Here is a 43,942-nt window from a genome sequence, read left to right as displayed (position 1 = left end):
ATGTGTGTCAACTCTTTCAAGACTTTTCTGCACCACTAAGGGCGATCGCTACGACATATTGGTTCTCATACCGATCAAAAAGATTTACGACATATATACAAACGAACTTTTTCCCAATAACCTCGCTATTTATGTCAAAAATGCAGCAGAATTTAGTCTTTAATCATAAAGAAGCTACTAAATAGGCTTTATTTGCTGTGTGACAGTGAAAAGCTTATCTAAACTTTAAGTAGAACTTGTTCGATCACTGCATTTCTCGCCCATTTATCAGCTTCGAGAATATCTTCAAGTTCTGGTTTAGAAACACAATTGTGCCGATCGCATACATATTTAATTAAATCAGCAATTTGGACATAACGAATTCGCTCTTGTAAAAATAGTTCTACTACTTGCTCATTAGCGGCATTCAACACCGCAGGCATGGTTCCACCCGCACGACCAGCGGCGTAGGCTAGCTCCATGCAAGGATATTTCTGATGATCGGGGGCGCGGAAGGTGAGCGTACCACACTTGACTAAATCGAGTCGTTCCCATTGGGTAGGAATGCGATCAGGATAGGATAGGGAATAGAGCAATGGCAACCGCATGTCAGGAATGCCAAGCTGGGCTAGTACCGAAGTATCCTCCAATTCGATTAGAGAATGAATAATACTTTGAGGATGAATCACAATCTCGATCTGGTCATAATCAACCCCAAAGAGATAATGAGCTTCGATTACTTCCAATCCCTTATTCATGAGGGTTGCTGAGTCAATCGTGATCTTCTTGCCCATCGCCCAGTTAGGATGCTTCAATGCGTCGGCAACAGTTACCGATGCGAGTTCCTCTGTGGGGCGATCGCGAAATGCACCGCCTGAAGCTGTCAGAATAATCCGCCGCAGTCCGCCTTCTGGCACTCCCTGCAAACATTGAAAAATCGCCGAGTGTTCAGAATCCGCAGGCAATAACTTCACGCCATATTTTTTCATTAATGGCACAACTACCTCACCACCTGCGATTAAAGTCTCCTTATTCGCCAACGCAATATTTTTACCCGCTTTAATCGCTGCGATCGTCGGCAATAGTCCAGCACAACCGACAATTCCCGTTACCACTGTCTCAGAGTCTCCATAGGCTGCCACGGTTTCCACACCTTCAGCTCCTGCTAACAGGATTGGCTTCACATCAAGATCGGCGATCGCATCTTTAAGTTCAGAGATTTTACTTTCACTAGCGATCGCCACAATTTCGGGCTGAAACTGGCGAATTTGTTTCGCAAGCAGTTCGATATTTCCCCCTGCCGTCATCCCAACCACCTGAAATTTTTCAGGATACTCAGCAACGATATCTAGTGTTTGTGTGCCAATCGAGCCAGTGGAGCCAAGCAGGGTAATGCGTTTCATAGGTAAGGATTTTATTAATATTTATTATTTAATTATTCGTTAGTTTGTGGGCGCTTTGCGCCCACAAACTAACGAATAATTAAGTCTTGCATAGTTTTTTAAGCGATCGCTTCAGATTATTGAAAATATATTTCTCGTCACTATTTACTCCGACATAAAAAACCAAACAGTTGAACGACGCGAAGTACTGCCCCACTTTTCTAAGTTTCGATTGGCGAAATCTATATAAAATTCAAGATAAAAACTTGATTACAGCCCCAAATATTAATTTGTTTTAAGTTATCTCACAATCTAAGCATCGAATGTAAACCACTACGATAAACTTGGGTTTAAACATCCCGTGCCTATTTTTTCTTTTGAGATAGGTACATATATTGATTGGAGCAATAGCAATATGTCGCATGCAGTCAAAATTTATGACACCTGTATCGGCTGCACACAATGCGTGCGTGCCTGTCCTTGTGATGTTTTGGAAATGGTTCCTTGGGATGGATGTAAAGCGGCTCAAATCGCTTCTTCTCCCCGTACCGAGGACTGCATTGGTTGCAAACGTTGCGAAACTGCTTGCCCCACTGACTTCCTAAGCGTCCGTGTCTATCTTGGTGCTGAAACCAGCCGCAGCATGGGTCTTACTTACTAATTTTTAGTTGGCAAGATTCTTGTTTATTTTTCGTTAAGTGCAATTATTCTTTATCCTGCATTTAGATTTAGGCGTACCAATTGGTGCGCCTAAATTGTTTTTAGAAACAAAAGGCACGCTATGCGTGCCTTTTGTTTTAATAGAGACGGTGCTAAGCGCCATTTCTATATGAATATGTTTTTTATGCTTGATATTTTCGATCGCATACCCGATGGCTTACTAGAGCTTGAATCTACTCAACTTTGGCAATTACTAAAGCACCCCACCCTGATCCACCTCGAAGGAGATCGCCAACCAGCGTTATTTGTTTCGATTTTGTTACATGGCAATGAAACAACTAGTTGGTTAGCAATGCGCGAATTGCTTCGCAAATATCAAAACAAAAAGCTACCGCGATCGCTGTCATTGTTTATCGGCAATATCGAAGGTGCTAGATATCGCCAAAGGCATTTAGCCGATCAGCCTGACTACAATCGCATTTGGCAAGTCGGAGACTCCTCAGAGCCATTACCAGAGCAAATCATGGCGCAAAAGGTGATTGCCGAAATGCGATCGCGCGGTACATTTGCCAGCATCGATATTCACAACAATACGGGCAGAAATCCTCACTATGGCTGTATTACCCACTTAGACAAGCATTCTCGACATTTAGCGCGACTATTCGATAAAACTGTGGTGTATTACACCAACCCGAAAACAGTGCAATCCTATGCCTTTGGGGAGTTTTGCCCTGCAATTGTTTTGGAATGTGGACAGCCTGATAAACCTCATGGCACGGCTCACGCACTGGAATATGTAGAAACTTGCCTCAATCTCGATAGTTTTGATGATTTGCCTGACTCTGCGATCGCCGATATTAATTTGTTTCACACAGTCGCGATCGTGAAAGTACCTGAGCAGGTTAATTTCAGCTTTACGGGCGAGCCTAATGATGACATTACTTTCCCAGCCGAGATGGATTGTTTAAATTTCTGTGAATTACCAATTGGGGCAAACTTTGGTGAAGCTAAAACCGAGAGAGCTTATTTGTCAGCTTTAAGTGAAGAGGGTGAAGAACAAGGCGATCATTATTTTCAAATTCAAAATGGCAAAATTATTTTAAAAGTTCCCGTGATGCCATCAATGCTCAGTCTCAATACCGATATCGTTCGCCAAGACTGTCTCTGCTACCTGATGGAACGTTTCCCAACCCCAGAATAAAAAAGCTGGTGCTTTGCACCAGCTTTTTTATTCTATTTTTTTAGAGTGGAGCTAACGCCCAAAAGGAAACTTAAATGGTAAAGGCTTAATCAATGCCAATTCGTCAATCATTTGCTTATGCAAATGACCATTAGTAGCCAGCAATCTTCCTGATTTGGGAATATGTTCGCTGCCATCATAGGCAGTGACAATGCCACCAGCCTCGCGGACAACGACAACACCCGCCGCCAAGTCCCACAGTGATAAGCCTCTCTCCCAATAGCCATCTAAACGTCCACAAGCAACATAGGCTAAGTCCATCGCCGCCGAGCCACCACGCCGCACACCTTGGGTGATATGCGTAAAATGGCAAAACTCAGCATAGTTATTGTCTTCAACGAGAGTGCGATCATAAGCAAAGCCTGTCACAAGCAAACTGCGACTGAGTTCTGTGGTTTTAGAAACATTGATCGGCAGACGATTGCGAGTTGCGCCTAAGCCTGTCGCCGCCCGAAATATCTCATTGCGAAAGGGATCGTAAATTGCCCCAACTGAGGGAATTCCATCAATCAATAAAGCGATCGAAACTGATGAAAATGGATATTGATGAGCATAATTAGTTGTGCCATCCAGAGGATCGATCGCCCATAAATATCGACTTTCGGTATTCCCTAATACACCCGACTCCTCTGCCAAAATTCCATGTTCAGGAAAGTGTCGCTGCAAAATTGAGAGAACCATTGCTTCTGATTCTTTATCTGCGATCGTGACTAAATCTCCAGGACGCTTTTCTTCAACCTCCTTTTCCTTCAGATTTCCCATATAAGATTTCAGGACTGCACCACCAGCACAAGCTGCCTCAGTAGCAATATCTAAGAAGGTTTGTAGTTGCTCTTTACTAACAGAAACTAGTGAATTTGTCATAATCTTTGGAAGTGTTTTTTGATTTATTTTTGGAAAAGATAAGCTTGCTCTAAGCAAATTGCCAATAAAAAAATTAGCGAGTGATTCACAACAATTTTCGATCAAACGAACCAATAAATTTTTTAAAAGTGTTGCAAAGCAACACTTTTAAAAAATTTATTGGTTCGGGTTTGAGAGCAAAGCGCTTTAACTCCATCTAATTTCACCAGATCGGTGGTGTCTATAAAAGGGCGATCGCTGCGAAAATATCTAAGAATTTGCATTGTGAAGATTCTTGTATTAATTCTTCATCTTTTGTTACTTTCTCGATCAAATCACAGATATCAAATCACAAATTTAGCCTCCTACTGTTCCACGTATCTCCCACACATATCTCAAGTAACACTCCATGAATCCGTCTTGGAAAATATCCCTGCTACCAGTTTTAGTCACTAGTGCGATCGCTAGTTTATTTCCCTCAGCCATACTAGCGACTACTTCAACCCCACCAACCCAGATCGATCAAGCCAACTCAAAAGAGGCGGAAGAGCTTTGCGGTAAGCCAACCCTCGATGATCTTGCTCAGCACAAGGTCAAACAGGGCGAAACTCTAGAAGCGATCGCCAAGCAGTACGAACTTAAAACTGCAACCCTGATGGGGCTAAACCCCGAAGTACGTAGCGGTGAAGTCAAGGTGGGGCAAACCTTAGCAATTCCGCCCCTAGATGGTTTGACCTACCGCTTTCAAAACGAAGAAAATTACACCACTGTTGCCAAAAAATTTAAGATACGCGCAGATGTTCTTTTTGAGCGTAACGGCTGTCAACGCAAGCCCAAAGTCGTATTTGTACCAGGGGCAATCTGGAAGCCTGAATCAGTTCCTTTCAATCCTGCGATCGCTTCTAGAGGCTCAGGCAATCCTGATGTCATCTTCCAAACAGGCGGATATCCTCTGCCCTATGCAGTCCCCGTCACCTCCAACTATGGCTGGCGAATGAATCCTGTCACAACCATCTGGTCATTTCATAGTGGCATCGACCTTGGCGCATCTTTCGGTACACCCGTACTTGCAGCCAAGGCAGGACGTGTCGAATTTGCAGGCTGGGGTGATGGCTATGGCAACCTTGTCGAGCTCGATCACGGCTCCACAGGTACTCGCTATGCTCACCTTGAAGCAATTTATGTCTCGCAGGGGCAAAATGTAGCTCAAGGTCAGCAATTGGGCATTGTTGGCTCAACAGGACGCTCAACTGGGCCACATTTGCACTTTGAGATCATGGTTTCGTCAGGTGACGGCTGGGTCGCCCTTGACCCTGCCCCCTATCTAAATCGCATTGCATCTGTTATGACCAATTTATTTCTGCTCTAAATTTTGCCCTCCCACGCTTTACAGCAATTTTCGAGTACCCGAACCAAAAAATTTTTTGGTTCGAGCTTAAGTACAAAACGCTATAAATGCCATGTGAAAGAAAGGCGGCGCAAAACGCCACCTTTCTTTCACAACAAAGATGTCACGCAAAGCGTGACATCTTTGTTGTTTGTAAACTTGTGTAACCAAACTTTGGAGTTAGCGATCGCCTAGAAATACAGTTCGCTAGCATGGTCGATAGTATTTTTTATTCTCCTAGTTTTTACAACTCGACATCCAACTATGAATTTATCCCCAAGTACCATTGCCTTGCTTGTCTATGGAGTCATCGCGATTGTTGGCGGCATCATTGGTTTTGCCAAAAGCCAAAGCAAAGCATCCATCATTTCGGGCAGCATTAGCGGTGTGGGATTAATCGTCTCAGGACTCGCCGCCGTCCAAAATCAAGAGTGGGGCAAAATCTCTGGGATGGCGATCTCGGCCATGTTAGTGATCGTCTTCATCGTGCGTCTGCTCAAAACCAAAAAATTTATGCCAGCAGGACTAATGATCCTTGGAGGGGTCGCAACCCTAGGTGCAGCGTTACTTTCAGCCTAATTTTTCTTGGCTTTCAACACTAGTGATAACATATGAAATGTTAAGAAGTGTTATGAAGAAAAGCTTGTAGACAACGCAATGCTTCAAAATGTTTTGGTAATCATTGCTTTGACAAAGAAACCTTCCATGTCAGATAAGCCCCAAACTTTTTGCGATTGTTCATAGGACATAGCTAAAGCAAAGGAATTCCTGCATGGTATGGCATCACATCAATCGTTTTTATTCACATTTTTGATTGGAGAAAAAATTAAATGAGCGTAGTCACGAAGTCTATCGTGAATGCAGATGCTGAAGCACGTTACCTCAGCCCTGGCGAACTAGATCGTATTAAGGGCTTTGTAAGCTCTGGTGAGCGTCGTCTTCGCATTGCCCAAACATTGACCGAATCCCGCGAGCGCATCGTTAAGCAAGCTGGCGATCAACTTTTCCAAAAGCGTCCTGATGTTGTTTCTCCTGGTGGAAATGCATATGGTGAGCAAATGACAGCAACTTGCCTACGTGACCTAGACTACTACCTTCGCCTAGTAACCTACGGAGTTGTGTCTGGTGATGTTACTCCTATCGAAGAAATCGGTCTAGTTGGCGTTAAGGAAATGTACAACTCTTTAGGCACTCCTATTCCTGGTGTTGTCGAAGGTGTACGTGGTCTTAAGAATGCAGCAGCTTCCTTGTTGTCTGGTGAAGATGCAGCCGAAGCTGGTTACTACTTTGACTACGTCATCGGTGCAATGCAGTAAATCGGTCTTGAGACTTTCTTAGATTGTTTTCAGATTGTTCTCGGATTAATTTTCTTTAAAAACAGAATTTAAGCTATTCAGAATTCTGAATCTGTAATTCAAAAAACTAATTGCAAACCTAAAAGATATACAAAAATGCAAGACGCAATTACTTCCGTCATCAATTCTTCTGACGTTCAAGGCAAATACCTTGATGCCGCTTCTCTCGAAAAGCTAAAAGCATATTTCGCAACTGGCGAACTTCGCGTTCGTGCTTCCGCCGCGATCTCCGCTAACTCTGCAACCATCGTTAAAGAAGCAGTTGCTAAGTCCTTGTTGTACTCAGATGTTACCCGTCCAGGCGGCAACATGTACACCACCCGTCGTTATGCCGCATGTATCCGCGACCTCGACTATTACCTTCGTTATGCAACCTATGCAATGCTTGCTGGTGATGCTTCGATCCTTGACGAACGTGTTCTCAATGGATTGAAAGAAACCTACAACTCCCTTGGAGTACCTGTAGTTTCTACCATTCAAGCTATCCAAGCAATCAAAGAAGTTGCTGCTAGCATCGTTGGTTCTGAAGCTGGCAAAGAATTGGGTGTATACCTTGACTACATCAGCTCAGGCTTGAGCTAATTGCTTGATATGGCGTTAATTGCTATTTATTGATTTTTTAATAATTAATATTTACAAGGCGGCGGAGGTAGGTAGCTTGAGCTTCCTATCTTGCCGCCAACGCTTATATCAGTCTAGAAATATTTCTTTGAAATTAACTTCTAATTAATCTTTAAATAATTGGCTCTGAAGGAGATCGCCGCTATGCGGAGTTTTAAAATCACGGCTTGTGTACCTAGCCAAACTCGTATTCGTACACAACGAGAGTTGCAAAATACCTATTTCACGAAGCTAGTGTCCTTCGACAACTGGTTTGCTGAACAGCAACGCATTATGAAAATGGGCGGCAAGATTGTAAAAGTTGAACTAGCTACTGGCAAGCAAGGCGCAAATACTGGCTTGCTTTAGTTTTTTTCTTATCCCCAAACCAAAAAAAGCAGAAGATTCACGTTGTGAATCTTCTGCTTTTTTGGTTTGGAGCGATCGCCTTGCTTAAGACGATATCTATAGTCACGTAAATAGCCGTCGCCAGTCTTTGCCCCGCACTGCTATTTCTTATGTAAAACCGAGAAGAGAGTTGCGGCGCAACTCTCTTCTCGGTTTTACATATATTTGCTTATAGCCATCATAAGGAATACCTTTATGACTTTTTATAGAAAATATTTCTTTGGGTATATCTAGAAAAAATGTTTATCGTGATACAGTTTTTTCAATGACTTTAAAGTATTGTTACGTTATGTTGACACAGTGACTAATATCTAGTCTAAAGCAACTTCAAAGCATTGGTTATTGTAATAGTTTAGTGTCATTGATTGATTTGTAAATGAGGTACTTATGAGTGACTTACCTGTCGAAAAGCAATTTACCCATATGATGTTTTGCCAGCAGATCCAAAATATTGATATAGATTCAGCTAAGCAACTTCTTACTGAGCTACATATGCTTTATTTAGGTCAGCAAGCTTTGATGGTAAAGATTGCTAAGCAAGAGTTTTTAGGGGGCATGTAATCTGACACCTATAAATAAAGCAAAAGCAGTGTGAATCACTACTTTTGTTTTATTTATAGGTCTACAACCTCATTTATTGCGCAAATTAAGTTGGTAACGATTCGATTTGGTTTGTATTTTTCTAGTTGAACTTGATTGCGGATGCCACTAAGTACCGCTATCGCTGGAACACCATAAGTTTGAGCAGCGATAATATCTGCTTCAGTATCGCCGATCATCCATTGATGATGAACTTCTGGCAGATCAGCTTGAGCCATTTTCATTAACTTGGGTTTGTCTTGGATATCGACTGTTTTTACATAGTCATCGTCAAGACAAAAAATGCGATCGCTAGAAAAAAATCTTCTTAAATTATATTGATCGAGTACAGGTTCGAGTTCGCGGCGACGACGCATGGTCATCACTGCGAGATCGATTCCTAACTGTTGAGCTTTTTCTAATGCTGGAATTGCAATGTCAATCAGGCGATCATAGGAAAAATAGGGATTTGTATGCACAGTGGCACGGCGCAGATGAGCAAAAGCAATGGATTGTTTCTCGTCTTCAAAGCCTGATAAATTTGCAATTTCCTTTTCAGGTACTTGAGATCGCTTTAATTCCCAAAACTCGGACTTTGATAAGGTTGTAACTACCTGTTCGGGCTTGCGAATTTTTTCTAAGCAATATAAGTAAACTTGGTAATATCGCTCTGACACGTCCATGATTGGACCATCGAAATCAGTAAATATGCGTCTTCTCATAGGTTTCTAATATAAAAAAGTGCACGAAGCGCACTTTTTTAATCTTTGGGATCAGATGTCCAATCTCCGTAATGGTTCAAAATATTTTTTATTAAAAATTGGGATTGCTCAGGTATTGATTGAGGGTAGGTAAGCCACAAACCACCAATTTGACTACCTAAATAACTAAATTCAACGCTTTCTTGCCAAAACAATTCAGCGTCAACATTGTCAATTTGTTCGATATGAGATGCTAACTCTCTATACATCGCTAGAGCAATATCAGGCTTATAAACAATCTTGCAACGATTAATTGCTAATTCCCCACTAGGCACTTTCTAATTCCTGCCCTAAATCTTTTGCATCTAAAACATTACTAACTGGATGTGTGCCAATTATGCAGCAATTGACTTCGTCAATGCATACCTTACCCCATTGCAAAGCCCAACGCACCAGTGAAACCCGATTATCAGTTTTCGTTTTTGTTAAAATGTTGCTGATGTGATTATCCACAGTACGTTTGCTAATCGCTAGTTTGATTGCAATATCTTGGTTGGTTAAGCCACCAGCTACTAATTCAATCACTTGTAGCTCTCTTTCAGATAGAGCAATTGATGAGTTTGTAATTACAGTTTGATTTGATTCGGCAGGGTTGGTCATGGTAACGAAAGTGATTTGCGCCAATATTTCAGAATTATAGGCATTCTGTGCGGTTAACTAATGAGTATAATTTCTTATTCGATATTGTGTCAATTAATTAAGTTTTTCAAAAGATTGTCTTAGACATGCTGATGACTAGGGGGTAAAAAATCGTTTAAGTGAGGATTTTACGTTCAAACTAACAAAGATTCTATCCATTTTGGGGGACTGGGAATAGGGTTGCCAAGGCGATCGAGCACAATCCAAGCGACTAAATGCACGAGTAATTGATAGGCAAAGTTACTAAAGATAATGGCTGCGATCGCAAAAATCTGAATTGTCGCAAAATCTGGCTGTTCCAGCGACCCGAAAAGCTGCATCACCCAATTGAGTAACCCTGTAATCTGGGCAATTGAATAGTTCCAGACATTTTCACCCATCAAGACTGATAAAAAAGCAAACTGAAAAGCCGTGCCAACTGAGCCAATCATTGTCGCAATGCTCAGCGAACCCGACCAAGGAAAATCTCGTTTCCATAAATATCCCAACGTGACTCCAACTAAACCATGGGGGACAATATACTGAATACTACGGGTTGGCCCCATCAAAATTGCTAGAAGTAATGCTGTTACGACCATTGACATCCATGCGGCGCGGCTATTCCAGCGTAAATAGGCTAGAGCTGTTGGCAATGGAAATAGCATTCTCAGCAATGGACCGAGGGGAAAGTAAAAATTAATGAGAAACAACATGGCGGTGGTACTAGCGAGGAATGCGGTTTCCACCATTTCGCGAGGATCGGTATGGGGCAATTTGATCATAGGTTTTCGGACGTTATTTCTTTAGGAGTGGTATCGGGAAACCTACGGCGCAATCCGTATAGCCAAATTAAGCCAAAGATACCTGCGGCGATCGCAGCCAAACTAATCATCTGTGCGGTGCGAAGCCCACCTACCATTAAGCTGTCGGTGCGTAAACCTTCGATCCAAAATCTACCGATGCTGTAAGCGATCGCATACATCATTGTAATTGTGCCAGTCCTAAGTTTAGGAAAGCGCAGGAATGTAAAGATTAGAATCGCAAATACACCAATATTCCAGACAGATTCATATAGAAATGTGGGGTGAAAGTATGATTCGTTGACAAATTCAGGTGGACGACGATTGATGGGGATAAATAATTTCCAAGGTAAGTCAGTCGGGCTGCCAAAAGCTTCCGAATTAAAAAAATTGCCCCAACGCCCGATCGCCTGGCCCAAAATTACCGCAGGCATAACAATATCGGCCATTAACCATGTGGAAATTTTTTGGCGTTTGCAAAATATAGTTGCCGCGATCGCCCCACCAATAATCGCCCCATGAATAGCAATCCCACCTTCCCAGATTGCAAATATTTTGTACCATTCTTGATTCTGGAAGCGATGCCACTCAAACAGGACATAGTAAAAACGAGCGCAGGGGATCGCCCCAACTACAAGCCAAATCGCCAGATCGCCAACCAACTCTGGATCAACATTGCGCTTTTCCGCAAGTTTTTGCGCTAGTACCGTCCCAAAAATTATTGCTGAAGCGATTAGCAATCCATACCAACGGATCGAAAGTGGTCCAACCTCAAAAGCGATCGGACCTGGAGATGTAAATTCAAAAGCAAGAGGCAACAGATTAAACACTTTTTCCTTTTTACTTGGGTAATTCAGATATAAGGTGTGGTGCTTTGCACCACACCTTATATCTATTTGTAACGTATTCCAGATTGCTTGAGGCGATTGAGTGCTTCGCCAAGACGATCGCAGTCAGCGATCAAACTAATTCTGACATAGCCTTCGCCGCCTTTCCCAAAAGCACTGCCAGGGGTAAACACTACGCCTGTACTTTCTAAAACTTTTAGAGCGAAGTCAGCAGATGTCATCCCCACAGGTACAGGAATCCAGAGATACATGGTGGCGTATGTTTTGGGAATATCCCAACCGAGTTCGGCTAGCCCTGAGATCAAGAAATCACGGCGTTCTTTGTAGCGATCGCAGACAGCCTCTAAATAAGTATCAGGTAGTTGCAGTGCTGTCTCGGCGGCAACTTGGATCGCGGAGAAGATCCCGTAATCGAGGTTAGTTTTGAGGGTACGTAAACCTTGAATAATATGACGATTGCCGACCACAAAGCCCACGCGCCAGCCAGCCATATTATAGGTTTTGGAGAGAGTATGAAATTCTACACCCACATCTTTGCCGCCTTCGATTTCCAGCAAACTAGTAGGCGTATAGCCATCAAAAGCAAGTTCGGCATAGCAAAGATCGTGAACTAGTAAAATCTCGTATTTCTTGGCAAAAGCAACTACTTCTTCAAAAAATTCCCGTGGCGCAACTGCACCCGTGGGGTTTGCAGGATAGTTGAAGTACATCACTTTGGCGCGTTGGGCGATCTCTTCGGGAATTGCCGATAGATCGATCAACCAGTCTTGTTCAGGTTTGAGAATCATTTCATAGATCTCACCGCCAGCCAGTAATGGCCCCCGAAAATGGGCAGGATAAGCAGGACTGGGTACAAGTACCAGATCGCCAGGATCGATATAGGCGATCGCTAAATGCCCTAAGCCTTCTTTAGAGCCAATTAAAGGTAATGCTTCGCCTTCAGAATCAAGTTGTACATTGTAACGACGCTTGTACCAGTCAGTGATCGCCCGGCGAAAACTAGCCGTCCCTTCAAAGGGGGGATAGCCATGATTTTTGGGGTTTCGTAAAGCAGCGATCGCGGCTTCGACTACTGGTTCAGGGGTGGGACCATCGGGGTTGCCCATACCGAGATCGATCAAATCTAGACCTTGCTCTTTCGCTCGTAACTTCAACTCATCTAGACGGGCAAAAACGTATGGAGGGAGTTTTTCTAGTCTTTGAGCAGGTTTGAGCCAAGTCTTCATTTGTGTTGTGAGAACGTATAAGGTTTGTTGATTTGCAAGAATCGCACTCACAGAGTGCGATTCTTGCGTAAGTGCTATAGAAATTTGATCTTAATAGAAATTGTCTCGCGATCGCACTTGCTCATTGAGAAACTAGAAAGAGCGGGAATTGCTGTTTCTGGTTTTGAGGTTTAACGATAGTAATAAAGTGATGATATTCATTATTTAGATGACAATTTGTAGATGAATGCCAGTCTATATCCTAGGAAATGACTTCTGGCATGGCTTTGAGTCTATTTGATAGTTTTGATGATTTGTTAACTTTTATATCAAAAGACTTAACACAAGTTTACAAATTCTTAATACAATTGAATTAACGAGTAAGTATTTATCCTCATCATGTCTGTTGCAGAATTTCCTTGGCTTACCACTATCTTGCTGTTACCACTTGTAGCAGCCTTCGTGATTCCTTTCATACCTGACAAGTACGACGATGCGAAGAATGTGCGATCATACTCAATGGCAGTAGGATTTATTGAATTGTCTTTAATGGTCTATGCATTCTGGAGTCAATACAATCTCCATGAAGCATCATTCCAGATGTCAGAAAACTATGATTGGATTCCCCAACTTGGTTTGAACTGGTCATTGGCGGTTGACGGTTTATCGATGCCGCTAATTTTATTGACAGGCTTGATTACAACCCTAGCCATTTTTGCAAGTTGGAATGTTACTAATAAGTCAAAACTATTCTATTTCTTGATGCTTTGCTTATACAGTGCTCAAATTGGTGTATTTGCAGCCCAAGATTTGTTATTGTTTTTCTTCATGTGGGAATTAGAACTGATTCCTGTGTATCTGCTGATTTCAATTTGGGGTGGGCCGAAGCGTCTTTATGCTGCGACAAAGTTTATTCTCTACACAGCATTAGGTTCGATTTTTATTCTCGTCGCTGGTTTAGCGATGGCATTTTACGGGGATACGACAACATTTAATATGGCTGAACTGGGTATGAAGCAGTATCCGATCGCTTTTGAGTTACTCGCCTATGCAGGTTTCTTAATTGCCTTTGGTGTAAAGTTGCCAATTTTCCCTTTGCATACTTGGTTGCCAGATGCTCACGGGGAAGCCTCTGCACCAGTATCGATGGTATTAGCTGGGGTATTGCTAAAAATGGGGGGCTATGCACTAATTCGTTTCAATATTGAAATGTTGCCCAATGCTCACGTTTACTTCGCGCCTTTGCTCGCGGTTTTGGGGGTAGTCGGCATTGTCTATGGCGCAATGGCAGCATTCGCTCAACAAAATCTCAAGCGCCGCCTAGCCTACTCTTCGATTTCACACATGGGCTTTATCCTTGTGGGATTAGCATCATTTAATGATTTGGGTGTAAGTGGTGCATTGCTCCAAATGATTTCTCACGGACTAATTGCGGCAGCGTTGTTCTTCCTTGCAGGAGTCACCTACGATCGCACCCATACCTTGATGATGGATGAAATGGGCGGTATCGCCAAAATCATGCCTAAGGCTTTTGCCCTAATGACGGCAGCGGCAATGGCATCTCTTGCCCTCCCTGGGATGAGTGGATTTGTGAGTGAGTTAAATATTTTTCTGGGTATCACTACCAGCGATGTCTACGCATCTAACTTCAAAATCGTGATGATTGGCTTAGCAGCAGTTGGAGTAATTCTCACTCCCATTTATCTACTCTCAACCTTGCGTCAAGTTTTCTACGGTCAGCCCAACCTAGATTTACATTTAGATAAATATGTTAGCGATGCGAAACCTCGCGAAGTATTTATTGCCGCTTGCTTGCTTGTGCCGATTGTCGCGATCGGTTTTTATCCCAAATTGGCAACTCAGACATACGACGTAAAAACTGTTGCGGTAACTGAACAAGCTCGTGATGCTTTTAGCTTAGTTGCTCAGACCAATCCTCATCTTTATTCTTCAGGATTGATTGCTCCGCAACTAACTCGCACAAACCCTCAAACTATTTTGGGAATTGTTGAATAAAGTTAGGAATTCTGCACAGAGAAACAAGAGCGCTAAAGCGCTCTTGTTTCTGGTCTATGCTATCTTCATCACGACATTCCTTTGGACATCGGTATTTAAATCTTGCAACGCAAAAGTGCGATCGCTATCGTTCATTTCTGTATAGCTTTTGTAGCCAAGTGCTTGCAATAATTCCTTTAGCTTATCTCCCGTTGTACCTGCGGCTCTGAGACTAGTAGGATGAATTTCAATAATTAGAGTTGGTTTTAGAAAAGCAATCATTTTGCTTGCACCTGCGAGAAACGCACATTCACTACCTTCTACATCAAGTTTTAGTAAAACTTTGCCAGTAAACTTTTGCCAGTCTACTAAGTCATCAAACCGCCTAATTGGAACCTTAATCGCATTGAACTGATGAGTTGCTGAATGCTCTGGAAATACTCCCGCCGAACCAGATGTCCCAATTGGCACTAATAATTCTATTTCTCCATCGGTATCGCCAACGGCAAGATTATGAATCTGGAATTTACAGAGCGCATTAGCCGTCAGAGATTTTTCTAAAGCTTTGGCTAAGCGCGGCTGAGGCTCAACGGCAAGCACAAAACCATTCGCTCCAACCATCTTGCTTGCCACGATCGCAAAGCTGCCATGATTTGCGCCAATATCCAGAAAAGTGTCCCCTACAGAAAGCAATTGTGATAAAACTCGCGTATCGGTATCTCCACTAGCTAGCTCATTCACCACTTGAAAGAGGCGCATATCAGTTGGATTGAGAAATACTTGATAACCAGATAGTTTTAGCTCTAAATATTGATCTGGCGAAAGTCGATAGAAAATATTTGATAGAAATCTGAATAATTGTCTACCGCCTTTAAGATAGCTTTTGCCTGTGAGACCAAAATACAATTTACAGTACAAACTGAAGATGCGATATAGAAATGGTAACTGTTTGCTAAGAGCTGGATTAAGTACCCACCCTAAAACTGAGCGATCGTATAGCCAATCATCGGGTTGATCTAGTTTGGTGATAGGAGAATTTGTAGCCATAAAAATTTTTTTTCTTGAAATAGAACCAGTTTGTTTGTGGCGCGGCGAAGCCGCGCCACAAACAAACTCCTAAGAATGCAGCGATCGCACAGGAATTTGGTTAGCACTTAGATAATCTTTAATCTCAGCGATCGTTAGTTCTCCATAGTGAAGTAACGAAGCCAGCAGAGCCGCTTCAGCTCTACCTTCAGTCACTGCTTGCAGAATATGTTCGCAATTACCCGCACCACCTGAAGCAATTACAGGAACTTCCACTAAATCTGCAACTTGACGGGTTAAGTCCAGATCATAACCTGCCTTTGTCCCATCAGCATCCATACTAGTAAGTAAAATTTCACCAGCGCCGCGCCTAACTACTTCTTGTGCCCACCAGAGCGCATCAATACCTGTATTTTCACGTCCACCCCGTACATACACATCCCAGCCGAGATTATTAGGATCATGCCTCCGTCTGGCATCGATCGCCACAACAATGCACTGATTACCAAAGCGATCGCTACTGCGATTAATTAAATCTGGATCATTTACTGCTGCTGAATTCATGCTCACCTTATCTGCACCTGCTCGCAGAAGTTCGCGAATATTGTCTAGGTTTCGCACACCGCCACCCACTGTGAGTGGAATAAATACTTGCTCGGCAGTGCGATAGACCACATCCAAAATAATGCCGCGATCTTCGTGGGTGGCTGTGATATCTAGAAATACCAGTTCATCGGCTCCAGCAAGGTTATAAGCCTGTGCTAGTTCAACAGGATCTCCAGCATCCTTAAGATCGACAAAGTTGACTCCTTTGACAACTCGACCTGCTTTTACATCTAGACAAGGCAAAATGCGTTTCGCTAGCATAAGCTCTTCAAATTTCCCAAAATCACAGCAAGAATGAATATTTTACAGCTCTTTGCGATCGCGATTTTTTAAACCCATAAGATGAAAGACCGCGCGAAGCGCGGTCTTTCATCTTATGGGTTTACTTGGCGAGCGCCAAGGTTTTGATTTCAGGAAAAACGAGTGGTTCATTCAGCGTTTGACTCATATTGCCAATAATCGCTTGTAAATAAACACGCAATTGCTGGAATTTGACTACATTGGGCTGATATGTGCCATCAGTTTCTAGTTCAAACAAGCGACCTGCAAACAAGTCACTGCTAAGAGTCGGATCTTCTAAAACCACCAAACTTTCTGGCTCTTGCCAAGGAAATAAACCTTCTGGCAAATCACCTTGCAGGATACTCAAAATGCGATCGCGGCATGTTTTGATATTAATTCCGCGCATTTGTAATTGTTGAAGTAGTTGACTAGGATTGACCGATTGCGTGAGGTTGAGGCGGCAAATCTCTTGCAGAAGAAAGTAATCAGAATATTGCTGACGTGCGACATCTTGCAAATTCGGATAGAGCGGTGATACAGCTAACCCATTTGCCAACACTGTTGTCGCTAATGGGCTAATCTTCGCATTGGGCAGTTTTTGGGATAGCCAACGTGATAGCAAGGGAATATGCATAGTGTTACCTAACAGCAAAACTTGATGCACATCTTCACCAATAACTCCCGCATTACTGAGAATAGAATTTAGTTCGCGATTAAGTCGTTGGATTAATGGTTGCAAAATCAAGTTTTCCAACTCCCGCCGCAAAACCACGATCGGCTGTCCCATCAGTTCCTCATTCCAACTATCGACACCAACATCTCTACCAAATGTGACTTTGATGCGATCGGCAAGCTCCAACATTTGTTGCCCAAGGTTAGAACTTAACAAATATTGCTGAAGGAGAATCCTTTGCTGCGGGGCATCAGCGCCAATCTCTGGCAAGCTGAGACGATCAAAATTGCAGAGATGACGATTTGGATTGGTGATTAACTGCCAATGAGGATAGAACAATTGGACGACAATATCTTGACTGATGCTAATCCCCGCATAGTCAAGGCTGCGAATATGTATCTTGGAGCGATCTTTAGTTTGACTAAGCCCTTTAGTCAAGCAGAGACTGGTTGTAATTGCACCTGCGTCAACTAAAAGCGTAACTTCCTGTGAAATCTTCTGATCGTGAAGCAAAGATAAAACGGGGGCGATCGCCTGATCGACAGCCAACACCTGCTCAGCTTGACTAACTAATCCTGCTTTAAGAATTGCTTCGCGAATATTAAGAATGTAGGTATCTGACCAGTTAGCAGGATAGCCAAAAACAACGCCGCTGAGCTTTAACAAAATCAACCCAACATCAGGAAGTTTAGGATGATTAGCTCTAGTTTGAATTTGCTCCAGTAGATTTTTAAGAGCAGCAATTAACCAACGCAGACTTACCTGACTGTGATCAGTCCATTGGATGATTGGCTGCCAAGTACTTACACCGCGATAGGGTAAACCTAGTTTGAGAAACTGTTTGAAATGGACAATCGCCACTTCGCCATCTTCTAGTCCAGCATTCTGCGATCGCTTAGAGATCGTCCGAATATCTTGAGCGATCGGATCATCTAAGCTTTGATCTGCTTGCCAAACAATTTTGCAGGGCATTTCATCAGCATCGTCAAGATATAGAGAATACACGCGACCAGTATCAGCATTAAGTAAGCTTGCCCTTATGGCGGTACTACCAAAATCAATACCTAAAACCCAAGTATCATCAAGGTTATAAACTTCTTTTTCAGGTGGAGCAGGAATCAAAGACATACTGCGTGATTCCAATACCAGTGAGTCAATATCGAAGACATTTTCGCTGGTGTCACTAATTGGCGCTACTGATGACAGCCCAAGCTGCTCACGCATATCATCAAGCAATGGCTCGTTAAAGTTAAATGAGTTCAATTCACTTAATAAATTCTCCCACTCATTATCGGCAACATTGCTCGGAGCATTCCTCTGAGCATCTGCAAATTCATTAAGCAATAGGTCGCCTTCCTCTTCTTCAGGGATATTCTCGAAATCGATGAAATCAGCGATCTCATCCATCGAGACTTCGCCTGAAGATTTTGGTGGCGTAGCTTTTGCGATCGTATTTGCGAAACTATCTATCTTGTCATATTCTAAAGAAGCGAAAAACTCATCCGCTGATAACTCTGAAGATTCAGTACTAGAATCATTATCATCTTTACTTGTATTTGGCTGCACTAGTTTGGATTCGAGATTCGCTAGAGCTATAGTCCAATCATCTTCAGCTTCTTCTTGCGTAATATTGGTATTATAATTTCCCGAAGCTGTTGGAACTTCTTCGACAGTCTCAATTACAGTAAGTTCTGAAGAGTCAATAAAATCTATCGACTCTTCCAGTGCAAAGCCTTGCATAATTGTATCTAATTGCTCTTCAATAGATTCCGTTGATTCAGGAAGAACAAGAGGCTCATGCATCGTTTTCGCGCCAACATCAATCCCCTTAGAATCTCCTTTAGTTATAGTTTGCATGACTGTATCAGATTCTTCTAATTCAGTTGCAGGATCGAACCCAAACAAAAGCGTATCAATCTCACTTTCATCATCTAGACTTGGATTTGGACTTGTACTTATGCTTGCCCCCTGATTACTAGTTTCGATCGGCACAAACAATTCATCAAGTTCATCACTAGCTGTAAATGGAGTTGGTTGAGAGTACTTAGCTGCGTTTTCGGCTATTACTGCTGCAAAAATTGCGTCCATGTCATCAATATTAGACGGAACCGAATCTGGCAACAAATTGGAAGAAGGAGTTAATTCTATTCCCGAAATCCGCTCTTCCGTTTTTATGTCAAACAGAGAATCGGGATTGTCAAAGATTTCAGGAATATCATTAGATTCAGTTGTAAATGGAGATAGTTGTAAATCGACAATATCTACGTTCATCTCTGAGAGATCGTCACGATCAGTAAAGGAATCAGCAAATCGATCAATAAATAAGGTGTTAGGATTTTCTATAACTGGTGGAACTTCTAATTCATCAATTTCTGATTGCGATTTGACATTTTTGTCACTTGATTCTTGGGCTGAGACCTCAATGATCGTAGGATAAGCTTGAGATTCTTCGGTTTCCCAATTAGTTAGAGCGTAGGGCGTATTGCGAATAAATTGATCGAGATTAGCAGCAATCTGTGGATCGGCTCCAACTCCAGCATCAAGGCGCTCCAGATCAAAATTAAGATCATCAACTAGTGAATCTTCCCATTCAGGAAAAGCTGAATCATTTAAGCTTTTACTAGTCAGTAGGATTAGTGATTCATCAGAATCATCGGCTTGATCATTATTAGAACTATTTAAGAATTGTTCGATTTTGGATTCTATAGTATCTGGGCTATCACTGTTTATGTCTAAATTTATATTAATCGAGGAAATAGGAGGAGTTTGAGAAGCAGTAAAAACTTCTTCTGATGTCGAACTATTGAGAATTAGTGATTGATCTTCTCTCTGGGCAGGTAGTTTAGCCATGTCGAGAGCTTCGTTACCTAGCCATGACAATAAATCTTCGTCGGGGGAAACATCAGCGATATTGGTGGTTGGACTAGGACGATTATTACTTTCCTCTAACCATTGCAGAAGTTCAGGATCATCAATTAATTCTCCAGATTCGCTGACTACCTCCTCCACAGGAAAATTTAATGATAGTAAATCAAAACTATTACTTTCATCTTCATTTTCCTGCATTCGAGTACGCGGGGTATCAAATCTTTCGACTATTTGGGTTGCCGCCTCTAAATCAAAATCGGGATTTAACTCACGAGCAGCGATCGCGCTTTGAGGGTCGAGAATAATACTTGTACCGAAGCCAGCTAGATCAATTAACGGATCGGCTTGTATTGCAACAATTGGCTCCTCGATTAGGCAATCCTCGTCTGCACTTAATATACTGTCCAGTTCAGCGGGACTATTTATATCATCACTTGTCACAACTTCAAGAAGCTCAGCCTCAATAGTTGATGTTTCAGGTGTTTCAACTTCATCCGCCTCGCCAAACTTATTACCCGCTAATAAGGCCTTGATTAATTCTTCATCAGCAGGTTCTGTAAAGGTCTCTAGATATCGGATTGGGATATCATCTGGTAATTCGGGCAATATATTGGTGGCAGATGGAGATATTTCAGCAAAGTTTTGTGGCTGTTGAACAGTTTGTTGACTGATCCGATCAACTAAGGCACTAATTAAAGCTTCACCCTTTTGCTCAAGGGTTTCGATATTACCAAGCTTGGCAGCGATCGATGTTTGATAGCCTTGGATTTCCTGCTCTAGCGATCGAAATGTGGTGTTAAACATTTCATCTAGATGCAGCAAAAAACGATCAGTTTGTTCCTGTACTTTATTTGCAAATTCTGTTTGTGGAGTCTCTGCCAATGGACTAGCAGTAGTAGAGGATAGATTAGCTAAGTTATCTTGAAGAGTCTGGGCGACTGTTTGATTGACCCTATCGGCTACAGTTCCCGCCATAGTCTGCTGCATAGTTTGTTGCAATGAGTCAGAGATCTGATCGCGCACGTAGTTATTAACTGAGCTTAGCGATCGATCTAGAGCTTCCTGTTGAGTCGTTTGAAACTCTTGAAACTGTTTCATCCAAGTTACACGATCAGATTCTAGCTGCGAGATTTCAGCGTTTAACTTTTGTTTTTGTTGATTTAAAGTAATTAATTCTTGACTTATTTGCGATCGCTGCTGGGATTCAACAATTTTATTTAAACTCGCCGAAATTTCTCCTACCATGAGCGCCCTTTCGACGGCGAGAGTTTGACTGACTACTTGCTGCACCGATTGCTGGACTGACTCTTTAACAACCTGTTGCAATGTCTGCTGAATTGCTTGCTGGAGCGAAGCAATCATGCGATCGTTGACAAATGTAGAATTTGGTTCAGGTGTGCCATTCGTCATTGTGCTAGTCTCCTTTGTCAAGTAAGATTCAGCGCCAAATAAGTTGCTAACTACTGGGCTAACTAATAGGGGTGGCAATGCTTCTAGTTTATCTGTTTTAAATAGGTCTGTCTTGAATTCTGCTGTTTTTGCGTCATTTTGATTAGATGGTTCACTTCCCAGATGATTGTTTAGATCATTATGAGGATGGCTTTTTCCTTGCAAGTGCGTTACTAAAGCTTGATATTGCGGCTCTAAATCAACCAAATGTGAGTCATCAGTTAGTCCTTCAAGATGCGATCGCAGCTGTTTTAGCTGCTCCCTCTGGTTGATCAGCTCTGAGGATGGCTTCCTCGATACTGATCCTACTGGGCGGCTCAATAATGTATTGATTTGATCGATCAAACTACTAATCAGAACTTTTGACATAACGCCCCCTGCAAGACCTCCATAACGACAAGATAAAGGGATATCATCTTTGGATTTATGTTGCTTAGTGCTATAAATCCAAAGATTACTAAAATTAGTACGCAAATTGGCTCTTAAATGAGCTACACTCTAAAGCCAAATTTGTTAGCAGACAATAGCACACATCTTTCCCAGTTTTTTGCTAATATCTTGGCGATTTTTCTATAATTTTTTTTGTGAGTTTCTGGCGAAGATGACTATGAAAAACAAATCGCATGTTTCTCCGACTTTTTCAATGGCTCCGCCATTTCGTAGATTAACTAACTACTTACTTGTTTCTGCGATCGCAACTTTATCAACTATAGCGATCGCAAGTAGCGCGGCGGCTGAGCGTCGTGAGGTCGATATTCGGTTACTCGTGAATCAGGATGAGGGGTTTATTGTAATGACTCGTAAGGCTGAAATACTAGCGCGATCGGCGGCTCAACGTACATTTGACCGTGATGTACTTGTCTCTGATGTATCAGTCAAAGTTACTGCTCAAAATCTAAACCTAGATCAAGCTGCCATTATCTTGCAATTGATCGTTTCCCGTCGCGACTGGGCAAGTCGTCCCGATCCTAAAATATGGGCAACTTATTTCCCGATGGCAAAATCACTAATTGGCATTAAGTAAATTTCAGATCAAGCTGTACTACCTAATCGATAGTTGAGGCAAAAACAAAAGAGAGTTGAGACGCAAAGCGTCTCAACTCTCTTTTGTTTACTTAAAAAGGTCATTGCAAAGCAATAACCTTTTTTCACAAGTTTAGAACGAGAATACAGTTCTTAAAGTACCAACGAAGATGGTGCTGTTAGTGCTGTTGTTGTTAGGATTAAAGATAAACTGAACATCAGGTGTGATGCGGATGTTGTTGGTGATCGGGAAGTTATAAAACAACTCCAAGTTGGTCTGACTTGCGTTGCCTACACTTCTATCGATAAAAGGTTGCCCAACTGCGACACCAGCCAAAGCTCCTTCCTTGAACAAATCAGGGAAAGCAAAACCAGCCATCCAAGTTTGAGGGCTCAAATTGCCCGCTGTAGTTGTGTTACCACCAGTGAATAGTCCAGCTGTATAGCCAGCAACAGTAGCGCCAACACCACGATTGTCAATTGTGCCAAATCCGTAACGACCAAATACTGCGATACCCTTTGCAAACTTCCACTCGATGTTTACGCCAGCAGCATTAATGTTGGCATTATTTACAGCACCGTTGGTGTATTGGAGCTTGATGGCAAAAGGTTTGTCACCAGCAGCGTTCTTAGGGGCAAATTCCAATTCACCAGTTGCTTGGTAAGCATCACCGAACAAACCACGATTCACACCAGCAGCAGCAGTAGGGCTACTAGCATTACCTGCTAGATAAAGCCCACGAATTGTGAAAGCACTCTTGCCAAGATTCCAATCGAATGCAGCACCTGCTCCACCTGTTTGACCATTGACCAGAACCATCAAAGGATTATTGATGAAGAAAGTAGAGGCAAAGTCAACAGCTTCGTTATTAGCATAGCTATTGACATCAATGTGATCATAAGCGTGCAATACAGGACCAATTGAGATGCGAGCATCACCAAGGTTGAAATCGTAACGCAATTTGGCAAGTGTAAATGTTGAGCTTAGACCTGTATAGTCTTGACCATAGGTTTGGAAGCCGATGTTGCTAGCAACACCAGTAGTTCCAGTAGTTGTACCAGCACCAAATACTCCGGGAATATTAGTTGTTCCACCATTACCGACTTCTAGTCTGGTTTTCAACAGGTCGCTGCCTGTGAAGCTGGTGTTAAGGTCTAGACGAACACGGCTAGAGACGAAAACGTTTGTACTGGTTGGGAATGCAGCGAGATTGTTACCACTAGCTCCTTGCACGGAGAAAATCGCTTCGCCAGAAAGCTTGGTGGTGGTGGAAAATTGTTGGGCTTCGAGCTTGGCAACCTTAGCATCGAGAGCATCGACACGACCACGTAGGGTAGCTAGTTCAGCAGCAAACTCTTCTTGAAGCTTTTGCAAGGTAGCGAGGTCTTCTTTGCTAACCTTGTCAGCCAAACCTGCGGAGATGATTTCGTTGATCTTGTCCAAGCAAGCATTCAAACCTGCTGCAAATTCGTAGCGAGTGGTTGCTTGTTTTCCACGGAAGGTGCTGTCAGGGTAGCCAGCGATACAACCGTAGCGCTCTACCAAAGATTGAAGTGCGGTGAAAGCCCAGTCAGTTGGCTTAACATCGCTAAGTTGAGATACTGAAGTTACGTTTTGAGCAACTGGATCGCTGCTAATAGCTTGGCTAACTTGCGAAACACTTGTAGTCGTTTCAGCAAATGCAGGGGTTGAGGCGACTGCACCAATAACACTTAATAGACTTAGGCTGCCAGCTAGATTCAAAGATAGTTTTTTCATTATTCCACTCCTCACGAGAGTAAATTTTATGTTTGTGTATTTGTCTACGTAGTTAGATGAATTTTTTCGATAGGTATTTACACTATCAATAAATTTATCCTCATGTTACTAAACCTATAATACATAGATTTTATCTAAAATAGGAATCGTCAGTTTTTTCGTCCCACTAGATGAGCTACTGTAGATTTCAATTCGTATGTATCATAGCATACCTAGTCTGCATATTTTGTCATCCAATCGGGCTATATTGAAATTAGAAGTCATATGAATCCTTGCCCTTGTAGCTTTAGTCTATCTCAATCAAATAAGAGATCGCTATACTTAGAGTTTTAACATGTGCTTTTTATGTCTTTTGCCAATCAAAACCCAGATTTAAGCAATATCGCTCGACAACTTGACAGTGACAATTCTCGCGATCGCCTTCGGGCTTTAGTGTCTTTGCGAGATTTAACGCCCGATGAGGCTGTACCTCTGATTTTAAAGGTAATTGATGATGAAAACTTGCAGATTAGATCAATGGCGGTATTTGCTCTAGGTTTGAAACATACAGAAGACTGTTTTCCAGTTTTGGCGAGAATTCTAGAAACTGAGCATGATTATGGGATTCGCGCTGATGCGGCTGGGGCAATGGGTTATCTACAAGATAATCGAGCCGTTGAGCCATTGCTACGCGCTTTTTATGAGGATACTGAGTGGCTAGTCCGTTTTAGTGCAGCCGTGTCGCTCGGAAATCTGGGCGATGTGCGAGCTTACGATGCCCTCATTCAAGCACTAGAAAGTGAAGAAACAATGTTGCATCAAGCGGCGATCGCGGCTTTAGGTGAGGTGGGTGATTTACGCTGTGTCGATCGAATTTTGCGATTTGCTCAGTCTGATGATTGGCTAACCCGACAACGTTTGGCTGAAGCTTTAGGTCATCTGAGATGTGATAAAAGTCTTTCGGCTTTGAATTATCTCGTTAAGGATGCTCATCCTCAAGTATCGGCGGCAGCCCAATATGCGATCGATCAGTTTGCAACCAATTAGTAATACCAATTCACAAAAGTACCGTCACACTTTTGCGAATTAAAAAACAAACCCAGTAAGGGTTTTAAAAACACAAAATGGCTACGCCATTTTATGTTTTGGTATAAAAGATCAGCAAAGCAGATCCTTAAATACTGTCTTCAAATACTTTCTTCGATAGATTAGGCAAGGAAATAATAATGACGATGATTTTAGCTGGTGATATTGGCGGGACAAAGACTCTTTTACGTTTTGCCGAAAAAAATTCTGATGGGTTTACCGTTTTATACGAGCAGCGCTTTGCTGGTGCTAGTTATGCTAATTTCTCCGATCTTTTACGCGAATTTGTAGAGACAGCCAAAATAAATTTAGGTGAACTTCCATCGTTATCAGCAGCTTGTTTTGGAATTGCTGGCCCAGTGCGCGATCGCCGATCACAATTAACTAACCTCGGTTGGTCTTTCGATAGCGATCGCCTTGCCGAAGAATTTAATATTGCCAACGTGAGCTTGATCAATGATTTTGTGGCAGTGGGCTATGGGGTTTTAGGATTACAGCCCAATGATTTGCATACTTTACAAGATGGGCGTGTGGTGAATCGAGCTCCGATTGGTGTAATTGGTGCGGGGACAGGTTTAGGTGAGGCATTTTTAGGTTGGAATGGCGATCGTTATGAGGTTTACCCTACTGAGGGCGGACATACAGACTTTGCGCCCAGAAATGCTCTAGAAATCGAATTATTGCAATATTTGCAAAAGCACCACGATCGCGTATCGGTGGAAAGAGTAGCTTCGGGAACAGGAATTGTGGCAATTTATCAGTTTTTGCGAGTTCGGCAACCCTCTCCAGAATCGGCAGAACTTGCTGAGAAAGTGAAGCTATGGGAAGCAGGCGATCTTAATGTTGATGTGGCGGCTGCGATCGCTAATGCGGCGTTAACAAATTTGGGAATTAATAGCGAAACTAATCTTGATCACTTAGCCACACAAACGATGCAAATGTTTGTGGAGGCTTATGCATCCGAAGTGGGGAATTTAGCTTTGAAATTAATTCCTAGTGGTGGCTTGTATATTGCGGGTGGCATTGCTCCCAAAATATTGCCTTTGCTTCAGGATGGAACATTTTTGCAGATTTTAAAAAGTAAGGGTCGAATCAGCCCCGTTTTAGACGACATTCCGATTCATATTGTGCTTAATCCTGAAGTTGGACTAATTGGGGCAATGCTTTATGCCGCTAAGTAAACAAATAGACAAATCGCCCGCATAGCGGGCGATTTGTCTATTTTGGGTTTTAGAAAATATGTCCCATACGTTTCGAAATTGCTTCGTTAAAGTTTTTGGTGATTTGAGATAGAGATACTGCGATCGCCTTCTTTCCTCCAACAATAATCTCCAAATCACTAGCCGCATCACTTACAGTACCGATATGTTGCCAACTATTGCCCAATTGACTGGTGAGATAGGTTTCCCATGCAATGCGATCGCCTTGTTTCACAGATACAACAATTCTACTTGCGCCTTCGCCAAAGAGGACTTGCGTGAGATGACTGTCATCAGCATTAACTAACTGAATCTGCGCTGTGAGGTTCCCCGATATACATGATTCTGCGATCGCTACGGCAAGCCCACCTTCAGAACAATCATGGGCTGACTGTACTAAACCTTGAGCGATCCCTTGACGACAAGCAAATTGAACTTTACGCTCTAGCTCAAAATCTACGGGTTGGGGGCGACCTGTGACTTCACCGATGACTAAGGCGAGATATTCAGAAGCAGCCAGACTAGAGCGATCGCTACCGAGTAGATAAATCGCATCACCGACACCTTTCCAACCCTGACCAACGACTTTAGTTACATCTTCAACTAAGCCCACCATACCGATTACAGGCGTAGGATAAATCGGTTGAGAATTACCATCTGAGTCGATAGTTTCGTTGTAGAGCGAAACATTCCCACCTGTGACAGGCGTTGACAACTCACGACAAGCATCGGCAATCCCACGACATGCCTCGTGAAGTTGCCAATAACCGATCGCATTTTCTGGACTACCAAAGTTCAAGTTGTCTGTTACTGATAGAGGCTCAGAACCAACACAGGAGAGATTCCGCGCCGCTTCGGCAACGGCAAGTTTTGCGCCTTCATAAGGATCGAGGTAGACATAACGGGCATTGCAATCGACTGTGGCAGCGACACCGACAAGAGAATCAATTTGAGATTCCGCCGTTCCTAATTCGCCAACACCAAAGCCCTGACTGCGTAACCGAATCACTGCCGCGTCGGCTCCCCCAGGGAAGATGACTGTATTATTCTGCACTTGGTGATCGTATTGGCGATAAATCCATGCTTTCGATGCGATCGCAGGCGTATCGAGTAATTGCAATAATGCATCATTGGGAGTAATGGAAGGGAAAGTGGCGATCTCAGCCTTCTCATCCCAAGCCCAAGCTTTCTTAGCATAATCAGGAGTATCGCCTAACTGACGATGATAAATCGGGGTATTATCGGCAAGCGCTGTCGCAGGAATCTCCGCCGCAACTTCACCATGCCAGAGAATTCTCACAATTGGCTCGGCAAGAACTTCACCAGCAACAACTGCATGAAGTCCCCAACGCTCAAAAATTTCAATAAGTTCTGCTTCTCTCCCCTTATGGGCAACAAAGAGCATCCGTTCCTGTGATTCGGAGAGCAGATATTCATAGGGAGTCATTCCCGTTTCCCGCGCAGGAATCTTGTCCAAATCGAGAACTACACCCACGCCGCCTTTTGCTGCCATTTCGGAAGTAGAACAAGTCAAACCTGCTGCTCCCATATCTTGCGCCGCCACGACAGCCCCAGTTTTAAAAGCTTCTAAGCAAGCTTCAACTAACGCTTTCTCAAGGAATGGATCGCCAACTTGTACCGCTGAACGGCTCTGTTCTGACTTATCAGAAATCTCGGCACTAGCAAAACTTGCGCCCTTCATGCCATCTCGCCCTGTGGTAGAGCCGACATAAATCACAGGATTTCCAGTACCAGAAGCGCCCGATTTGACGATTTCCTTAGTTTCCATAATCCCGATCGCCATCGCATTGACGAGGGGATTACGGTTATAAGCTTTATCAAAATAAACTTCGCCACCAACAGTCGGAACACCGATACAATTTCCATAACCCGCGATGCCGTTAACGATGCCATTAACGCGACTACGTACCCAAGGATCTGAGAGTTCGCCAAAACGCAATGAGTTCAAAATCGCTACAGGACGCGCTCCCATCGTAAAAATATCGCGCAAAATACCGCCTACACCAGTTGCTGCGCCTTGGTAGGGTTCAACTGCCGAGGGACGGTTATGGCTTTCGATCTTAAAACTGATGGCAATATCATCGGTAATCTTGACTACGCCTGCATTTTCTCCAGGTCCTACGAGAATGCGATCGCCTGTGGTCGGAAATTGCTTAAGTAACGGGCGCGAATTTTTGTAGCAGCAATGCTCTGACCACATCACGCCAAACATCCCCAATTCGGCTTTGTTGGGTTCACGACCAAGGCGATCGCAAATCATTTGATACTCATCAAGGGTCAAGCCTTCAGACTTGATTTCGGCTGGAGAAAATTTGGTAGTGATATTTGCGGTCATAGTTAACGTGCGACAAATCTTTGGCGGGCAATATCGATTTTACTAGTCAAACTTAGTTTTTGCCATAAAAAACAGGAGGAGTGCTTCGCGCTACTCCTGTTTTTTATGGGTTGTATAGCGATCGCAACACATGCAAATCCAAGTTAAATCTTCAGGATCAATACCAAGTTTGTAAAAACCAAAAAGGAAAAAGGGGTCGCAAAGCGACCCCTTCTTCCTTTTTGGTTTATTTGTTCTTTTTTAAGGCGGTCGAAATAAGGCGATCGCTATTGATCGCAAATAAAGCAGGGAAATCCTTAGAAGGAAGAGTCATGGAGCTGATAAAGTCAACTTTCCATCGCTCGCCATAGGTTGGAGGGAGCGGGACAATTAGATCTTGCGAAACTTTTTGCAGCGCAGGTTGAGAATTACTAAGTATGCCAATTAAATCTTCATTTTGATTGCAAACAATAATCAAGGATGGTTTTGAAGATACGATCGCCCCATTAACAACTAGTTGCGGAATATCACTTACTTGTACTTTAGTTTGACCAAATAGTATTTTCCCAAGATCGATCAGCGGTACATTTTGTCCTGCAAGGGTAATCTTAGGAATATGTTTCTCAAGCGGAATTACTCGATATATGGATTCAATTGGCACAATAAACCAAGCAAGACGTAAGCGAAAAGCAACATATTGCTTTTCGCTATCAGGACGAAGTTCTGAAAGTCGTTGCGATCGCAGAGAAGAAATGGCTGGCATAATTTAGTAATTGGTAATTGGTAATTGGTAATTATCTAAGTAGGGTGGGCATTGCCCCCCCTTACTAATTCAAGATGCGAAGCGCCGCCTCTCATCTTGACTGTACAAGATGCGATAACGTTTGCAGTAGTTCATTATCTTTAAATGGCTTCGCGAAATATGCGGAAGCTCCCAGACGCATTGCTAATTCTCGATGCTTTGCACCGCTTCGAGACGTGAGCATCATCACAGGAATATTTTTGCAATTATCATCGTCACGAGATTGTACTAAAAAGCCAAATCCATCTAGTCGGGGCATTTCGATGTCGCAGATCACCGCACTGACTCTGGAGTCTTTAGGTAAAGTTTGCAATTTCCGCAACTTCTCCATTGCTTCCAGCCCATCTTTAGCTTGTTCTACTCGATAGCCAGATTTTTCTAGGGTCATCGCTAAGAACCTGCGCACGTTAATCGAATCGTCAACGACCAGCACGGTAACGCGCCGATCGCCTCGCTCAGATGGTAAGGTGAGTGTTTTACTGGGAGGTGCATCAATATCGGCAATTGACCAAGTGAGTAAGCTGTCAATATCCACCAGTGGCACTAGCTTCCCACCTCCTAAAATCGCGCAACCCATAAACCCAGTTGGCATTGGGATCGGACTTTGTAAACCACGAATGGTTACTTCCTGCTCACCCCAATAGCGATCTACTTGCAACCCGAATGGAACGTTATTGCGTGTCACAACTAGCATTAAAGGTTCGTCTACAATCGGGCGGTTTTCAGTTTCAATTTGAAATTGGGGTCGCGAGAAATGGAGGCGATCGCCTAATTTCAATAAAGGCACGGAATATCCTTCCCAATCTAACACCTCTTGGTTGGCGACCGTATAGATCGAAGTGTCTTTAATTAGGATAATTTCTTCAACAGCACTAGTGAGAATTGCCATCTGCAAACCATTGCTTTCAAATAGAAGCACTCGCGCGATTGAGAGAGACACAGGCACTGTCAAGATAAAAGTTGTTCCTCGTCCAGTTTCTGTCTCAACACGAACATTGCCACCAATCACATTCAAATTTGAGCGCACCACGTCCATACCAACGCCACGACCTGAAAGCTCAGTCACGCGATCTGCGGTACTAAATCCTGCTTCAAAAATCAACTCTAATAGTTCATTTTCACTAGAGCCATCAAGATCGCTCTCGCTTAATCCCATCTGCAAAGCGCGATCGCGTAGTTTGGCAAAATCAACACCATTGCCATCATCACTGACGGTTATTACGGTTTGGTTACCACGATATCCTGCGGCAATTTCGATCTTTCCTTTTGGTGGCTTACCAACAGCAATACGCGCTTCTGGCGTTTCAATGCCATGATCGAAGGCGTTGCGAATTAGATGTAAGATCGGATCTTCCAAGATTTCTAAAACTGATCGCTCAACAAGAGTGGAACTGCCACGTACCAACAACTCAACTTGTTTACCATGGGCGAGAGACAAATCCCGCAATAAGCGGGGAAATCTGCCTAAGATCTCGCTGAGCATTCGCATTCTGGCTTGCTCGATCGCCGTCTGCATTTGGCGTGAGGCTCGTCCTAGTTCACGTTCAGTGCCTTCGGTGTCAGTTAAAGCTGTTTCTAGATCGCTTGAGACTTCTTGCAATTGGACAACACTATCCATGATTTCCCGTGACAGCACATGTAACTCGCTATAGCGATCCATTTCTAACAAGTCAAAACGACTGGTATAGGGCAGAAAGTCTGCATTGTTTACGGCTTCGTTAATGTAGCGATCGCCTCTCATACTTTCTGATGGGATTTCTGAAGCAATTATGGTATTTAAGGGAATAAATGGCTCAGATGATGTAACTACACGATCGTAGGCTTCTCTAAGTTGGGAATTGGACTGTTCTAATCCATGCATTCTTGTACTGAGAAGTTGCACCAAATCGCGCATTCGGCGAAGTTGTAGGCGCAATCCACTACGTTCTGCATTTAACTCACCAAAGCGATCGCTGAGTGCTTCTAACTGACGTAGAGGAATACGGATAGTGGCATCAAAATTTGTGGCAGGGGCAGCCGTAGGCTCTACTACGTTTGGAGTAGCGATCTTGACATCTTGATAGTTAGATTCTAATTCTACTAAGTCTAGAGAAAGCTCATTGAGATCATCAACTAGAATTTCTTTCGGGAAACCCTCTAAATTTAAGGATGGATCGTTTGTGGCAACTGCAATTGGAGCAGTTTTTGGTGACGATATTTCAAAATGGTCTGGTAAAGCTTGAAACTGTCCGACTAAAACAAGAGCTTGCGATCGCCGCCAAGCTTCTAAGGCGGCGGTTGTCACTTCGTAAAGGTTATTGTCATGCTCGGCTAAGGCGCTGCTAATCTCTTGGCAAAGGAGGCTAAATGCTGGCAGTTCAAGCATTTCACCTAAGCAGCCAAATTCTTGGCTTGTGAGTTCAAACTCCTCTCGTAGCACTTGCGAATCTTGATCGCCAATTACTTTAGCTAACCTCTCCAAACATGCATCTACTTCAGTCGCAAACATGAGGACACGCATATCCTGTCCAGCTTCTTCAGATAGCAGACTTGCTTCATCCTTTGTTGATAATTCGCCGAGAATTTCCCGCAGATGCTTAAATGGAAGATTGACCTGTTCTTCTAACCAAACATCATCAGGTTTTTGACGCTGCTTGTGAATATTCGCAGTTTTTCCCATGTTATCGACTGCTGCTAGAAACAGGCTTTCCATTTCAGGGGTGATCGCAGTTTGATTGTTTACTTGGAGGATTTTAACGAAGTCTTCTAGATGGTGAGCTAGTTCACTGAGAGCAAGAAAACCCATCATTGCTGCACCACCTTTCATGGAGTGAGCAGCACGTAAAATCTTATCAGTCGAGGATCGCTGCAAACCGCGATCGCTTAAGCCGATGATTTCCGTCTCAATATCCGCCAAAAAATCTTTAACTTCGTCGAGAAATAGCAATCGAACTTCCCATTCGCGATCGTTTAATGTATTAGTTGCCATATCGACCTCTTTTTTTGTTTTGTCTTTTTGCTGGAAGCGATTAGCGAATTTAAGCTATATCTACTTTAAAGGTTTCTACCGAAGCCTGCAACTTGCTGGCAACATCTGCGGTTTCTTGTAGTGAGATCGCCACATCCCGTGAAGTTTCTGAAGACTTCTGAGATTGAGTAGAGAGGTTTTCCATAACCAGCTTCACTGATTGCGAAGTTTGTACCTGTGAAGTTGTGGCGATCGAAATCTCTTGAAACAATTGGTTAACCTGACGTGAAACTTGGACAATTTGGTTCAAACTCTTACGAGCATCTTCGACCCGATTTGTACCTTCAACTACTTGCACCGTACTGGCTTCCATCGCTTGTACCACTTCGCTAGTTTCTTTTTGAATAGTTTCCACCAAAATTTCAATTTCTTTAGCGGCTTTTGCTGATTGTGCAGCCAATGCACCGACTTCTTCCGCAACTACTGCAAAGCCGCGACCTTCTTCACCTGCTAGTGACGCTTCGATACTAGCGTTGACTGCCAACATGTTTGTTTTTAGCGCAATCTGATCGATCAGTACGACAATTTTAGAAATTTGTTGCGAAGCTTCCCCAAGTCGTTTTACCTTCTTGGCAGTCTCCGCCACTGTTAGCCGCAATTGCAAGATACTTTTTACAGACTGCTCGATCGCCACACTACCAGTTTCCGCATTGTCGGCAGCAGCAATCGAAGCATTGGCAGCTTGTTGAGCGCTGCTAGAAACTTGCTGAATCGAATTGGTCATTTGTTCGACCGATTGCAGTGCTTCCTCAAGTTGTTGTGCTTGGGAGATGGCATCTTCCGCAAGATTGCGAATTGACTGGTTATTTGTATCCACTGATGTATTTACAAGCCCTGCCGACTGTTTTACTTGTCGCACAACGTCTCGTAGACTTTCAATAATTGAATTAAAGAAGTCGGCAACAATCCCAATTTCACCCGCCGAAATCTGGGCCCGTACCGTTAAGTCACCACTCGCAGCCCCTTCAACATCTGACAGCAATGCAATTAACTCTCTTTGTAAAACAGCGCTTCGTTCACTGTCTTGAGTCGCAATGGATTGCTCCAATTGCATTCTTGCTCGTTCCTGCTCAGATGTAGCCTGTTGTAGTTCGAGTCTTGCGCGTTCCTTATCGGTCTCAGCCTGTTGGATTAGCAATGATGCAATATTTTTTTGAGCGCGATCGCGATCGCTTAGATATGCGCGAATTAACTTCAGAGCAATTAAATAAGCCCCAATCAATGCGGGTAAAGTGAGCAGAGTGAATATTAGAGAAACAGTCAAACGCTGACTGAAAGATTGCAACTGTCCTTGAGTTTCATTTTCGATTGCTACCAGTGTCTTTGATGAGCCATCAGCATAAATCTTTTTCTGGGCTTCATACTCAGCCCCAAATAAAATTTGTGAAGCTTCGATCTTTTTGCCTTGGCGGACTAATTCAAAGGATTTTTTTTCTAAGTCAACTAGCTTTGTATTGGCATCATTAACTTCTGTTGGCAAATTTTTATAAGCATCAGGTGCAATCTTTGCTGACTCTTCAAGTGCGGCTACGAGTTGGGGATCGTACTCTAGATAGCGCTTTTCCCACCGAGGATCGCCAGTAGAAGCTGACATCCGTGCTGACATGGTTAAAACTTCGTCAAAATATACGATTTTGCCGCTTAGTTCTTGCAGTCGAAAATTTTTCTCGGAAATCGAGCGAAACCCTCGATAGATATCAAAGAGATTCAATGCTGAAATCCCAAATATGACTAGCCCGACTCCCACAAAAGTAGTCAAGCCACGAATAATTTTACGATCTTCTCCAGTTCGCTCCATTACAGGCTCTAAAATAACTGGGATAGAAGGCTTTGGATCGGTCAAAACTGATTCTTTGTTTGCTAGCATATATTCCTTTAAAAAAACCCTGCTGTTAATTCGATTAGGGACAAAGCGATCAATGCGTTGCATCGATCGCTCAAAATCTAGAACTTATTCGACCTTAAAGGTTTCGACTGATTCTTGTAACTGACTAGTGACATCTGCGGTTTCTTGTAAGGCGATCGCAACATTTCGCGAGGTTTCCGAAGACATCTGTGACTGGGTTGAGAGCTTAGCCATTAGCGATCGCACTGATTGGGAAGTTTGCACCTGTGAAGTCGTAGCAATCGAAATCGTTTGAAAGAGTTCATTTACCTGCTGCGAAACTATCACAATTTGGTTCAAACTCTTACGCGCATCTTCGACTCGATTTGTACCTTCAACCACTTGCACTGTACTGGCTTCCATCGCTTGAACTACTTCACTAGTTTCTTGTTGAATACTCTCAACCAAGCGGGCAATTTCTTTAGTTGCTGTTGCTGACTGTGCAGCCAAGGCTCCGACCTCTGCTGCAACGACCGCAAAGCTGCGACCTTCTTCACCCGCCCGCGCGGCTTCAACACTGGCATTTAGTGCAAGCATGTTGGTCTTTAGGGCAATCTGATCGATTAGTACAACTACCTTCGAGATCTGTTTCGATGCATCTCCAAGTCGTTTTACTTTCTTCGCAGTGTCATCAACAGTTTGACGTAGTTGCAAGATACTTTGTACTGACTGCTCGATTTCCACGCTACCAGTTTTTGCTGTATTTGCCGCCGTATTAGAAGCTGTCGCCGCTTGCTGAGCACTGCTTGCCACCTGTTGAATCGAATCGGTCATTTGTTCAACGGAAGTCAGTGCTTCGTCAAGTTGTTTGGTCTGTAAGGTTGACTCTTGAGCAAGCTTACGAATTGCTTCGTTATTAGTATTTACGGAGGTACTTACCAGCCCTGTTGTGTCTTTTACCTTGCGGACAACGTCCCGCAAACTTTCGACGATCGCATTAAAAAAGTCGGCAACGATGCCAATTTCACCAGCCGAGATTTGAGCGCGAACAGTCAAGTCTCCACTCACCGCACCTTCAACGTCCGATAGTAATGTAATTAACTCGCGTTGAATCGTTTCACTGCGGTTACGTTCTTTTAACGCATTAGTGCGCTCTTGTTGTATAAGTGCTATTCCACCAAGCGCAAGTCCCAAGTCCTTAGCATAGTCTTGCATGAACTGAATCTCTGAATCTTGCCAATCACGCATTTGGCTACAGGAGTGCGCGATCAATAGACTATCCAACTTACCCGTAATCAGAACAGGCACTACCAAATTAGATTTGATCTGTAATTTCCGCATTAGGTCGAGGTGAGCAGGAGCAAATCCTGCATTAAAAACATCGCGAGTTGCGACTACTCGTCCTTGCTTATATCCTTCAATTAGCTCATCAGGAATACAAGGATCGCTCAATCCCGCAGTCTTAGCACTAGAGAGATTAGAGTGAGTTTCAGATTCGGCAACGATCTCGCCAAGGTTGCGCCCAAGATCGTCGTTGATAAATTGATAAACTACGACCCGATCACATTTTAAATCTTGGCAAATTTCATTTAAAAATCGGCACAATGGCACTTCAAGTTCTTCAGTTTTACGCAATCGGGATATTTCTGCAATAATCTGCGATCGCTTTGTTTGAGCTTCTTGCAAAGCCAAGAATGTCTGCAATTGTTCGGCCATCAAGTTGATGTTGCCGCCCAGTTGCGCCATTTCATCTTCGCCTTCTACCGCAAGTCGGGTTTCGAGATTACCTTTACCAAGTTCAACCACCGCTTGCGTTGCGTCGATGATTGGTTTGGTGGCACGCTGGGCGATCGCGATCGCTAATACCGATGCTAAGACAGCGACACCACCAGTCGCAGCCAACAAGATCAACAGTAATTGCTGCAAAGGTTTCAGCGCAATATCAGTGTCAATGGCAATTACAGCATCCCACTTTAGTTCTGGTAGTCCTTCCAGCTTAGGCAATGGTGAATATCCCGCAAACTGCTCTCTATTAGCCGCTCGATCATTTGCTGTCACCGAACCACGTTGACGACTGGCAATTAGCGAATTTAATTCAGGGAACTCAGTTTTTATATCTTGCCCAATTTTATTTGCCTCTGATGCCAAGAAAAATTTGCCGTCAGATTCAGATACATGATATTCTTGTGCACCTTCACTAAAATCTTTAAATACCTCATCAAGAGCAGATGCTTGCATTCTGGAACGGACTACCGCAATGGTTTTACCCGTTGTCACATCTTTCACGGGTGCGGCAATAAATAGACTCACCTTCTTTGTAACGACAGATGCTTCGGGTTGGCTGATATATGGTTTGTCGGTCTTTAAAACCTCCTGAAAGTAAGCGCGTTTAGAAATATTCGCAGGTGGTGGTTCTGGGCTAACATCGACAATTAGGCTGCCATCCAACCGATAGACCGCGATACTGTCATAGACCAGATAGCTCTTGATATATGTGTCTAAAATTGCCTTCTGCTCAGTGATCGGTAATGCTTCCCGCACTTTGGTATTGGTTAAAAAGGACAGTTGAGCAATAGTTTGAATATCTCCATAGCGATCGCGCATAAAATAAGCAAGCCGCTGAGCTAACTCACTTGAAACCTCGATATCTTTTTGTTTGGTAGATTCAGCAATATTTTGTCCAACATAATAATAAGTAAATCCTCCTAAAGCTAGCAAAGGAATCGTGATCGCCGCCACCGATATAACTGCGGTCTTAGTTCGTAAACCTAAAGCTTGCCACCATTGCCCGATTGACTTTTTCTTGTTCGCAGGATTTGCAGGAGTAGAGTTAGTCGGATTAATCCTATTTGTATTGGTATGGCTGCCATTGCTAGAAGGCTCTGTCCCATTACCATCTATGGATTCAGAGCTATCAGTACGAGAACGTGAATCAAGAACCATGATTTAAAACTCCGTTTTTTCCAGTAAAAAGTTGAAAGTTGAAAGTTGAAATCTAGACGGTAAAGTTATGACGAGCGATCGCTTCGGGGTCTAACACATACAGATTGCCGTTAACATCTTCTGACTGAATGACCCAACCGCGCAGAAAAGGCACAAGCTCAATTGGAGTCTTAGCCTTCGGTAATTCTAGGGGCGATACGATCTCAGGCTCGGTAAATCGCACCACCCTCCCCACCCGATAAACCCCTAGACCAATAAATGCGCCGCCAATTTGCAAGATCGCGATATGTATCTCGATCGCGGTCGAATCAATCGGGGTAAAACCTAATAGTTGAGGTAAGTCCAGCACCCAAAAAACGTTGCTGCGATGCTCAACTAGCCCCATCAGACAAGGATGAACATTGGGCATTTGCGTAAAGCGATCAGTAGCTAATACCAAGGTTTCGCGCGCAAATTTTAATTGTACAGCGACAGTCACATTGAGACCTAGCTGCAAGCTTAAATAGGGCAAGCCTGCGATCGCCTGTGTCTTCTCCTCCTGCAACTCGATCATCAAATCAACCATTTCATCCTCCAACCGCCAGCGATCGCACAGCCTGCAAGATATCGTCTTTGGTAAATGGCTTGGTGAGATAAACATCCACACCTTGCTTCATCCCCCACATGCGATCGAGATCTTGATCTTTGGAAGTACAAGCAATCACAGGCACTTTTGCTGTCGCCACCTTTTTGATCGCCCGACACATCTCCAACCCGCTCATCCCAGGCATTACCAGATCGGTAACGACAATATTCGGCTTAACCGACTCAAACTTTTCTAAGCCTTCCTTGCCATCGCAAGCGCTTACGACTGAATATCCACCCTGACGTAAATAATCGCAAATCAATTCACGTTCCGAAGACGTATCTTCTACTACCAATACTGTAATCAATCTCTTATCTCCTAATCTATATGGAAACTAATTGAGCATGACAATCAGAGCTTAGCGATCTAGGCTACAGAACGAACGGCTCGTAAGATATCTTCACGGGTGAAAGGCTTAGTAACGTAGACATCAATTCCTTGTTTCATACCCCATAACTTATCAAGCTCTTGATTTTTAGAAGTACAGGCTACAATTGGCACATCTTTTGTCTCACTATTTTTTTTCAGACTGCGGCATAGCTCTAATCCGCTCATTCCTGGCATCACCAAATCAGTAACTACGACATCAGGCCTTCTCCCTTCGATTTTTTTGAGAGCTTCTTGTCCATTAGTCGCACTGATTACGTTGTAACCACTTTCCACTAAATAACTAACAATCAAATCCTGCTCAGAAGCAGTATCTTCAACTACAAGTACTGTCGTCATAATGCGTGCTCACTAAATCTTGTTTTCTTTAATTGCTAACTAAGGATTTTACGAATAGGATTTAGCTTTTGGCGCTCATCCTAATTTTTGTCCGAGATGGTAATTCTTAATAAAATATAAAGATACCATATAAAAGCAATGTGTTTTTAGATCCGAGTTGCTTAACTCATCCAATGCTAAAAAACATTAAATTTGTGATTATTTCTGTAAATATCCACAAATTTAATGTGTTAATGTTCACATGAGATGACGCATGATCATTTTTAGCAAATCATTTTGGACAAAGGGTTTGGTCAAATAATCCGTCGCTCCTGCGATCCTTGCGCGGGCACGATCAATTAATCCTTTATTGCCTGTCACCATCACAATGGGAATCTCTTTTAAAATCGAAGATTTACGAATTAAAGAACAAAGTTGATAACCATCAACATTGGGCATTCCGATGTCTAGCAAGATTAAATCAGGACGAATCGAAGTGATTTTTAATAACGCTTTCATGGAGTCTTGAATTAGTGTAACTTGAAAATCTTCATTTCCTAAGTAGCTGCTAATAATACTGAGCATTGACTCACTATCATCGATACAGACGATCTTCCAAGTTTTTGATGCCTGCCTTGTAAAAATCTGCGAAATGCTAGATTCATCTTCACCTGAGCTAGAGTCATCCATAAAAGTCTCTGAAAGTTTTTCGATATTTTCTTGCTCTTCTGCGGGCGCTAGGTAATAGGTAGGGGGCAACATATTAAAAGGAGGCAAGGGATCTCTTAATAGAATCGAACCATCACTAATTAGGGGACTAAGTTGCTTAGCGATCGCTAGGGGATCTTTGGCTAGTAATGCACCCAATTGACAAAAGTTAAAACCACGTAAAATTCGTCCAAGTCGTTGCACAGTTTCATGTGACATGCGGGTTTCCGCATTTGCCTGGCTGACTAGATAAGGACATTGGTAGGGTGAGATAATCGTCGGGCCAAGTTTGTACCATGCTTGGAGGCGCTTTATAACTACTTCTAAAATCCGATCAATCGATAAACTGCAATAGGTTTCTTTTAAGAAATGCTCGTAATAGGAACCCCCAAACTTCCCATCTGGCAAGCAGAGAAATGCTTCGACAACTTCTTGGATAATCCGTGCAACCAATTTACCCGCCATAGGTTTAGACAGATGGTTTTCATTAACTAGCCACAAAATTGCAAGATATTCAACACAGAGAATTTCGCTAGTAACTTTGTACTTAGCATTATCTGGAGAAGGATCGTCAAACATGAGCCGAAGCTGCGATCGCAATTTGTCATCCAAGGCAGGGACTTCTCGACTTAACATCCGCAGATGTCGTTCTAATCTTTCAAAACTATCTAATGAGTGCGAAGCATAGACCAGTTTTCCGCGCTCAATGTAAAACGACCAACGAATGCGATCGCGAATAACATATACACATCCAGATCTACTTAACTCTAGACTCTTTAATAATTGCTTAGCCGATTCTTTCTGCTCTTTAGATACTTCATCTAAATCTATGTCAGCACTCATCATAATTATTCTCAATTGATTAAGTCTAGATTCTGAGCGAACTCCCCCCCATTTAAAATTAGGGCATTGTTAGTGTGCATTGGGTAATGCACTAATTTTTTAACTAAAGTTGACCTAATTCTTCCCTTAGATATTTATCGGGCTATAATACCATCAATGTTAAACCAAAGTGCTTATTGATTAGAGAACAAGTTAACAAGTTAACAAGGTTTTCGATTCTCAATCATGATACTCCCTTCCCAGCGAAAGAATAGACATTGTAAAGTGAAGAATTAGTGGTGCGCGGCTTTGCCGCGCACCACTAATTCTTCACTGGGAAGGGAGTAGCTAAGTCATTTAGCTGACTCAAAAACAGCTTATGCTATGTCAATCCTAAGTAGTTTGTAGAAGAGCGAATCCTTTGGATGCGCTCTTCTACAAACGCGATATACATAGATAATAATTTAGGATTGCTATAGTACAGAATTACTAAAAATAATAGTCTTTAAAACCGTGTCGCTTTTTTTATCGAAACTTTTGCCTCTGTTTCTTTATCCGCTTGGGTTATCGAGTGTATTAATTACGATCGCCTTAGTGATTTTGCTGTGGCGATCCAAGCGATCGCGCAATACTAGTAACTCTAGTAAATTAATCAGCTTATTTAAAAAAAATCGTTTTGCCTCAACCCTAATAAGCCTCGCACTAGTAATTTTATTGCTAAGCAGCAATGAAATTTTTTCTAAGGGGTTAGTGCGATCGCTGGAATGGCAATATCTGCCAAACGGTGAGATCCCCAAAGCTGAGGCAATCGTGGTCTTGGGTGGCGGTACTAGACCGCGCATAGCACCGCGACCTTGGTATGAGGTTAATGAAGCTGGCGATCGCATTTTGTATAGCTCGTGGCTCTATAAGCAGGGTAAAGCTCCCTTAGTGATTGTCACTGGTGGTAGAGCCGAATGGCTAGGCGATGGGGGTAACCCTGAGTCCGAGGACATGGCTGCGATCGCGGAATTTATGGGCGTGCCTCCTAGTGCCATTATCCAAGAATCACAATCTTTTAATACTCGCGATAACGCGATTAATACAAAAGAAATCCTTGTTAAAAAGGGGATCAATAAAATATTGCTCGTAACATCGGCTCTGCATATGCCACGATCGATGGAAATATTTCGGAAAGTCGGCTTTGAGACTATTGCTGTCCCAACTGACTTTTTGTCGGTGCAAAATGAGAACAACAAAGGCTTCGCCTTGATACTAGATTTATTGCCTAGTGTGGATGCGCTCAGAAATACCACCAATGCCATCAAAGAGTACATTGGCTTACTTGTTTATCAATTAGCAGGATGGGCTTAATTCACAAAGAAAAGGCGGCGCGAAGCGCCGCCTTTTCTTTGTGGGCTGCTTCAATGCACCCTAGGTACTTGTGCACATGATGGCTCTCTGATTAAATAGGCGCTAGTAATATCACAAAATTTATAAATCTTTATGAGCAGGGGCAACGGCAAAAATAGCAGCAGCATGAACACGATCTGGATCGTGCTGGGATTAGCAGTCCTCGGTACTGGCATGGGCGCAGCGATCGCCTCACGATTTGTCACCCGAACATCCTCTACGGAGGTAGCCACAGCCACTAATGAATCAGCTTTAATCCCTGCTAATCCTGTCGCGAATAATGACTCGCGAGCCTTTTGTCAATACAATGCATTGGAGTCGGTGACAGCATCGCTCTATCAGGTCAGATCGATCAATGCGATCGCTAATGACCCATTACCTGTTTTATCAAGCCTGAGCAGCAGTATTAATGCCGATCTGATCGCTAGTTTTACCCCCGCCCCATTCCCCCAAATCAGCGATCGCGCTCGTGCTGCCAAAATCCCGATCGTCATGTATCACGACATCACGGCGGTAAAAGACGTAGATTGGGATGTCACACCTGAAGATCTCGAAAAACATTTTCAAATGATCCAAGAAGGTGGATATACACCAATTACGATGGATCGCATGGTTAACCATCTGCGTACTGGTGCGCAATTGCCAGAAAAACCTGTATTGCTCACCTTCGATGATAACTATGTCGGACAGTACAAATACGCATTTCCATTGCTCAAAAAATATAACTATCCTGCGGTATGGTCTGTCCATACTCGGTTTGTCGGCACTGCTGGACAGAAGCCCAAAGCAACTTGGGATCAACTGCGGGAGATGCAAAAAAGTGGTTTGATCACTGTTGCTTCCCATACAGTAAATCATCTCAATTTAAAGGATCTTAGCGAGAAAGACATCGAAAAAGAAGTAACGGAATCGAAAAAAGTTCTTGAAAAGGAATTGGGAATTCCCATCGATTACTTTACTTATCCTGAAGGAGATTTTACAGATAGAGCTAGAGATAAAATCAAAAAAGCTGGGTACAAAGCAGCCTTAGCAATGAGCCTCGATCCACGTCAAGAGCGCTCTGCTAACGAATCAGAAGATTTACTTGCAATCATGCGTTTTGGGCAATCACGTTTTAGTGAAGCGATCGAGCAAGCTTCTGGAGGAACTTCTGCAAGTCAAGTTTCACTTTTGCCTCCAGTAAGTAATGGAGTCGTCAATTTTACTACTCCTGTAGAGAAGCGCACAGTTACTATTGATGGATTGCCACTTACTCTTGTACATGGCGGTCGCGCTGTCACAACTCATGCTGATAAACGTGCTCAGGTTGCTGAGATTCTTACCATGACTCCCAATGCGATCGCGGCGGTTGATGGTGGTTTTTTCTCTCTCGAACGCATTGATGGCAATACGATGATTGGCCCCGTGATGAGCCAGTTTTCTAGCTATGCAGGCGTTTTTAATACTGGGAATAAAGGCGAAAATCCCCTTCTCAATGGTCGTCCTCTGGTTTTGATTAGCCCTACGACAGTCAAATTCATCCCCTTTAATGCCGCTAAGCACACTTCTCTAGAAGCTGTAAGAGCGGAATTAGCAGATGTCACTGATGCCTTTGTTGCCGCAGGTTGGCTAGTCCGCGATGGTAAACCACAATCAGCAGAATCATTCGGGAAGCTTTATGGCTTTGATGCAAGTCGAGATCGCGCTTTTTGGGGGATCGATCGCTCTGGTAGACCGACAATCGGCGTAACCATGGAAATGATCGATTCCGTCGGCTTAGGTAAAATCTTGGCGAAAGCTGGGTTGCGAGATGTAGTCATGCTTGACTCTGGCGCAAGTGCATCGCTGGCCTATCGCGGCAAGTCAGTCATGGCTTACGAACCACGCCCTGTCCCACATATTGTGGCACTTTTACCACCCGATCCTGCTCCTGTAGAAACTGCTGAAAAGCCCAATTGCCCAGTGAGCTTAAATCCATAGCTTGATGCTCTTACCGCATCTGCATGGGATTTGATATACCTAGCTCTTGTCAGCAAAATCAAAAAAAAAGAGTGGTAGCGCGAAGTTCCGCCACTCTCTTTTTTGGTTTTGTTCTCATCTAAATTCTCGAAAGTGTAGTCATGCTTTCAGGAGTTTCTATAGCAATGTAAGTTTTGCTTAGGACATAAAACCCAAAAGATGAGTGGCGG

General features: G+C 43.1%; 35 protein-coding genes. 14 read left to right on the top strand and 21 right to left on the bottom strand.

Annotated elements, in window-relative coordinates:
* Positions 1 to 218: 218 nt before the first annotated feature.
* The gene (locus APA_RS08045) at positions 219 to 1,382 is read right to left on the bottom strand and encodes a 1-deoxy-D-xylulose-5-phosphate reductoisomerase (RefSeq protein WP_201321772.1); all 1,164 of its coding nucleotides are present in this window, start codon (positions 1,380 to 1,382) and stop codon (positions 219 to 221) included.
* 394 nt (positions 1,383 to 1,776) lie between these two features.
* Here APA_RS08045 and psaC point away from each other — a divergent pair, with 394 nt between their 5' ends.
* Positions 1,777 to 2,022, top strand: a complete 246-nt coding sequence (psaC, locus tag APA_RS08040) for a photosystem I iron-sulfur center protein PsaC (RefSeq protein ID WP_009628656.1) — start codon at positions 1,777 to 1,779, stop codon at positions 2,020 to 2,022.
* 183 nt (positions 2,023 to 2,205) lie between these two features.
* A complete protein-coding gene (locus APA_RS08035) occupies positions 2,206 to 3,222 on the top strand; it encodes a M14 family metallopeptidase (protein ID WP_201321771.1) in 1,017 nt (338 codons plus the stop codon).
* Between the two features lie 51 nt (positions 3,223 to 3,273).
* Here APA_RS08035 and APA_RS08030 read toward each other — a convergent pair whose 3' ends face one another.
* Complete coding sequence (locus APA_RS08030; RefSeq protein WP_201321770.1) at positions 3,274 to 4,125, bottom strand: inositol monophosphatase family protein; 852 nt, start codon at positions 4,123 to 4,125, stop codon at positions 3,274 to 3,276.
* A gap of 388 nt (positions 4,126 to 4,513) precedes the next feature.
* On the opposite strand from APA_RS08030, the gene APA_RS08025 reads away from it, so the two are divergent.
* From APA_RS08025 to APA_RS08000, 6 genes are all read left to right on the top strand, one after another.
* Positions 4,514 to 5,473 (top strand): peptidoglycan DD-metalloendopeptidase family protein, encoded by a 960-nt coding sequence (locus tag APA_RS08025; protein ID WP_201321769.1) that lies wholly within the window; start codon positions 4,514 to 4,516, stop codon positions 5,471 to 5,473.
* Positions 5,474 to 5,755: 282 nt separating this feature from the next.
* Entirely contained in the window at positions 5,756 to 6,070 is a 315-nt protein-coding gene (locus APA_RS08020) for a TMEM14 family protein (protein WP_201321768.1), read from the top strand.
* 251 nt (positions 6,071 to 6,321) lie between these two features.
* On the top strand, positions 6,322 to 6,807 hold the full coding sequence (apcA, locus tag APA_RS08015) for an allophycocyanin subunit alpha (RefSeq protein WP_094536173.1): 486 nt from the start codon (positions 6,322 to 6,324) through the stop codon (positions 6,805 to 6,807).
* 135 nt (positions 6,808 to 6,942) lie between these two features.
* The gene (gene apcB, locus APA_RS08010) at positions 6,943 to 7,428 is read left to right on the top strand and encodes an allophycocyanin subunit beta (RefSeq protein WP_103667190.1); all 486 of its coding nucleotides are present in this window, start codon (positions 6,943 to 6,945) and stop codon (positions 7,426 to 7,428) included.
* Positions 7,429 to 7,611: 183 nt separating this feature from the next.
* A complete protein-coding gene (locus APA_RS08005) occupies positions 7,612 to 7,815 on the top strand; it encodes a phycobilisome linker polypeptide (protein ID WP_201321767.1) in 204 nt (67 codons plus the stop codon).
* A 426-nt stretch (positions 7,816 to 8,241) separates the two neighbouring features.
* Positions 8,242 to 8,415 (top strand): hypothetical protein, encoded by a 174-nt coding sequence (locus APA_RS08000; protein ID WP_201321766.1) that lies wholly within the window; start codon positions 8,242 to 8,244, stop codon positions 8,413 to 8,415.
* Between the two features lie 53 nt (positions 8,416 to 8,468).
* On the opposite strand, the gene APA_RS07995 is transcribed toward APA_RS08000, so the two are convergent.
* The 6 genes from APA_RS07995 to APA_RS07970 all read right to left on the bottom strand — a co-directional run bounded on the left by APA_RS07995 (position 8,469) and on the right by APA_RS07970 (position 12,686).
* A complete protein-coding gene (locus APA_RS07995; protein ID WP_201321765.1) occupies positions 8,469 to 9,155 on the bottom strand; it encodes an HAD family hydrolase in 687 nt (228 codons plus the stop codon).
* A gap of 38 nt (positions 9,156 to 9,193) precedes the next feature.
* Positions 9,194 to 9,469: a hypothetical protein gene (locus APA_RS07990; protein WP_201321764.1), complete on the bottom strand. Its 276-nt coding sequence runs from the start codon at positions 9,467 to 9,469 to the stop codon at positions 9,194 to 9,196.
* On the bottom strand, positions 9,462 to 9,794 hold the full coding sequence (locus tag APA_RS07985) for a helix-turn-helix transcriptional regulator (RefSeq protein ID WP_201321763.1): 333 nt from the start codon (positions 9,792 to 9,794) through the stop codon (positions 9,462 to 9,464). The genes APA_RS07990 and APA_RS07985 overlap by 8 nt, the downstream gene beginning before the upstream one ends.
* A gap of 173 nt (positions 9,795 to 9,967) precedes the next feature.
* Complete coding sequence (locus APA_RS07980; protein ID WP_201321762.1) at positions 9,968 to 10,594, bottom strand: DUF2232 domain-containing protein; 627 nt, start codon at positions 10,592 to 10,594, stop codon at positions 9,968 to 9,970.
* Positions 10,591 to 11,442, bottom strand: a complete 852-nt coding sequence (gene lgt, locus APA_RS07975; protein ID WP_201321761.1) for a prolipoprotein diacylglyceryl transferase — start codon at positions 11,440 to 11,442, stop codon at positions 10,591 to 10,593. Before lgt ends, APA_RS07980 begins: the two co-directional genes overlap by 4 nt.
* A 62-nt stretch (positions 11,443 to 11,504) precedes the next feature.
* Positions 11,505 to 12,686 (bottom strand): aspartate aminotransferase, encoded by a 1,182-nt coding sequence (locus tag APA_RS07970; protein WP_201321760.1) that lies wholly within the window; start codon positions 12,684 to 12,686, stop codon positions 11,505 to 11,507.
* A gap of 378 nt (positions 12,687 to 13,064) precedes the next feature.
* Here APA_RS07970 and APA_RS07965 point away from each other — a divergent pair, with 378 nt between their 5' ends.
* On the top strand, positions 13,065 to 14,681 hold the full coding sequence (locus tag APA_RS07965; protein WP_201321759.1) for an NAD(P)H-quinone oxidoreductase subunit 4: 1,617 nt from the start codon (positions 13,065 to 13,067) through the stop codon (positions 14,679 to 14,681).
* Between the two features lie 54 nt (positions 14,682 to 14,735).
* Here APA_RS07965 and APA_RS07960 read toward each other — a convergent pair whose 3' ends face one another.
* The 3 genes from APA_RS07960 to APA_RS07950 all read right to left on the bottom strand — a co-directional run bounded on the left by APA_RS07960 (position 14,736) and on the right by APA_RS07950 (position 21,933).
* Complete coding sequence (locus APA_RS07960) at positions 14,736 to 15,707, bottom strand: FkbM family methyltransferase (RefSeq protein WP_201321758.1); 972 nt, start codon at positions 15,705 to 15,707, stop codon at positions 14,736 to 14,738.
* 69 nt (positions 15,708 to 15,776) lie between these two features.
* A complete protein-coding gene (gene hisF, locus APA_RS07955) occupies positions 15,777 to 16,553 on the bottom strand; it encodes an imidazole glycerol phosphate synthase subunit HisF (protein ID WP_201321757.1) in 777 nt (258 codons plus the stop codon).
* Positions 16,554 to 16,674: 121 nt separating this feature from the next.
* The gene (locus APA_RS07950) at positions 16,675 to 21,933 is read right to left on the bottom strand and encodes a hypothetical protein (protein ID WP_201321756.1); all 5,259 of its coding nucleotides are present in this window, start codon (positions 21,931 to 21,933) and stop codon (positions 16,675 to 16,677) included.
* Between the two features lie 238 nt (positions 21,934 to 22,171).
* Here APA_RS07950 and APA_RS07945 point away from each other — a divergent pair, with 238 nt between their 5' ends.
* The gene (locus APA_RS07945; RefSeq protein WP_236579456.1) at positions 22,172 to 22,588 is read left to right on the top strand and encodes a hypothetical protein; all 417 of its coding nucleotides are present in this window, start codon (positions 22,172 to 22,174) and stop codon (positions 22,586 to 22,588) included.
* 132 nt (positions 22,589 to 22,720) lie between these two features.
* Here APA_RS07945 and APA_RS07940 read toward each other — a convergent pair whose 3' ends face one another.
* Positions 22,721 to 24,346, bottom strand: a complete 1,626-nt coding sequence (locus tag APA_RS07940) for an iron uptake porin (protein ID WP_201321755.1) — start codon at positions 24,344 to 24,346, stop codon at positions 22,721 to 22,723.
* A 345-nt stretch (positions 24,347 to 24,691) separates the two neighbouring features.
* Between APA_RS07940 and APA_RS07935 the strand changes: the two genes are divergently transcribed.
* On the top strand, positions 24,692 to 25,372 hold the full coding sequence (locus APA_RS07935; protein WP_201321754.1) for a HEAT repeat domain-containing protein: 681 nt from the start codon (positions 24,692 to 24,694) through the stop codon (positions 25,370 to 25,372).
* Positions 25,373 to 25,551: 179 nt separating this feature from the next.
* Complete coding sequence (locus tag APA_RS07930; protein WP_201321753.1) at positions 25,552 to 26,592, top strand: glucokinase; 1,041 nt, start codon at positions 25,552 to 25,554, stop codon at positions 26,590 to 26,592.
* Positions 26,593 to 26,641: 49 nt separating this feature from the next.
* Here the strand turns inward: APA_RS07930 and purL are convergent, their stop codons facing one another.
* The 9 genes from purL to APA_RS07885 form a co-directional block, all read right to left on the bottom strand.
* Positions 26,642 to 28,966: a phosphoribosylformylglycinamidine synthase subunit PurL gene (purL, locus tag APA_RS07925; RefSeq protein ID WP_201321752.1), complete on the bottom strand. Its 2,325-nt coding sequence runs from the start codon at positions 28,964 to 28,966 to the stop codon at positions 26,642 to 26,644.
* Positions 28,967 to 29,192: 226 nt separating this feature from the next.
* Positions 29,193 to 29,708 (bottom strand): chemotaxis protein CheW, encoded by a 516-nt coding sequence (locus APA_RS07920; RefSeq protein ID WP_201321751.1) that lies wholly within the window; start codon positions 29,706 to 29,708, stop codon positions 29,193 to 29,195.
* A gap of 91 nt (positions 29,709 to 29,799) precedes the next feature.
* Positions 29,800 to 32,715 (bottom strand): hybrid sensor histidine kinase/response regulator, encoded by a 2,916-nt coding sequence (locus APA_RS07915; protein ID WP_201321750.1) that lies wholly within the window; start codon positions 32,713 to 32,715, stop codon positions 29,800 to 29,802.
* A 49-nt stretch (positions 32,716 to 32,764) separates the two neighbouring features.
* Entirely contained in the window at positions 32,765 to 34,621 is a 1,857-nt protein-coding gene (locus APA_RS07910; RefSeq protein WP_236579455.1) for a methyl-accepting chemotaxis protein, read from the bottom strand.
* Positions 34,622 to 34,705: 84 nt separating this feature from the next.
* A complete protein-coding gene (locus APA_RS07905) occupies positions 34,706 to 37,522 on the bottom strand; it encodes a methyl-accepting chemotaxis protein (protein ID WP_201321748.1) in 2,817 nt (938 codons plus the stop codon).
* A 52-nt stretch (positions 37,523 to 37,574) separates the two neighbouring features.
* Complete coding sequence (locus APA_RS07900) at positions 37,575 to 38,087, bottom strand: chemotaxis protein CheW (RefSeq protein WP_201321747.1); 513 nt, start codon at positions 38,085 to 38,087, stop codon at positions 37,575 to 37,577.
* Between the two features lies 1 nt (position 38,088).
* The gene (locus tag APA_RS07895) at positions 38,089 to 38,454 is read right to left on the bottom strand and encodes a response regulator transcription factor (protein WP_201321746.1); all 366 of its coding nucleotides are present in this window, start codon (positions 38,452 to 38,454) and stop codon (positions 38,089 to 38,091) included.
* Between the two features lie 59 nt (positions 38,455 to 38,513).
* A complete protein-coding gene (locus APA_RS07890; RefSeq protein WP_201321745.1) occupies positions 38,514 to 38,873 on the bottom strand; it encodes a PleD family two-component system response regulator in 360 nt (119 codons plus the stop codon).
* Positions 38,874 to 39,110: 237 nt separating this feature from the next.
* The gene (locus APA_RS07885; RefSeq protein WP_201321744.1) at positions 39,111 to 40,406 is read right to left on the bottom strand and encodes a response regulator; all 1,296 of its coding nucleotides are present in this window, start codon (positions 40,404 to 40,406) and stop codon (positions 39,111 to 39,113) included.
* A 489-nt stretch (positions 40,407 to 40,895) separates the two neighbouring features.
* Between APA_RS07885 and APA_RS07880 the strand changes: the two genes are divergently transcribed.
* Both APA_RS07880 and APA_RS07875 read left to right on the top strand, forming a co-directional pair.
* Complete coding sequence (locus APA_RS07880) at positions 40,896 to 41,735, top strand: YdcF family protein (RefSeq protein WP_201321743.1); 840 nt, start codon at positions 40,896 to 40,898, stop codon at positions 41,733 to 41,735.
* Positions 41,736 to 41,867: 132 nt separating this feature from the next.
* The gene (locus tag APA_RS07875; RefSeq protein ID WP_201321742.1) at positions 41,868 to 43,733 is read left to right on the top strand and encodes a polysaccharide deacetylase family protein; all 1,866 of its coding nucleotides are present in this window, start codon (positions 41,868 to 41,870) and stop codon (positions 43,731 to 43,733) included.
* Positions 43,734 to 43,942 lie beyond the last annotated feature (209 nt).

It is taken from the genome of Pseudanabaena sp. lw0831 (assembly GCF_016584665.1).
Lineage (GTDB): Bacteria > Cyanobacteriota > Cyanobacteriia > Pseudanabaenales > Pseudanabaenaceae > Pseudanabaena.
Note: the sequence above shows the minus strand (reverse complement) of the source record. Positions and strands in the feature narration are given on the sequence as shown.

Coding starts and splice junctions, on each gene's coding strand:
- APA_RS08045 (WP_201321772.1), bottom strand. CDS start 1,382: ATGAAACGCATTACCCTGCTTGGCTCCACTGGCTCGATTGGCACACAA.
- psaC (WP_009628656.1), top strand. CDS start 1,777: ATGTCGCATGCAGTCAAAATTTATGACACCTGTATCGGCTGCACACAA.
- APA_RS08035 (WP_201321771.1), top strand. CDS start 2,206: ATGCTTGATATTTTCGATCGCATACCCGATGGCTTACTAGAGCTTGAA.
- APA_RS08030 (WP_201321770.1), bottom strand. CDS start 4,125: ATGACAAATTCACTAGTTTCTGTTAGTAAAGAGCAACTACAAACCTTC.
- APA_RS08025 (WP_201321769.1), top strand. CDS start 4,514: ATGAATCCGTCTTGGAAAATATCCCTGCTACCAGTTTTAGTCACTAGT.
- APA_RS08020 (WP_201321768.1), top strand. CDS start 5,756: ATGAATTTATCCCCAAGTACCATTGCCTTGCTTGTCTATGGAGTCATC.
- apcA (WP_094536173.1), top strand. CDS start 6,322: ATGAGCGTAGTCACGAAGTCTATCGTGAATGCAGATGCTGAAGCACGT.
- apcB (WP_103667190.1), top strand. CDS start 6,943: ATGCAAGACGCAATTACTTCCGTCATCAATTCTTCTGACGTTCAAGGC.
- APA_RS08005 (WP_201321767.1), top strand. CDS start 7,612: ATGCGGAGTTTTAAAATCACGGCTTGTGTACCTAGCCAAACTCGTATT.
- APA_RS08000 (WP_201321766.1), top strand. CDS start 8,242: ATGAGTGACTTACCTGTCGAAAAGCAATTTACCCATATGATGTTTTGC.
- APA_RS07995 (WP_201321765.1), bottom strand. CDS start 9,155: ATGAGAAGACGCATATTTACTGATTTCGATGGTCCAATCATGGACGTG.
- APA_RS07985 (WP_201321763.1), bottom strand. CDS start 9,794: ATGACCAACCCTGCCGAATCAAATCAAACTGTAATTACAAACTCATCA.
- APA_RS07980 (WP_201321762.1), bottom strand. CDS start 10,594: ATGATCAAATTGCCCCATACCGATCCTCGCGAAATGGTGGAAACCGCA.
- APA_RS07970 (WP_201321760.1), bottom strand. CDS start 12,686: ATGAAGACTTGGCTCAAACCTGCTCAAAGACTAGAAAAACTCCCTCCA.
- APA_RS07965 (WP_201321759.1), top strand. CDS start 13,065: ATGTCTGTTGCAGAATTTCCTTGGCTTACCACTATCTTGCTGTTACCA.
- APA_RS07960 (WP_201321758.1), bottom strand. CDS start 15,707: ATGGCTACAAATTCTCCTATCACCAAACTAGATCAACCCGATGATTGG.
- hisF (WP_201321757.1), bottom strand. CDS start 16,553: ATGCTAGCGAAACGCATTTTGCCTTGTCTAGATGTAAAAGCAGGTCGA.
- APA_RS07950 (WP_201321756.1), bottom strand. CDS start 21,933: ATGTCAAAAGTTCTGATTAGTAGTTTGATCGATCAAATCAATACATTA.
- APA_RS07945 (WP_236579456.1), top strand. CDS start 22,172: ATGAAAAACAAATCGCATGTTTCTCCGACTTTTTCAATGGCTCCGCCA.
- APA_RS07940 (WP_201321755.1), bottom strand. CDS start 24,346: ATGAAAAAACTATCTTTGAATCTAGCTGGCAGCCTAAGTCTATTAAGT.
- APA_RS07935 (WP_201321754.1), top strand. CDS start 24,692: ATGTCTTTTGCCAATCAAAACCCAGATTTAAGCAATATCGCTCGACAA.
- APA_RS07930 (WP_201321753.1), top strand. CDS start 25,552: ATGACGATGATTTTAGCTGGTGATATTGGCGGGACAAAGACTCTTTTA.
- purL (WP_201321752.1), bottom strand. CDS start 28,966: ATGACCGCAAATATCACTACCAAATTTTCTCCAGCCGAAATCAAGTCT.
- APA_RS07920 (WP_201321751.1), bottom strand. CDS start 29,708: ATGCCAGCCATTTCTTCTCTGCGATCGCAACGACTTTCAGAACTTCGT.
- APA_RS07915 (WP_201321750.1), bottom strand. CDS start 32,715: ATGGCAACTAATACATTAAACGATCGCGAATGGGAAGTTCGATTGCTA.
- APA_RS07910 (WP_236579455.1), bottom strand. CDS start 34,621: ATGCTAGCAAACAAAGAATCAGTTTTGACCGATCCAAAGCCTTCTATC.
- APA_RS07905 (WP_201321748.1), bottom strand. CDS start 37,522: ATGGTTCTTGATTCACGTTCTCGTACTGATAGCTCTGAATCCATAGAT.
- APA_RS07900 (WP_201321747.1), bottom strand. CDS start 38,087: ATGGTTGATTTGATGATCGAGTTGCAGGAGGAGAAGACACAGGCGATC.
- APA_RS07890 (WP_201321745.1), bottom strand. CDS start 38,873: ATGACGACAGTACTTGTAGTTGAAGATACTGCTTCTGAGCAGGATTTG.
- APA_RS07885 (WP_201321744.1), bottom strand. CDS start 40,406: ATGATGAGTGCTGACATAGATTTAGATGAAGTATCTAAAGAGCAGAAA.
- APA_RS07875 (WP_201321742.1), top strand. CDS start 41,868: ATGAGCAGGGGCAACGGCAAAAATAGCAGCAGCATGAACACGATCTGG.